This window comes from Thiorhodospira sibirica ATCC 700588, assembly GCF_000227725.2.
Lineage (GTDB): Bacteria > Pseudomonadota > Gammaproteobacteria > Ectothiorhodospirales > Ectothiorhodospiraceae > Thiorhodospira > Thiorhodospira sibirica.
The window spans coordinates 859,312-916,982 of the sequence record NZ_MU255056.1; the positions used below are offsets into that span (position 1 = coordinate 859,312).

A 57,671-nucleotide genomic window follows, 5' to 3' on the forward strand; every position below is an offset into this window, starting at 1 on the left:
AATTCCAGGGATGCCAATACCAAGAAGAAGGATCTGATTACCGTCCATCGCGTTCACCTGTACTGTTCGAACCAGCCCTATCGTATCTCAACGTTTTGTTGAAGGATTCCACTTAATGTGACGAGGAGCCTCAAAAAACCACCTAACTAAAACCTTAATCAGCAACGCCTGCTTTTTGTATTTAATCTCTCAGGTCATATTCCCCGCCGCTTGCGGCGGGGACGTTAGCTGCTGCAATATACATCGAATATTTGTATACTTAAATTTTCTTTCCTATGTAAAACACATACCCATAATATTTCTTATATTTATTATATAATTCAGCTTCATGCCTTTGGTTTATTACAAGATCTTCAGCCGCTTTATTTCCCGCATATTTCTTTAAAAATAATTCTTGTGCAGGCACTTGCGGAACATAAAAATTTTCAGTCCAGCAGTTTTCTGGCAAAACAAAAGCAGCCATCGGTATGTATCCAGCTTTTTGCATTTGGCCTATCTTGTTTGCAATAGTATCAATTTCCGGATAAGCATCTTTCCAAAATCTATCAATCTCATCCGGCCTCGTTTCGGTGAACCAGGATGCCTCAGAAACGGCAATAAAGCCTCCATTATTTAGGAACTTACGCCATTCGTTTATGCCACGCTCAAAGCCGATATTATAGATAGCCCCCTCTGACCAGATCAGATCCAGCGCTTCATTCTGAAAGGAAAGATCATCCATTGCACCAACAACGCCGACCACTCTACTCTGGAGATTTTTCTTTCGGAAACTGTCGTTGAAAATGTCAATAAAGTCGGCAAACAAATCAATACCGGTAATATGCCCTAAGGTATTTTCAGCCAGCACCATTGTCTGACCGCCTGTTCCGCACCCTATATCGGCTATTTTTGATTCACTTGTAAGGTTATCAATAAAACTCAAAGCTTTTACAGTTACATCTGGACTCCCGGGCCCTTGTCGTTCTATGCTCGAAAAATATTCACAGATCAATTTAAAGTCAAATTCATGTATTGATTTATCTGCCTGGCTCATATCTCTTATCTATCCTCAATGGGTGAAACACGGTGAAGGCCCGAACTTCCGACAACGAGAGAGACCCGCGTGTTTCAACGGACGTCATGCGCCCAAGCGGGTGAAACGGCCTTGGCGATTCGTTGGGTAACCCGCGTTGGAGCTCACCATGGTTGCATGGTCCTTTGAACTCCGGAGGAAACGCCCCGAGCGTACCCGCATGCGGGGTGGTGTGGAGGCCGGGGGGGAATTCCGGTTGTCCGGTTAGTGCTTTTCACCACTGGCAACTTCTTCAGTCACTGATAGTAAGTTGTCGTGTGAAAGCCGACCGGGAGGTCCGTCCCAAGTAATTTTTCCCATGTCCATGAGTGGAAAAAGATGATTGATAGCAAGATCATCGAGGTCCATATCCAAATACTCTGCTACTTTCTTCATTGATATTTGTTGATGCTCTTTGATAGCTTTTAAAACAGACTCGGATTTAAGCGATTTTTTGCGGAACTTAGCTGATTTTAGAATATTCTCCATTACATCTTCCAGACGTTTCACAATCTCCTCTTGGTTAGATTCTTTTACATCGTATTTTTTTAGGACCAATCAAACCTGCGATTCTATTTCTTGCTTTATGAGTTGGCTTAGCTCGCCATTTTCTTTTGATGGCTTACTCCAGATGTGCCTTCTCATATCACTGACAGTATCTTTCATCATTGAAAAAGTATCTGAATAAAGTTTGTCGAATAATTTTTCAAGCCTTTGAACACTTGCATCTATACCCTTCGCTGCCTCATTTTTTGCATTAGATGCATTACTCGACATTTTGTAGAATACTATCGATAACCAGATAGCACCGACTGCAACTATTAAGGAAGCTATGGAGGCTATCAAGGATACCAAATCCATAACGGTCATCATTCCTGCAGTCACTTGAAACTCGTTCATATTTCAGTGCTCCTGTTTCGCGCATCGTAGTAGGAATGCCATTTATCTGACGCTCTTGCACAGATCCCGGCGTGAGGTTTTCCCGCACAGGGATCTTCAGTCATATCACTCGCGCAGAAAGACGTTCCCTCACACAAGCCCCTAATTTTGTAGTCTCTGCATTGTATATTTTAGACCACCATAAATTGATTGAAATTCAAAAAGCGCATCCACCGGACAGAGAGGCTTTATGCTGATGGCTTTGGGGGTATAATAAATAATCAATTTATTTAAGTTTTGCTATAGCGACGGCTGGAAGCCGCCGCCCGGTTTATTATGCTGAATGGGTGCTGGCGTTCTCACAACCCGGCAGTTTAGGGGCTGCGCAGGCGTTGGTGTAGGAGTGGGGTGGTGTCTGGGCGGATGCCGCGCCAGAGGTAGAAGGCCTCGGCGGCTTGTTCGACGAGCATGCCTAGGCCGTCGGCGTACCAGCGGGGGTTTTGTTGTTGCGCCCAGTGCAGGAAGGGGGTCAGGGTCTGGCTGTAGAACATGTCATAACAGCCGCCGCCGGGGTTGAGCAGTCCATCGGGGAGCGCGGGCTGTTCACCGTCAAGGCCGGCGGAGGTGGCGTTAATGATCAGGTCAAAGTGGTGGCCGACGAGATCGTCATAGCCGCTGGCGGAGAGGCGTCCCAGGTGGGCAAATTGGCTGAGCAGATGTTCGGCGCGGCTGAGGGTGCGGTTGGCGATGTGCAGATGTGCCGGGTTGTGCGCCAATAAGGGTGCCAGCACGCCGCGCACTGCGCCCCCGGCCCCCAGGATGAGGATTTTGCGGGCGTGTAATGTCACGCCGAGATTGCTGCTTAAATCGCGCACCAGTCCGGCCCCATCGGTGTTGTCGGCCAGCAGGCTGCGATCCGCTTGCACCACGAAGGTGTTAGCCGCTTGTGCCAGCGTGGCCCGGGGGGTGTGTTCCTGGGCCAGGGCGAAGGCTTCTTCCTTGAAGGGGACGGTGATGTTCATCCCGCGAAAGCCCTCTTTGACCCGTTCAGCGATACAGGCGCGAAAGCCATCCTTGGGGGCAAGGATGGCTTCGTATTGCATCCGCTGCCCGGTCTGGGCGGCAAACTGGCGGTGTATCGCCGGTGAGCGGCTGTGGGCGATGGGGTGACCGATGACGGCGTAGCGGTCCACGCGGCCTTAGTCCTGTCCGTGCAGCCAGCGGGCCACTTGTGGGGCGTAGTAGGTGAGAATGCCATCCGCCCCGGCGCGTTTCATGCTGAGCAGGGCTTCCAGTACGCAGGCACGCTCGTTGATCCAGCCGTTTTGCGAGGCGGCCTTGAGCATGGCGTATTCGCCGCTGACGTGATAGGCAAAGGTCGGCACACCGAATTGATCTTTGATACGGCACACGATGTCCAGGTAGGGCATCCCCGGTTTGACCATGACCATATCGGCGCCTTCGTTAAGATCCATGGCGACCTCGTTGATGGCCTCATCGCTGTTGGCCGGGTCCATCTGATAAGTGTATTTGTTGCCCGCGCCCAGATTGGCGGCAGAGCCTACGGCGTCACGAAACGGACCGTAGAAGCTGGAGGCATATTTTGCCGAGTAGGCGAGAATGCGGGTGTGGATGTGGCCGGATTTTTCCAGCTGGCTGCGAATGGCACCGATGCGCCCATCCATCATGTCGGAAGGGGCCACGATGTCCGCCCCGGCCTGGGCATGGGAAAGCGCCTGACGCACCAAAACTTCGACGGTTTCGTCATTCAGGACATAGCCGCTGTCGTCGATCAGGCCATCTTGACCGTGGGTGGTGAAGGGATCGAGCGCCACGTCGGTGATAATGCCCAGTTCCGGTACTGCGGCTTTGAGTGCGCGCACTGCACGTTGCGCCAGACCTTCGGGGTTGTAGGCCTCGCGGGCGTCTTCGGTTTTTTTCTCCAGCGGTACCACCGGGAACAGGGCCATTGCCGGAATCCCGAGTTGTTGGGCGGCTTTGGCCTCGGCCACCAGCAGGTCAATGGACAGGCGCTCGACCCCCGGCATGGATGGCACGGCCTCACGCTGGCCACTGCCTTCCAGGACAAATACCGGGTAAATCAGGTCATCACAGCTGAGGTGATGTTCGCGCATCATGCGGCGGGAAAAATCATCGCGGCGCATCCGCCGGGGACGGGTGATCGGGTATTGGCCGTGGTAGGGATTCATCGGTTTATCAAACTCCTAAGGCGTTGAGTGAGGGAGGCGCTGCGCGGGAAAGGGCCGGTCAGCGCGTCAGTGTTGTATGGTCAGGCGGCCTGTTCGCGATCCAGCCAGATTTCCAGCCCTTGTACGTTAAGGGTGACATCCATCTCCAGCAGATTGCGCTGCTCGGCTTTGGGCAGGGTACAGCCCAGAGCATCAAGGCGAGACAGCATGATGTCCATCATGCCCTCGCACAGCGCCTGATGGCGGTTCGGCGCATCTTTGAGGGCCAGGCCCAGCGCCACATAGGCATCAATCTGTTCATGGAGTCCTTGCGTGAGCGCCGGGGTTTTGCGGATGCGTCCATAGTGGGTCAGGTAGATATAGTCCAGGCCCTGGGCATCGATCTTATCCACCGAAGCATGCAGCTTTTCGGGCTCAAACTGTACCGGCGTTGTGGTGGGAAACAGGAATACCTCGCCAGCAACGTCAAATTCACGGTACGAGATGCCGAAAGTGTCACCGGTGTACACGCCATTGCCTTGGGCATCCACAATGCAGAAATGATGACGGGCGTGGCCGGGGGTATCAATGATGCGCAGCTCGCGTCCGTTGAAGCTGAAAATATCGCCGTCATGCGCCTGCATCACCCGCGCCTCGGGAACCGGTACTACGGTGCCATAAAGGCGGGCCATGGCCTCTTCGCCATAGACAGCACTGGCACCCGCAATCAACTGACTGGGATCAATCATGTGACGGGCACCGCGTGGATGAATGATCAGCCGCGCCTCGGGTAAATGGCGTATCAGTTCACCGGCACCGCCGCCATGATCCAGATGCACATGGGTGGGGATTACATAATCCACCGCCGTGCGCGCAATGCCCTTGGCATCCAGCACCGCCAGCAGACCGGGAATCGACAGGCTGGTACCGGTTTCAATAAACGCAGCGCGCCCCTTTTCAATGAGCAAATAGGCCGCCGCCAGGGCATGGCGGCAAAAGCCGGTGTCAATGGCGGTGATGCCATGATCCAAATCAGTGTAGTGGGGTAAAGACATGCAAGCACTCGTTATGCAGAAGGGATGGTGTCGTTTGGGTCAAGCCCTGCCGCAGCGGCCTGGCGGTTTTCTGCGCGGATGCGCTGGCGGATGCGTTCCAGGGCTTGCTCGCCAATGGAGCGCACCACCGGATTGACCAGTCGCCCGAGGGTTTTATCCAGCAGGCGGCTGGGCAGTTGATAGCTGATCACCAGATGAACCTGGGTGCCTGCCCCCGCCGGGGTGATGTGATAACGCCCGGTGTTGGGGATGCCACTGAGCGAGCGCCAGACAATGGTGGTGGGCGGGACACATTCGACGATGGCCACATCCCAGGAAAAGACCTTACCGGCGGCGCGCACCTGCCAGCGGTAGCGGTCGCTGCCCAAGGGGACGATGGATTCCACCGCATCGCTGTAGCGGCTGAATTCTTCGACCTTGCGAATCAGCCCGAATACGCGCTCCGGGCTGGCTTCCAAAAACATCTGCTGCTCAATATCAGGCATGATCAGCCCATCTGCATTTTATTCTGCGGCCAGATCCAGAATGGAGCCGACAATATCGTTGATGGTCACAATGCCTTCCAGTTCATTGTTACGCAACACCACCAGGCGGCGGATTGACTGGCTGACCATCAGCTTGGCGACGTATTTGATGTCCATCTCGCTGGGCACGGTGAGCACCGGCTTGGAGCACACATCATAGACATTGATCATGTCAATATCGCCGCCCTCGGCCACAATGGTGCGCAAGACGGTGGTGTAGGTCACAATCCCGTAGGCATCATGAGGATTGCGTTTTTCAACGACTAAGGATTTCACCTTGTGGCGGCGCATTAAACGCATCGCATCGCGCAGGGTGGCCAGCGGCGATACGGTGATGACATTGCGCACCATGATATCACTAACAAGCATGGGGAGTTCCTCGGCTAAATTTCATCTTTGAGATGTTCTTCAAAGCGGGTGAGCTGTTCGATATCAATCCCGGCAATGTGTTCAAGCGGCATGGTAAAGATCACGCCCTTGGTGTGGGTCTTGAGTTCGAGCTCATCGCATAAACGCTTCATGACGCTCAGCGACAGACTTTTTTCCAATACAAAAATCAACACCGACTGACTGCCTTCGTAGGTCAGGCCGAAAAAGGTCTTTTTTTCGGCGGCGCCGATACCGCGAGCATCCAGAATGGTGACGCCACCGGCACCGGCCTGTTTGGCGACATCAATCGCCTTATCTTCGAGATCTTCAGCAAGAATGGCAACAAGTACGGCAAATTTCATAGATTGTGTGCGGGCCTTGCGCCCTTGAGCTGCGCCGGGCTGACTCCGCGTCTCCTCAGTCAATTACATGGGGTGGATAACCAATGGTGTCTGTGCTTTAGCGGGATGCGTTCGGTTCTGGAGGGGCACGTTTGCGCTGCAGGCGCGTGCCCAGTTCGATAAAGATGGCATAGAGCATGACGGTAACGATAGGAAAAATCGAGGCAAAGGCAATCAGCCCAAAGCCATCAATCAAGACATTACGCCCCTCAATATGCGTTGCCAGACCGATACCCAAGGCGGTGACCAACGGTACGGTGACCTCAGAGGTGGTCACCCCACCCAGATCAAAGGCCAGCGCGATGATATAGCTTGGAGCCAGCCAGGTCAGCAGAATCACCAGCGTATATCCGGCCATGATATAAAAATGGATGGAGTCGCCAGTGATGATGCGATGCACCCCGATGGTGATGCCAATCGCCACCCCGACGGCGACCAGCAGACGAATCACCGTACCACTGAGACGCCCCCGGGCGGCTTCCTGTGCCTTTTGCCCGATAGCAATCAGGGCGGGTTCGGCCATGGTGGTACCAAAACCGATGGCGAAGGCAAACAGATAGAGATAGCCGTGATAATCCAGCGCCACCAACTGCTCGGCCATGCTGCGGCCAATGGGGAAAAGCCCCAGCTTCAGGCCCACCACAAAGGCATACAAGCCTAAAATCACCAGCACAAAGCCAACGATCACCTTGGCCAGATGCGCAATCGGGCGGCGAATCACCACATACTGGAAAAACAGAATCACCAGAATGATCGGCGCCACATCGCGCAACATTTTCAGCAGATCCAGCACCATACTCAGCCAGAATGCCGGGGGCGCAGCCGCCGGGGTCTCAACCGCTGCACTGGCATGACTGGCATTGAGCATGGTCCCCGCCAGCTGCGCGTCAGCCTCACCGAAGCTGTACACCAAAACGCCATACAGCTGCACGGTGATCATCGGTACCATCACCGCCAGGGCGACCAGCCCAAAGCCATCGCTTAAGGTGCTGCGTCCTTTGATGGATGCGGCCAGACCGATCCCCAGGGCGGCAATCAACGGCACGGTGACAATATTGGTGGTCACGCCGCCAGAGTCATAGGCCAGGCCGACAATCTCTGCCGGGGCAAAGAAGGTGATCATCACCACCAGCACATAACCGCTGATCAGATACCAGTGAATCGGGTGTCCAAAGACGATACGCATGATGCCCAAGGCCACCACCGCACCCACCGACAAGGCGACAATCAGGCGCAATACCGTAGCACTCACCCGTCCCTCGCTGATCTGCTGAGCCTGATCGGCCACCGCAATCAGCGCCGGTTCAGCCACCACCGCCGCAAAGCCCAGACAAAAACCAAAGGTCAGCAACAGCAGCAAGGAACCTTTTTTCGCAAAGGCATTGGAGAGATTTTTGCCGATGGGAAAAATCCCCATCTCCAGCCCTTGCAGAAACAGCGCCACCCCAAGCACCACCACGCCCAGGCCAAAGAGGATCATACCCAGATCGTCAGGCACCTGACGGATGATGACCGCCTGAAAGAAGGCAACCACCGCAATAATGGGCAGCAGGTTTTTAAAGGAGTGAAGCAGGATATGCCAAAAGGCCTTCAGCGAGTCCAGCAAACGGACAATCTCCTTTTCGGAAGCGCCGAGTTATACTCGGCTTGGTTTTATGGAACGCCGACGTGGAGTCGGCCCTACCGGCAAACATCACGCGACGCCTGCGGCTTGGTTGCCGAGTACCACTCGGCGCTCCTTGTTTTTTTGCCGCAGGATTAGCCGGGTAGGTATGCGCTTAATGAATCCGCTCGACGATGTAGCGTGCGACAAAACGCAATAAATCCGCATCAGGACCCAGCGGGCTAATGCTCTCCAGGGCATCATCCACCAATTCACGCGCCCGCTGCTTGGAAGCCTCCATACCGATCAAGGCCGGATAGGTCGGCTTGTTTTGCGCCATATCGGAACCCTGTGGCTTACCCAAGGTCTCGGTATCGCTTTCCACATCGAGAATATCATCGCGGATCTGAAAGGCCAAACCAATGCACTTGGCGTAACGGTCCAGCTTTTCCAGGCGCACTTCATCAATCTCGACCAAACTCAAGGCGCCGAGCAACACCGAGGCGCGAATCAGGGCGCCGGTTTTGTGAATGTGCATATCTTCAAGCTGGACCAGATCAATCTGTTGCCCAACGGAGGCCAGATCAATCGCCTGTCCACCGGCCATGCCGCGTGACCCGGAGGCCCGCGCCAGAATTTCCATCATGCGCAGACGAACCTTGGGATCCTCGGTCATTTCCGGGTCGGTCACCAGAATCTGAAAGGCCAGCGCCTGCATCGCATCCCCGGCCAGAATTGCGGTGGCCTCATCAAAGGCCTTATGACAGGTCGGTCGGCCCCGGCGCAGATCGTCATTGTCCATCGCCGGCAGGTCGTCATGAATCAGCGAATACACATGAATCAGCTCAACCGCGCAGGCCGGGCCATCCACACAGCTCAGCGGAACGCCCAGCGCCTTGGCCGTGGCATAGACCAAAATGGGACGAATCCGCTTGCCGCCATCCATCGCCGAGTAGCGCATGGCCTGATGCAAACTGGCGGGGTGGGTGGTCGGGGGTTGCAACCAGTGATCGAGGACGGTTTCGATGCGTTGCTGATACTCGCGCAGCAATCCCTCCATTATTCGTTTTCTCCGCTTTGAAGGTGATGATCGGGGCTGAACTCGACAGCCCCCTGTTCAGTCAGGATATGCACTTTTTGCTCAGCGATGGCCAGCGCGTGCTGGCACTGGCGTGTGAGCGCCAAACCACGCTCAAACTCACTTAAGGCGTCTTCCAGGGACAGATCACCCTGCTCCAGACGCTGCACCAGGCGTTCCAGTTCCTCCAGTGCCTGGGCAAAATCCGGGGGCGCTTCCAGTGGCAAAGTCTGTGGGGAATCGTGTGTCATCGTCGGCAAGCTCGACCTGTGCAGGCGTCAGGAGCGCTTCATCATGTCAAAAAATTCGTTATTGGTCTTGCTTGACTGGAGCCGTGCCAGCAGGAAATCCATCGCCTCCACATCATCCATGGGATGGAGAAACTTACGCAAGATCCACAGCTTTTGCAACTCTTCTTGATCGGCCAGCAGTTCTTCGCGGCGAGTCCCGGAACGGTTGATATTGATGGCGGGATAGACCCGTTTTTCGGCGATGCGGCGATCCAGATGGATTTCCATGTTGCCGGTGCCTTTAAATTCCTCGTAGATCACTTCATCCATTTTTGACCCGGTGTCGATCAAGGCTGTGGCGAGAATCGTCAGGCTGCCGCCTTCTTCCACATTGCGCGCCGCGCCAAAAAAGCGCTTGGGTCGGTGCAAGGCGTTGGCATCAACACCGCCGGTAAGCACCTTGCCGGAGCTGGGGACAACGGTGTTATAGGCCCGTGCCAGACGAGTAATGGAATCGAGCAAAATCACCACATCGCGCCGGTGTTCGACTAGGCGCTTGGCCTTTTCAATCACCATTTCGGCAACTTGTACATGGCGGCTGGCGGGTTCGTCAAAGGTACTGGAGATCACCTCGCCCTGCACCATGCGCGACATCTCGGTGACTTCCTCGGGGCGCTCATCAATGAGCAACACCATCAGATAACATTCGGGATAATTGGTGGCGATGCTTTGCGCAATATTCTGCAGCATCAGGGTCTTACCGGCCTTGGGAGGAGAAACAATCAAACCGCGCTGGCCCTTGCCGAAGGGGGCGACAATATCAATCACCCGGGCGGTGATGTCTTCGGTGGAGCCGTTCCCTCGCTCCATGCGCATCCGTTCGGTGGCATGTAAGGGGGTGAGATTTTCAAATAAGACCTTGCTGCGGGCGTTTTCCGGGGATTCAAAGTTAATCTTGTCAACTTTTAATAAGGCAAAATAGCGTTCCCCTTCTTTGGGGGGGCGAATCTTGCCGGAAATGGTATCCCCGGTGCGTAGATTGAAACGACGAATCTGGCTGGGCGAGACATAGATATCATCCGGGCCGGCCAGATAAGAGCCATCGGCGGAACGCAGAAAGCCAAAGCCATCCTGCAAAATTTCCAGTACGCCATCACCGCAGATATCTTCGCCACTTTTCGCGTGGGCCTTGAGGATGGCAAAAATTACATCCTGTTTGCGCGCTCTGGCCATGCCTTCAATATCCATGGCTTGAGCAAGATCAATAAGTTCGGAGGCAGATTTACGCTTGATTTCGGTTAAGTTCATATGAAAACGGTGGGAAGGTTTACGGAGATAGGAAAGCGAGACTGTCTGAGCCGGTTAACAGAGGCACATCTGCAAGGAATACGGAGCAAAACCTGAGTTTGAGATTGCTGTGAGACCGCAGTTGAGGCGAATACGCAGACGTTTGGTTCCCAACATCGGGCAGGCTCGGTGCGTAAGGCGCGTTGCTTGGGATTAATGGGCGCAATGCACCCCGGATGATCGCACGCTGATCCTCATGCCAGACAACATGGCTACCTTCGCGTGTAACCATAGATGCGTGTGCTGAGGGGCCTGAGATCGGTTTTGATTATTAGCTTATAATTTAAGGTCGAGATCTTCCACGGAAGCGCCGATCTTGGGCGGATTCTATACCGCTACTCACCCAAGGTCAAACGCAATCACGGCAATGAGGTGCGCAAGGTGCCATATTTTATCAATTCCAGCGCCATGGCGGCGACATGGGCCGAGTGGCCGCTGCTGCCCAGTCGTTGACGCAGCGCGCTCAGCGCCGTGCGCATCTCCTGGGCATAGGCCGGATCATGCAGCAGGCGCTCGACTTCTGTGCCAACCTGTACCGGCGTGGCCGCCTGTTGAATAAATTCCTGCACGACGCGCTTTTCACAGACGATATTCACCAGACCAATATCGCGAATCTTTACCAGCCGTTTGAGAATGGCATAACTCAGCGGCGAGATGCGGTAGATAATGGCCATCGGCACCCCCAGCAATCCGGCTTCGAGGGTGGCCGTTCCAGAGGCCACCACTAAGGCATCGCAGGCGTGCATGGCATCATAGGTTTCCCCCTGGATCACGGTCACGCCGCAAGCGGAATCAAGATAAGGGTATAAATCCCGGGCCTGATTGACGCCCGGTGCCACCGGCAGAATAAACTGCAACTCCGGGTGACGGATGCGCAGGTATTGACAGGTGGCCATCAAGAGGGGCAGATGACGCCGCAACTCGCCGCGCCGACTGCCGGGCAACAGTCCCACCAGCGGTGCATCGGTGTCCAACCCAAAATGAACCCGCGCCTGTTCCCGGCTGTAGCGGGGATGAACCTGATCCAGCAGCGGATTGCCGACATAGCGCACCGGGATGGCGTGGCGCTGATACACCGCCTCTTCAAAGGGAAACAGCACCGCCATGGCATCCACGCAGCGTTTGATGCGCTGGATGCGTCCGGCCCGCCAGGCCCAGATCTGCGGGCTGACATAAAACAATACAGTAATGCCTAAACGTTTGGCCTGTTCAGCCAGCCGCAGATTGAATTCCACATAATCCACCAAAATCAGCAGCTGCGGGCGGGTGGCGCGCAGATGCGCAACGAGCTGTTTGAGTGCGCGGCGAATCTGGCGGTAATGCACCAACACCTCCCAGATGCCCACCACCGCCAGATCGCTGGCATCCACCAGCAGATCAACCCCGGCACGGCGCATGGCCTCGCCCCCCATGCCGCTATAGCAAAGCCCCGGCTGCTGGCGTTTGAGCGCCTCGACCAATTGCGCGGCGTGATTGTCACCCGAGGCCTCGCCCGCCACAATCACCACATGCGGCGCGGTGGCGTTTTGAGCGGCTTGGGCCATCGTGCGAGCGTCAGGCAAGGGCGCGTGTGAGACACTCAGCGATACGGTCGAGCTGATCATCATCGAGTTCCGGATACATGGGAAGCGACAGACAGCGTGTCGCCAGACGCTCACTCACCGGCAGCTGGATGGACTGATATTCCTGGGCAAACACTTTTTGCCGGTGCAGCGGGATGGGGTAATAAATGGCGCTGGCAATCTGCGCCGCGCCCAGCTGCTGGATCAGGTGATCGCGCTGCGTGGCCTCACATTGCACGGTATATTGATGATACACATGAGTACCCAGCCCATCTTCATGTGGCAACACCAGCGGCAAGGTCGCCAGCCGCTGTTTATAGCCTTGCGCAACGGCCCGCCGCTGGGCGTTTGTCGCATCAATGTCTTTAAGCTTGATGCGCAAAATGGCCGCCTGTATCTCATCCAGGCGGCTGTTATAACCAATCTCATCATGATGATAACGCACCTGACTGCCATGATTGCGCAGCCCGCGCAGGCGTTTGGCAGCTACCGGATCCTCGGTGATCACCAGACCGCCATCGCCATAACAGCCCAAATTTTTGCTGGGAAAAAAGCTAAAGCAGCCGAATTCGCCGAAGGTGCCGGTTTGTTGTCCATCCACCCGTGCCCCGAAAGACTGCGCGCAGTCTTCAATCAACAGCAGATTATGCTGCTGACACAGTGCCACCAGGCTTGCCATATCCGCCGGTTGCCCAAACAGATGCACCGGTAAAATCGCCTTGGTGCGCGGGGTAATCGCCGCCTCCACCAACGCAGGATCAAGGTTAAAGCTGTGCGGATCAATATCCACAAACACCGCCTTGGCCCCGCAATAGTGAATGGCCTCCGCCGTGGCGATAAAGGTAAAGGGCGTGGTAATCACCTCATCCCCCGGCCCGATCTGCGCTGCCTTTAGCGCCAGATGCAGGGCGTCGGTACCCGAGGCACAGCTAATCGCATGAGGTGTGCCGAGATAGGCGGCCAGCTCCTCTTCCAGGGCGCTGACATTAGGCCCCAGAATAAACTGCGTACTGGCCAGCACTTGCGCCAACGCGCCATCAATCTGCGCTTGCAGGGCCGCATACTGGCGCTGCAGATCCACCATCGGAATAGGATTCATTTATTTTTTGATTTCAAAAGATTGTCGATAAAAGCCGCTGCTGTAGACCCGCGATCAGGCCGGGCGCACTGGCAACGGGCGTTTTACCAGCGGGGCACTGGCGCGAACCAGCTCGGTAATACGCATCGCTGTGGCCAAGGCGCGCTCACCGTCTTCACCAGAGACGATCACCGGGGCGCCGTGCTGAATGGCGGCCAAAAAGGCCTCAATCTCAGCCTTGAGGGCATCGGCCTGCTCAAAAAAGCTTTCCTCGCGGATAATTTCCGGAATGCCCGGAAACATCTCGCGCTCCCCCACGCGATGAATCGCCAGGCCGCGATTTTGAAAATCAATGGCAATATAGGCATCCGGCTGAAAGATACGCATCTTGCGTTCGCTTTTGATGCTGACCCGGCTGGAGGTCACATTTGCCACACAGCCATTGGCAAATTCCAGGCGCGCATTGGCGATATCAATATCCTCAGACAATACACACGCCCCGCTGGCCGCAATGGACTGCACCGGCGCGCCCACAATCTCCAGAATAATATCAATATCGTGAATCATCAGATCCAGCACCACGCTGACATCGGTGGCACGGGGCTTAAACGGCGCCAGACGGTGCGATTCAATAAACACCGGGCACAAGTCCATGCCCTCCAGATCCAGAAAGGCTGCATTAAAGCGCTCCAGATGGCCGATCTGCAAAACCACACCCTGGGCTTTGGCCAGCTGATTTAATTCATGGGCCTGCGCCAGGGTTGTGGTCATCGGCTTTTCCAGCAGCACATGCGTGCCACACTGCAAAAAATCCCGTGCGACCGCGAAATGATGCAGCGTTGGCACGGCAATACTCACCGCAGCCACCTGCCCCAGCAGCTCCCGATAGTCGGTGAGCGCCTGACACTGACACTCCGCCGCCACCTGCGCGGCTGTCTGGGCATCCACATCCACCACCGCCACCAGATTGGCCTGCGCCAGAGCGGCATATTTCTGTGCATGGAATTTACCCAGATAGCCTACGCCAATCACTGCACACGGGGTCACTGTCATCAGGGTTATGCCTATGCTAATGAGGGTTAGTACGCGAGGTCATTTAAGATTTAATCAAGAAGCACGGCGCGTTGTGCCTGGGTAATCTCGGCAACCCCTTTTTGCGCCAGCGCCAGCATGGCATCCAGTTCGTCTTTGCGAAAGGCATGGCCCTCCGCAGTGCCCTGGACCTCAATGAAGGCCCCGGCCTCATTCATGACTACATTCATATCGGTTTCGGCCCCGGCATCCTCGGCATAATCCAGATCGAGTACCGCCACGCCCTTATAAATCCCCACCGAGACGGCGGCCACCATCCCATAAACCGGATCTTTCTTCAGAGATTTTTTTTGCATCAGATGGGAAATCGCATCCCGCAAGGCCACAAAACCGCCGCTGATGGCCGCCGTGCGGGTGCCGCCGTCGGCCTGAATCACATCACAATCCACCGTAATCTGGCGCTCGCCCAGCTTTTCCAGATCAACCGCTGCCCGCAGCGAACGCCCAATCAGGCGCTGAATCTCCAGGGTGCGTCCATTTTGTCGGCCCCGGCTGGCCTCGCGGGCGGTACGCTCACCGGTAGCCCGTGGCAACATGCCATATTCCGCCGTTACCCAGCCTCGCCCCTTGCCTTTCAAAAACGACGGCACCCGCTCATCCAGCGAGGCCGTACAAATGACTTTGGTATCGCCAAACTCCACCAACACCGAGCCTTCGGCATGACGGGTGTAATGACGGGTAAAACGGATCGGACGCAAGGCATCAGGATCACGGCCACTGGGTCGCATCAACTCACTACTCCAAATACAATAAAAGGCCGCCCATTATAGCCCAGTCACACGCCTGACGCTGCGGGATGCGCCATCGTAATTTTCAGCTTAACGCACAGGCTGTTGTTAAAACTGAGTAATCCGTCATGCCGCGCTGCGATTTGACGCCCCACGGAGTCGTTCAGCAGGTATGGTTTGATTCAATGCGTGGGCGTCCCATAATGCTTATTACTACGCGGCGTGCGGAAGAATCCAAGCAGATGTCTATTCTTCCGAAACTTACAGGTCTTCCAGTGGGTTCAAAGGTAATTCGTCGTGCAACAGTTTGATTACCAGTGACACGCGGTCCGGGGCCTTTGATGACGCGCAGGACCGGGCCGGCGTCTTGCAGGGATTGTCCGGGAGCTGGGCCAACGACAATAATCCATTGCTCGGAGTAATCCACCTGATTACTGCAGTGCTGGCCATCGACGCTGGGGCAGATGGTCACGCGTTCGGCGCGCTTGATGGCTTCAGAGCGGGCAAAGTGCACAGAGGCGATGAAGAGGTTGGTGGTTGTGGTGAGGCGTTGCTCACGCAGCAGCTGGTTAACACTGGGGATGCCGATGGCCAGGACAACGGCAAGCACCGCAAGGGCGACCATCAGTTCTATCAAGCTAAGACCGGCTTCCGTGCGCATGGAATACCTCTCGTCCTGAGCGTTGTTGGGGTTATGGTTGAAGATAGAAAAGCCTGTTGACTGGCTTTTTTATAATCAATATGGCGCGCTTTGCAAAGAGAAGTGGTTCACAAAATGGGCGATGATCCGGGTATTTTCAGCGCAGTGGCTGTTGCCACACAATTACCAGTTGTGGTGTGAATTCTCCACGGAACGCGTTGATTTCCAGACGATAGGCCAGATGCATCCAGCGCACATCCTCGGGCCACTGCGCGGCGTCGGCATTAAAGGCCATGCCGATGATGGGGTGGGCGCCGGTTTCCGGTCGCAGGGTCAGGCGCAGATGCCGTTGCCCGACCACTCGCCGCTGTAAAATCTCAAAGGTACCGTCAAACAGCGGCTCCGGAAAGCCTTGTCCCCAGGGGCCGCCCATGCGTAAGGCCCAGGCAGTTTCCAGGGAAAATTCATGCGCTTGCAAAGGCCCATCGCTTAAGAGCACGCCCTGTAAGTGCTGCGGATCGAGACGCTCGCGCACGCTTTGATCAAAGATCTCCCGAAAATCACTGAAGGCCGCTTCGGCAATGCTTAAGCCCGCTGCCATGGCATGTCCACCGAAGCGCTGGATCAAGCCAGGGTGTTGCGCTGCCATCCGCTCCAGGGTGTCACGAATGTGCAAGCCGGGAATAGAGCGTGCCGAGCCTTTGAGTTCGCCATCCTCGCCCTTGGCAAAGGCAATGACCGGGCGGTGTAACCGCTCCTTGATGCGCGAGGCCAGAATGCCAATGATGCCTTGATGCCAGTCCGCTTGATACAGGCAGATGCCGTGTGGGTGGTCGTCTGCGGGGGTTTTGCCGTTGAGATTTGCCAAAATCTCCAGGGCTTGGGACTGCATTTTGCTCTCAATGCTGCGCCGTTCGGTGTTGAGGGTGTCTAACTGGCTTGCCAGCGCCCGGGCGGCGTAGAGATCATCGCTCAGCAGGCATTCAATGCCGATGGACATATCATCCAGGCGCCCTGCCGCATTTAGCCGGGGGCCGATGGCAAAACCCAGATCGGTGGCGTTAAGTTGTGCCGGATCACGCCCCGCCACTTCCGCCAGGGCAAAGATCCCGGGGCTGCTGCCTTGCGCGGCGCGGATACGGCGCAGGCCCTGTTCGACCAGAATGCGGTTGTTATAGTCCAAGACGGCCACGTCGGCCACCGTGCCCAAGGCGACCAAATCCAGCAGCGGGCTTAAATCCGGCGGGGTACGCGCCTGGGCACGAAACCAGCCCTGGCGCTGTAGATGGGTACGCAATACCTGCAGCACATAAAAAATCACCCCCACCCCGGCGAGGTGTTTGCTCGGGAAGGTATCGCCCGGCAGATTGGGGTTGATGATAGCATCGGCGGGCGGCAATACAGCTCCCGGCAGATGATGATCCGTGATCAACACGCGCATCCCGGCGGCCTGTGCAGCGCGTACCCCGTCCAGACTGGAAATGCCATTATCCACGGTAATCAGCACATCCGGGCGCGAACGGGCTGCCACGGCAACAATTTCCGGGCTCAGCCCATAGCCATAGGCAAAGCGATTAGGCACCAGATAACTGACCCGCTGCGCCCCCAGCAAACGCAAGGCCCGCACCGCCAAGGCCGTACTGGTTGCTCCATCCGCATCAAAATCCCCCAGAATCAGGATATGTGCCTGTGTCACCAGTGCCTGCTCCAGCAGCGTCACGGCAGTCTCAATGCCCTGCAAGGTGTCGGCGGCGTGCAAATGACGCAGGCGATAATCCCGATGCCGCTGCGGGTCCGCGCCGCGATGTCGATACACCCGCGTCAGCAGATCCTCGTGCGCCCGCGCAGTATCAACAGCCGGGTAATGTTTTAAAAGCTGTGACGGTGTATGCATGATGTCGTGCTTGAGCGGCTGGCTTTAGAGGTATGGCGGTTGAGCAAGGCGGTTTAGCCCTGATCTTTGGGTTCGCAAGGGCCGCGTTGCGCCTCGGGCATGTTGTCCGGGCAGCGTCCGCACTGCTGATTGCCGGGCAGGCTGATGTCGATTTTGCGGGGGTAGGGCAGCTCCAGGCTGTTCATCAGTGCGACAAATTCCGCTTCACTGCGATGACCACCAAGACGGGGATTGCGTTTTTTTTCCTGGGCAATGGTAGAGATACAGCGGTTTTCGTAGTCGTGTGCCGGATAGACCAGGGTTTCATCAGGCAGGGTGAAAAATTTGGTGTGAATGGAGCGGTATAAGGCACTGGCATCACCGGATTGAAAATCGGTGCGCCCGCAGCTGTCAATCAGCAAGGCATCGCCGGAAAACAGCATCGCGTGGGTGCCAGTATCGAGGATATAGGCATGATGGGTGTCGGTATGCCCTGGGGTAAACAGGGGGTTTAAGACGATGTTGCCCAGCATGAAGGCTTCGCCTTCTTTGAGTCCGATGTCGGTGCAGGGGAGTTCATCGAAGGCCGGGCCACAGATTTTGCAGCCGGTGAGGGCCTTGAGTTTATAAGCCCCGGTGATGTGGTCGGCATGCAGATGGGTTTCGATGGTATAACCCAGTTTCAGCCCCATCTGTTGCAGGATGTCAAGATCGCGTTCGACGGTTTCCAGGACCGGATCAATCAGGGCCACTTCACGGGTATTCGGGCAGGCCAGCAGGTAGGTGTAGGTACTTGAATCAGGTTCAAAAAGTTGACGAAAGATCATGAGTGCCTCCGCAAAAAAAAAGCCCACCCCTCGACAGGGCGGGCAAGGTGTTACACGTTATACCCGGCAGGCTTAGGCCCGTTCTGGCGCCATGCCCCAATGCGGCGGGGAGCGCCACAAGCTGGAGAACAGCAATTCACGCATGAAGATGAATTCCTTGGGCAGTTTGTCATACAGACTGGAGAAGAATTCATCTTCCGAGACCACTTCACGCTTCCAGGCCTCGCAGTCAATGGACATCAACTCGTTAAAATCATCCCGCGAAAAACCTTCCATCCCGCGCCAGTCAATGTCTTCATAACGTGGCATCCAGCCCAGCGGGCTTTCAATCGCCGTGGTGCGACCGTGGGCGCGGTCAATGATCCATTTCAGCACGCGCATGTTTTCGCCAAAACCGGGCCAGAGGAAATTGCCCTGTTCGTCACGGCGAAACCAGTTAACGCCAAAGACACGCGGCGGATGCGCCAGGTCGCGACCGATTTGCAACCAGTGGTTGAAATAATCAGACATGTGATAGCCGCAAAACGGCAGCATGGCAAAGGGATCACGGCGCACCTTGCCCAGCTCGCCGAAGGCGGCGGCGGTGGTTTCTGATCCCATGGTTGCCGCCAGATAGACGCCGAAATTCCAGTTGGCCGCCTGATAAACTAGCGGCACGGTGGTGCTGCGCCGTCCACCGAAGATAAAGGCATCAATCGGCACACCCTTGGGATCTTCCCAGGCTGGATCAATGGAGGGGCATTGTGAGGCCGGGGCGGTAAAGCGGGCGTTGGGATGCGCCGCCGGACGGCCGCTGTCGGGTGTCCAGGGCTTGCGCTGCCAGTCAATCAGATTAGCTGGCGGGGTTTTGCTCATGCCTTCCCACCAGATATCGCCATCTGGGGTCAGGCCGACGTTGGTAAAGATGGTGTTGCGACGAATCGTCGCCATGGCGTTGGGGTTGGTATAATCATTGGTCCCAGGGGCGACGCCAAAAAAACCCGCCTCGGGATTGATGGCGTACAAGCGCCCATCTTCACCCGGTTTGATCCAGGCAATATCATCGCCCACCGTGGTGATTTCCCAGCCCTCGCTTTTGAAAGGCTCCGGGGGAACCAGCATCGCCAGATTGGTTTTGCCACAGGCACTGGGGAACGCCGCAGCCAGATAGGTTTTTTCACCATCCGGGGCCTTGGCGCCCAGAATCAGCATATGCTCGGCTAGCCAGCCTTCTTTGCGGGCCATGGTCGAGGCAATCCGCAGGGCAAAGCATTTCTTGCCCAATAAGGCATTGCCACCATAGCCGCTGCCGTAGGAGATAATTGTCTTTTTCTCGGGGAAATGGACGATGTATTTGGTGGTGGGATTGCAGGGCCACGGCACATCCTGCTGACCTTCTGCCAGCGGCGCGCCCACCGAATGCAGGCATTTGACAAAATCGCCATCACCCAGAATATCCAGCACTTTTTGTCCCATGCGGGTCATGGTGCGCATATTGACGACCACATACGGCGAATCGGTCAGCTCAATCCCGATCTGCGAGATATGCGAACCCAACGGCCCCATGCTAAACGGCACCACATACAGGGTACGCCCTTTCATGCAGCCCTGCATCAGCTCGTTGAGGGTGTTGCGCATATCCTTGGGATCGACCCAGTTATTGGTCGGTCCGGCGTCTTTCATGCTCAGACTGCACACATAGGTACGATCCTCAACGCGGGCAACGTCGCTGGGATCACTGAATGCAGCAAAACAGCCCGGCCATTTTTGCTGATCCAGGCGTACAAAGGTTCCGGCCTCAACCAGTTCATCGGTCAAGCGGTCGTATTCTTCCTGCGAGCCATCGCACCAGTGAATGTGGGCAGGCTCGCACAGCGTGGCAATTTCCTCAATCCATTGCAAAAGCGCCTGATTCTGGGTGGGAGCGGTATCGGTCATGAAGGTCTCCGTTGAGAGTTCTCGGTGTATGTCGGGTGGTTATCGTACAGCAACCGGCAAGTATCGCTTGCCGGTATTTTATTTTAATGATGTACGCCATGGACGCCGGGGTTGCACAGTGCATGACGCGCGAGCTAAGGACTGCAAATTGCGCCTGATGTTTCAGGCTACGCGATCTTATGCCGGTGTCAAGCGATTCAGATCAACTGAATCGATCCTAAATCTTGACCCGGCCCGGTGTTTGAAGTTCACCACATCAAGCACAGCAACAGCTTCAGTGAGTGCTCTGTGGGGGTGGTGATGAAGGCTCAGACGTGGCGACGGTCTCTGGTGCGCGCTCCGGCGATGATGCCTTGGGCGTGCGATAGTTCAGGCGGGTGATCATCCACGCGCCATAAGCCGCCAAAAAGATCAAAAAGCCATACAGATCAATGTGAGAAAAACCGCCCTGTGGATTGATGGTGTTGAACATAAAGACCATCTTTATACCCACCATGCCCAACAGCAAAATAATGATGGGCGCGGCCCCGCTGGTAAAGCGCACCATGGCCGAACGCTGCTCCAGAAAGCTTGGGGTATAGGCCCCCTGCGCTTTGAGCGCCTCGCGCTGCGCAATAATGTCACTGCGATGCCGGAAGGCGCGATACACCAGCGCCACACTGACGATGATCAAAAAAATACCCAGGATATGTTCCATACCAAGACCTTACGACCGATTGTTTTCAGGATATCATGCGTTTATTGGCAGAGCTGAGGCGCTTTTCGCGTTTTTCCAGTTGGGAAAACAACTCCAACGTCCAGCCCATCTTGTCATCAAAACTTTTGCGCGGTAAGCCCTTGTAAATCCGTCCCACCGGGTTTTTGGGAATGGGGGCATGGGCTACTGCATCCACCAGATAGCGCGTTTCTTCCAGCGGCGGCAGCGACAGACGCCCTTCAAAGCGCGGTACCGCCGCCAAGACACTGAGAAAGCGCAGCGCCTTGCGTTGCGGCGAGACAATGGCCCGCTGCGAGACGGAATCATAGCCATTACGCGCCACTTCGCGGCCAATCTCGGCATACAGATAGCGGGCGGCATACATCGCCGGGCGGCAACCCAGCGGCAGGCGCGCAATCCCGGCACCGGAACGCTTATACAGCATATCGGCGGTCTGCAGCAGGCGCCTGACCACCCGGCGGATGCTTTCATTAAACACCGGCTCAGCCAGCCACTGTTCCGGGTCAATGCCTTCTTCGCGCAGCCAGGACAGTGGCAAATAAATCCGCCCGGCGCGGGCATCTTCGCCCACATCGCGGGCAATATTGGTCAACTGCATCGCCACGCCCAGATCACAGGCCCGCGCCGCCAGACGCGCATCCCGCACACCCATGAGCATCGCCATCATGGCTCCCACCGTCGCCGCTACCCGCGCCGAGTAATGATACACCCCGGCAAGGTCTTCATAACGTCGCCCCTCGGCATCCCAGGCAAAGCCTTCCAGCAGCGCCTCAGGCAACACCTTCGGAATGGCAAAGCGCTCCACGACCTCGGCAAAGGCACGATCCGCCGGCAAGGGCAATGGATCACCGGCATAGGCACGATCCAGACGCTCCTGCAAGGCTTTCAGCGCGGTCGGACGATCATCGCTAAAATCAATCGCATCATCGGCCACCCGGCAAAAGGCATACAGCGCCGAGGCCGGCTCGCGGATACCGTGCGGCAACATGAACGAGGCCGCATAGAAGGTACGCGACCCTTCACACAGCATCTCATGACAGGCCAGCAGATCAGGACTTAAGTTTTTGGACGTGTTAGACAAATGCAGCAGCATCGGGCACCACCGAATCAAGGACGCGGGCAGAAGAAATGACACCTGGCACACCCGCACCGGGGTGCGTCCCAGCGCCTACGAGATACAGGCCCAAGACATCTTCACTTTTATTGTGTGGGCGAAACCAGGCGCTTTGCAAAAGGGTTGGCTCCAGACTGAAACCCGCGCCTTGAAATGATAACAGGCGATCATGGAAATCCTGCGGCGTAGCCACCCGCGAGGTAATCACCTGCGCCCCCAGATCCGGCAAAATACTCTCACTGAGATACTTCTCAATCGCCTGACGGTAAGGCTCTGCCTGCTGCGCCCAGTCCGTGCCGCTGGCCAGATGCGGTACTGGTGCCAGGGCATAGAAAGTATCACAGCCCGGCGGGGCTAAAGACGGGTCGGTCGCGGTGGGGCGATGCAGATATAAACTGAAATCCTCGGCCAAGACCTTGCGATCAAAAATATCACGCAGCAGCTCTTGATAACGCGGCCCCATCATGATGGTGTGATGCAACACCTCGGGATATTGACGCTGTGTCCCGAAATACCAGACAAACAAGCCATTGGAATAATCCGCCCGCTCCACCTTGCGATCCGTCCAGCGCCGCCGGGTTTCTGCCGGTAACAGATAACGATAGGTCCAGGCGGCATCTGCATTGGAAACCACCACATCAGCGGCCATCTGCTCGCCATTTTTCAGCATCACCCCGACTGCACGCCCGTCTTTGACCAAAATCTGGCTAACCTCGGCCTCGCAGCGCACCGTGTTACCCTGACCCTCAATCAGCGTGACCAGCCCCTTGACCAGACTGCCGGTTCCACCCATGGTGGAATGCACACCCCAACGCCGTTCCAGAAAAGAAATCAGCGCATAAATGGACGTGACTTTCAGCGGATTACCACCGACCAACAGCGGGTGAAAACTTAAGACCTGGCGGATTTTGGGGTGCTTGATGTGTTTGCAAACCAGACTATACACAGAACGGTAACTGCCCAGGCGCACCATCTCCGGCACAATCTTGGCCATATCCGTCCACGAACTAAAGTGTACATGCGCCAAATCCTCAAAGCCGACCTTGAAAATGGCCTCACTTTCCTGCATGAAGCGGTCATAACCGTCCACATCCTCCGGCGAAAAACGCGCAATCTCGGCCTTGACCTGCGCGGCATCGCCGCTGTAATCAAAGGCCTCGCCATCATCAAAGCGGATGCGGTAGAAAGGGGTCATCAATTTAAGCTCGATATCATCGGAAAAATTGCGTCCCCCCAAGCGCCATAACTCCTCCAGCAGAAACGGCGCCGTTACAATGGTCGGCCCCATATCAAAGCGGAAACCGTCCTGATCAAAAACATAGGCCCGCCCACCGGGGGCATCAAGCTTTTCCAATACGGTCACCCGATATCCCCGGGCGCCCAACCGCACAGCGGCGGCCAAACCGCCAAAGCCACTGCCAATCACCACGGCATGTGGCGCGCTATCTTTAGGGGTGACCCGACTTAGGGTGGGTTTTGCTGAACTCAAAGCGAAGATACTCCCAGAAAATAAACATATGAATATGACGATTTGTTATGGCTCACACCAAGGCCATATGATCAAGACAGTATAGCCTGATTTACGCCGAGGTCTAGCTTTGTCCAACAGCCCGCAGCAATTCCAGATTTGCCCGATCACCGCCCTGGCGGTTCACGAGTAAGGCACACAGAACCCACAAATATGGGGCATTCTTCCGGTAGCAAGAAAACCAGTAAGGCGGCGCGTGGGTAGACATTGCGGCCTCGTCAAGAGAGATTTTGCCAAGAGCAAATAAGTTATGTTATAACAAATCAAATCTACACAATGAGGCTAAATTTATGTCTGTCAAACGTATCTGCGTATTTTTGATTCTGTTTGGGTGGCTACCCAGCAGCCTGCTGGCCGCACCCAATGTCGTGGTCAGCATCAATCCGATTCATGCCTTGGTGAGTGGTGTGATGGAGGGTGTCGCCGAACCACTGCGCTTGGTACCACCGGGAACCTCGCCGCACGATTACGCCATGCGCCCCTCGGAGATGCGTGCCCTGCAGGACGCTGATTTAGTGATATGGGTTGGTCCAGAGCTGGAACGCTTTTTACAGCGGCCATTGCACAATCTGCCTGCCCAGGTGCAACGCCTGACACTGCTAAAAGACGCAGAGCTGCGGCTGCTGCCAATGCGTGAAGGGGGAATCTGGGACGCTCATGAGCATGGCCATGATCACGACCATAATCACCGTCATGATCATCACCATCACGGCCATCACCATCATGATGATGATCATCTGGATACGCATATCTGGCTGTCACCCTACAATGCGCAACGCATTGTCGAGGCGGTGAGTACGCAGTTGATAGCGCTTGACCCACACCATGCGGATCAATATCGCCAGAATCGGGATGCACTGCTATCAGGCTTGCAGGCACTGGATACGCGCTTACAGCAGCGCCTTGCTACGGTGAAAGAACGCCCCTTTATTGTGTTTCATGATGCGTATCAATATTTTGAGCAGCATTATGGCCTAACCCCGGCAGGCTCCATTACGGTAGATCCCTCACAGCCTCCCGGTGCCCGCCGCCTGCGTGAAATTCGCACACGGATTCAGCAAGCAGACGCCATCTGCGTATTCAGTGAACCACAATTCCGGCCTGCCTTGGTGAGAACGCTGATCGAAGGCACCTCAGCACGCACCGGAGTCCTCGATCCCCTGGGCATCGACCTGGCGCAAGGTGCGCAAGGCTATATGCAGTTACTCGAACAGCTGGCGGATGCTGTCTATCGCTGCCTGAGTGATACACAAAAGCCACTTGATCCATCCAGCCCCTAGCGCCACAAATCCTCAAAGCCGGTCTCAATAAACCTTTATACCCTTAATGGCTTAGGGTGTTTTGTTGGCGAAATTCATTGGCATCGACTGCTCGTCATCTTTTTTGGATGTAATTTTGCGTATAATGGCGCGGCTTGCATCTCTACAAGAGCGGAGGGTTTGTGCCCATGGATAATATCCTGTCTCGTACTTCATCGGTGCGTCAATCGCCGCTGCGATTGATTCAGATTACTGACCTGCATATCCGTGCCGTGCCTGGCGGTATCCAGGGTTGCGAGGTCAACACGGATGTGGCGTTGGCCCGTGTCCTGGATCAGATTCGTCTGTATGAAAACCCGCTTGATCTTGTGGTGGCGACCGGGGATTTGGTACATGACCCGCAGCCTTCGGCGTATCGGCGCTTGCGCAATATGCTCATGAAGCTGAATCAGCCGGTGTGTTGTCTGCCGGGCAATCATGATGATCCGTATCTGGCTGAGGATATTCTCAAGGGCGGGATGCTCAGTTGTCCCAAGCTGTTGACCCTGGATGACTGGGTGTTGATTTTGCTGGATAGTACGGTCAAAGAGGCGGTGCATGGCTATCTGGACGAAGAAGAGCTGGCCTTGCTCGATGAAACGCTCAGCCGCCATCCGGCGCGCCATGCGCTGATTTTTTTGCATCATCCGGTCTATCCGATCGGCAGTCCCTGGATGGATCGCGTGGGTCTGCACAATGCAGATGCCCTGTTTGCCGTACTTGAGCGCCATGCGCAGGTGCGGGGGGTGGTGTTTGGGCATATTCATCAATGTTTTGAGCGGGTTCACAAAGGCATCCGCCTGTTTGGTTCACCGGCCACCAGTGTGCAGTTTGCGCCCCGCAGCAAGACGTTGATGCTGGATAGCTTGCCACCGGCCTATCGCAGACTTGCCTTGTATCCCGATGGACAGATTGTGAGTGACATCGCCTTTTTGCATGAGGCGGCTCGTAAACGGGCCTGATCTTGCGGGATTAGGTCTGCATATATGCGATTGATTGAGGTTTGTCGTGAAACGTCCCATTGAGACGGCGCAAAAAGCGCTGCAAGCGGCCAAGTCCAAGGATTGGGAGACAGTCAGCCAACTGGATGCCCAGTGTCGCAGCGAGGTTGATCAACTGGTCAAAGAGGCCACCAGCATGGAAATGGCGCAGGAGGCACAGCGATCGCTGGCGCAGATTCATGCGCTATATCAACAGATTACTGAGCTGGCTGAGGCCGATCGTCAGGCGGTTGCCGATGAGCGCAAAAATATCGTGAAGTCACGCTCCGGGGCCTTGAGTTATCTGGAAGCCAAGGTGCGCGGCGAGCAGGAGCATTGAGCGCACCTTAACCGGGCTTGCGGCGGATGGCAGTGACATTGGACAGCGCGCCGATTTTATCCATGACGGCGCTAAGCTGTCCGGTGTCACTGATTTCCAGGGTCAGGTCCATGCTGACACTTTGATCGACGCGGTCGGTGCGAGTAGAGGCGGACAGTACATTGACCTTGTCATTGGCCAGAATTGAGGTGATGTCACGCAACAGGCCCTGACGATCAAAGGCCTCAATGTAGACATTGACGGGGTAGGCATGCGGCTCATCGCCCCAGCTGACTTCTACCAGGCGGCTGCGTTTTTCGCCGGGCATCCGCAGGATGTTGACGCAGTCACGGCGGTGAATGCTGACCCCTTTGCCCCGCGTGATAAAGCCGATGATGCTATCCCCCGGAACCGGACGGCAGCAGCGGGCAATCTGGGTCAAAAGATTACCCACGCCGCGAATATGTATGCCGCTGCTGGCTGCTTTGCCGCTGGATGGGCGCCGTTTATTGCTATGGGCAAGCAAGGCCTGGGCGGGGGTGAGCGGAATCGGTACCTGCAGCGCATGGGCCAGTTGTGCCGGGGTGATCTCACCGGCGCCAATGGCAATCAATAAATCCTCTTTGCGGGCATAGCGATAACGGCGCAGCAGTTCGTCGATATCCGGATGTTCTACCGCCAGGCGCTGGCATTCGCGCTCGAAGATGGCTTTGCCTTCTATAAGATTGCGGTCCTGGTCTTGCTGTTTGAACCAGGAACGGGCCTTGGCGCGGGCGCGCGAGGTGCGCAGATAGCCCATGTGCGGATTGAGCCAGTCACGGCTAGGGCCGCCTTGGCGGGTAGTCAGCACTTCCACGCGCTCGCCGGATTTGAGTTCATAGGTCAGGGTGACGATGCGCCCGTTGATCTTGGCACCGCGACAGCGATGCCCGACCTCGGTATGAATGGCATAGGCAAAATCCAGCGGCGTGGCGCCTTTGGGCAGATCAATCACATCCCCCCGCGGGGTCAGCACAAAGACCCGATCCTGAAACAGCTCGGAGCGGAAGCTGTCGAGCAATTCGTTATCGTCTTCCTTGTTGTCCAGCAGGCGACGCAGTGAGGCAATGGCCCGCGTCAGCGCCTTGTCTTCGGTGCCACCTTCCTTGTAACGCCAATGCGCAGCCACCCCCAGCTCGGCGAATTCATCCATATCGCGGGTGCGAATCTGCACCTCCACCACCTTGGCCTGTGGGCCGATGACGGCGGTATGCAGCGATTGATAGCCATTGTCTTTGGGGTTGGCGATGTAGTCGTCAAATTCACGCGGGATATGCGGCCACAGGCTATGCACAACACCCAAAGCGGTATAGCAGCTGGAAATGCGCTCCACAATCACCCGCACCGCCCGCAGATCATAGACTTCCTCAAAATCCAGCTGCTTTTTTTGCATTTTGCGCCAGATGCTGTAGATATGCTTGGGGCGCCCGCGCACCTCCGCCTGGCTGAGTCCTTCTGCCTGCAGCGCATCGCTTAGGCGCACCATGAAATCGGCAATATAGCGCTCGCGTCCGGTGCGGTTTTCTTCCAGCAGACAGGCCAACCGTCGGTATTCCTCCGGCTCCAGGATGCGAAAGGCCAGATCTTCCATTTCCCATTTCAGCTGGCCGATACCCAGGCGGTTGGCCAACGGGGAAAAAATATCCAGCGTCTCGCGGGCATAGGCCAGGGTGGTGCTGTCTGGATGGGCGGCCAGATTGCGCAGCCGCTGCAGACGATAGGCCAGCTTGATCAGCACGGCGCGCACATCATCGACCATCGCCAAGAGCATCCGCCGCAGCCGTTCGGCCTCCTCGGGCTGGCTGGCGGTTTCGCGGGGGATGCCCTTGAAGGTAATCAGCCAATGGACATTATTCACCAGTCCGGCGACCCGCTCACCAAAATTGCTTTTGATCTCGTTGCTGTCCAATGTCTCTTGCAGGTGGGCATCAATCAGCAACGTGGCGATCAAGGTTTCACGATCCACCCCTAAGACACGCAGAATTTCCGCGACATCCAGACAATGCGGATGGTACAGGCTGGGTTCTTTGTGCTCTAAGGCATAGGTGAGTGCCAGCGAGATCCGCAGATCGGTCTGTTGTGTTTGATTATCCGTGTTGCAAAAGCGCGCCAACAAGGCCTCACGCGGTTCACAAACCAGGGAATGCTTTTGGTATTGGGTATGACGCATAAATGATTTTCGGCTAACCGCAGAATCAGTTAACCAACTGGTTCAACTCAAAAATAGGCAACAAAATCGCCAGCACAATGATCAGCACAATGGCCCCCATGAGTAGAATCAACAGCGGTTCCAGAATCCCCATCAGCATCGCAATGCGGGTTTCCAGCTCACGCTCCTGGTTGATGGCGGCACGCTCCAGCATGGAATCCAGCGCGCCGCTGGACTCACCGCTGCGGATTAAATGCACGGTCATGGGCGGAAACTGCTGACTGCGTTCCAAGGCCGCACCAATGCCCGAGCCTTCGCGCACCCGCCGGGCGGCCTCTTCGACCGCAGCGCGCATCGGCAGATTGGCAATCACCTGCGCAGCAATTCGCAAAGCCTCAAGCACCGCCACCCCACTGGCCGATAAAATCGCCAGGGTACGGGCAAAGCGGGCGGTGTTAATGCCACGGGTCAGCCGACCCAACAAGGGCAGGCGCAACAAAAAAGCATGGGCGGCATATTGAGGGGCGGGGCGGCGCAACAGCCAGGCCCCCAGACTGCCCACAAAAATCACCCCTAGCAACAGCGCCAGGCCATGTTCACGCAGGCCATCACTGAGCGCAATCAGGGTGCGGGTCAGCCACGGCAGTTCCTGCCCGATGCCGGCAAAGACCTGCACGACCTCAGGCACCACATAGGTCAGCAAGGCCATGGTTACGCCCAGGGCCATCAAGGTCAGCAAGGTCGGATAAAACAGCGCCAGCTGAATTTTCTGGCGCATCTGCTGGCGGTTTTCGGCGTAATCGGCGAGACGTTCCAGCACCACATCCAGATGCCCGGATTGCTCGCCAGCGGCCACCGTGGTGCGATAAATATCGGGAAAAACATGGGGAAAATCGGCCAGCCCCTGCGCCAGGCTGTGACCTTCCATAACCTTGGTGCGCACCGCCAGCAAGAGATTACGAATACGAGGTTTTTCACTTTGCCGGGCCACCGTGCCCAGCGATTCTTCTAAAGGCAGCCCGGAACGCACCAAGGTGGCTAACTGCCGGGTCAATAAAGCCAGATCCATGGCATTGATCCCCCGCCGCAGACCGGGACGGCTCAGACGCCGCCGCTCGCGGTTGTGTACTGCCTCAACCGTTAGCGGAATCAGCCCTTTATCGCGCAGCTGCTGACGAATCTGCCGAGGGGTATCGCCCTCACAGACACCGCGTACCTTGGAACCACTGGGTTTTAAGGCGAGGTATTCAAACGCCGGCATAACAGGGGCCTGAAGCGAAGGGCAAAGGAAAGGACCTAATAGGCCGAAACCGGTTGAATGTAGGCAATGGGTGCAGGCTCAGCCCCGCCACGGGTGTCAAAACTGACCAGCTCCCAGGCATCTTCTTGGGCGAGCAAGGTGCGTATCAGTTGATTATTCAGTGCATGGCCGGATTTATAGCCCTGAAAGGCGCCAATCAAGGTATGACCCAGCAGATACAGATCACCGATGGCATCCAGAATCTTGTGCTTGACCAGCTCATCTTCATAACGCAAACCATCTTCGTTAAGAATGCGAAACTCATCCAGCACCACGGCATTGTCCAGACTTCCGCCTAAGGCCAACTGATTTTTGCGCAGGCTCTCGATATCGCGCATAAAACCAAAGGTGCGCGCCCGGCTGACTTCCTTGACAAAAGAGGTGGTGGAAAAATCCAGCTCGGCGCTTTGCGTGCCCCGATGAAACAAGGGATGCTGAAAATCGATGGAAAAGCCCACCTTGAAGCCATTAAACGGCTCCAGACACGCCCATTTATCGCCACTTTCCACTTTCACCCGGCGCTTGATGCGAATAAATTGCTTTGGCGCGTTTTGTTCCACGATGCCTGCCGACTGAATCAGGAAAACAAAGGGACCGGCGCTACCATCCATGATCGGTACCTCCGGCGCGCTGACATCGACATACACATTATCAATGCCCAGCCCGGCAATCGCGGATAACAGATGCTCCACCGTGGAAATGCGCACCCCGTCTTTGATCAATGAGGTGGATAAGCGCGTATCGCCGACATGTTCGGGACAGGCCTTGATGGCCACCGGCGGATCCAGATCAACCCGTCGGAACACAACCCCGGTATTGACCGGCGCAGGGCTTAGACCCAAGTAAATCTTTTCTCCGGTATGTAGACCAACGCCGGTGGCACGGATGGTAATTTTCAGGGTGCGTTGCCGAATCAAAGATCAGTCCTCTTGGTAGGGGCAATGTGTGCGTATATCGGTTCAAAAAATATCAACGATTACAGGCGCGGTTTTGACCGCAGATGAGCGCAAAAAATTCAAGGCCTGGATATCATAAAACAACATATCATTTATGATGTGATATCTATTTAAAAATAGATATCAAGAAAACTTCATCAGGAATTACAAAATGCGGGCAAGCAGGAAGACCCGAACGCAGCGGTTCAATGATTTTCCATGCTGTGTCTGTTAGCCTGCAGTGTTTTGCTGCTCCGCTGTTTTCGGGAAGGTCAGCGTTCAACCCAGGCGTAGGGTAAAGCTCACAAGCTCCACCCCTGGGCAGAGATCCTTGACCAACAGAGAAATGACCGGCTGGAATATACCATAACCCGGATAGTGGCGGCATCTTCCAGATACCGCAGGGCGAATGCAAGAGGCATCCCCAGGTGGCAGCGAGCGAAATAGGACGGCAACCATCGCCACCTTTTGCAAAGAATGAAGCCACCCCACGAATTTCCAAAAACTGGAATGGCTTTAATGAAAAACCCCACGCGCCGACAGAGTCTGCTGATATTTTTACTATTTTGTCTGGGTATTGCTGCGCTGAGTGTCATCAGCCTGCACTATAGCTATCAACCGTTAAGGGGTAATGCCGGGCACTCATTGCGTCATGGCGGCGGATTTGCTTTAGTCCAGTTCCAGCCAGTCTACCTGTCCTTTGCCCTGGCGGATGACGTCGGGAACCTCGCCCACAAGGTCTATCACGGTCGTTGGTTCGACCCCGCATCCCCCGCCGTCAATGATCAGTTCCACTTGCGTCCCCAGACGTTCTTTGAATTCGTAGGGTTCGATCAACGGGAGGTCGTCATGCGGCAATTTCAGGGTGCTGCTGCTGATGGGTTGACCGAGAGCGTCGAGCAGGGCCAGCGTGATCGGGTTGTCGGGAATCCGCAGACCGACAGTTTTGCGCTTGGGGTGTTGCAGGCGGCGCGGAACTTCGTGAGTGGCTTTGAGCAGGAAGGTATATGGCCCAGGGGTGAGGGCTTTAAGCAACCGGTAGGCGCTGTTGGTGACTTTGGCATAGGTCGAGATTTCGGATAAATCACGACATACCAAGGTAAAATGATGGCTGTCGTTGAGCTGGCGCAGGCGGCGGATGCGTTCCATGCCGGCCTTGTTGCCAATGGCGCAGCCCAGGGCGTAGCTGGAGTCGGTGGGGTAGGCAATGATCCCGCCAGCGTTGATGACCTCTACGGCCTGTTGAATCAGGCGGGCCTGTGGGGTGATCGGATGGATTTCAATCAAACGGCTCATGGGTATGCAATCAATCGTAGGGTTTATCGGCAGAACCTGCGGTGTGCCGTGACAGGGTGGCCTGACTGTATTGTTTAGGCCTATGGAACGCCGCTCACCAAAGCGGCATGAAGGAGCTCATCCGCCACAGCAGCCAGATCATCAAAGACGCGGGCGGAGCGCCGAGTTGTACTCGGTTCGTCGGGACACGGATTAAAAACCAGCCGAGTACAACTCGGCGCTCCACCTAGACGCGCTAAGGTCTGCTGGCCTTTGCCGGTGCGTACCAGAATCGGCTGGCAGTGCATGGCGGCCGCACATTGCAGATCCCGCAGGGCATCGCCAACCGCCGCCACGCCGTGCAGATTCACCGCAAAGTGGGCCTGAATCTGCTCAAACAGGCCGGGTAGCGGCTTGCGACAGCGACATCCCGTCTGTGGCCCGTGCGGACAATAAAAAATACCCGCAATCTGGCCGCCCATTGTAGCAATCATTTGTTGCAGCGTGGCATGTATTTCATGCAAGGTATGCAGGGATAGCAGGCCACGGGCCACTCCGGACTGATTGGTGGCAATCACCACGCGAAAGCCGGCCTGTGATAAGCGCACGATGGCCTCAAGGCTTCCAGGGATCGGCACCCATTCGGCCACGGACTTGATATAGGCATCGGAATCATGATTGATCACGCCATCCCGGTCCAAAATCACCAGCCGGGCGGGGTGTGCGGTCAATGCGGGGAGGGGCGTGCGTACAACGGCGGTCATTGCGGTATACTTTTGAGTCTTTGGATAATCCGGTTTTCTTGGCGTACGGTACATGAACGCAATCGCGTCTGGCCGTGCGTTTCACTTTTTACTGAATCTGTGAGGTTTACATGCAGTTTAACACGTCACGGGTATTACACCGCGAAGTCGCCCTGGATACCGTGTATAGCATTGCCCTAAGCCCGGATGCGCGCATCGCGGCAACCGGTAGCTGGGATCATCACGTCAAACTGTGGGACCTGCAAAACGGTGGCCTGCTGCATGACATTCCGGCGCACACGGATCGGGTGTATATCGTTGCCTTCAGTCCCGATGGAACATTGCTGGCCTCGGGTAGCACCGATACCACAGTGCGCATGTGGGATGTCGCCACCGGGCAGGAGCGCTGGTCAGGCAGTGCCCACACCAGCCTGGTTTACGGTGTCAGTTTCAGCCCGGATGGCACCTTGCTGGCCTCGGGCAGCGAAGACGGCAGCATTTGCATTTGGGACGTGGCCACGGGTGAGCGCGTGCATTTTCTCGAAGATGCGCATCCGCAATATATCAAAAGTGTTGCTTTCAGCCCGGACGGTACGCAACTGGCCGCCGGCAGCCGTGATTGCACCGTATCGTTTTGGGATGTGGCCAGCGGCGAGGAAACCGGCTCGCGCATGGGGGTTGATACCAACGGGATTAACGGGATTCTCTACAGCCAGGATGGCGCTGATCTGTTGATCAGCAACGTCGATGGCAGTGTGGGCGTGTGGGATCTCACCAGCCGTAGTCTGAAGCGGGAAATGGTCAAACATACCTACCCCTCCTGGTCAGCCATCTACACCCCGGACAGTCGCTATATCATCTCTGGCAGTGCCGATAAGACCATTATTGTCTGGGACGCGCACAGCGGTCAGCCTTTGCAACAGTTCGAGGCTCATGCCAAAGATGTCTATGGCGTAGCCTTGAGTCAGGATATGCGTTTTTTGATCTCTGGCGGAGCGGATCGTTTTCTGCGCCTGTGGTGTCTGGATGTCGATGAGGCGCAATGGCAGACACTGCAAACGGCCTGGCAGGCCCAGGAGGCCACCGAGCAGGCCCGCTTGCAGGCCAATGCGCAGGCGGACAAAGACAGCACCCAGCACAGCGGCGGCTTGCTGGGCAAGGTGCTGGGATGGTTTAAAAAATCCTGAGTGTCGCCTTGGGCTATGGAACGCCGCGCACCCGAGCGGCATGAAGACGCAAGGCGGCGCACTGACGCACTTCGATCCGTGCTTGGGTTCAGGCGCTGCGCCGCTCAAGTCATGACTTGACCTTCGGCGCCTCGGCGCTGACTGATTGTGAGGATACACCGATGCAACTTGGGCTGGTGATTGATCTGGATACCTGCGTGGGCTGTCATGCCTGTGCGCTGGCCTGTAAACAATGGAACACCTCCGGCGCTACCGGGCCGCTGACCGATGATGCACCCTACGGTGCCGATCCCAGCGGAGTCTGGTTTAACCGCGTGCGTCACTATGAGCTTGATCGCTTCCCGCATAACAAAACCATCAATTTGCCGATGTCGTGTATGCACTGTGAACAGCCCGACTGTGTGCAGGTGTGCCCTACCGGGGCTTCTTACAAGCGTGCCGAGGATGGCATTGTGCTGGTGGATCAAGATAAGTGTATGGGCTGCAATTACTGCGCCTGGGCCTGTCCCTATGGGGCGCGGGAGCTGGATCGGGTCGATGGGGTGATGAAAAAATGCACCCTGTGCATTGACCGCATCTATGACGCCGCCCTGCCAGAGCTGGATCGCCAGCCGGCCTGCGTCATCACCTGTCCGGCCCATGCCCGTCATTATGGTGATCTCAGCGAGCCGGATAGCCTGGTCAGCCGTCTGGTGCGGGAACGCGCCGGGCAAAAGCTGATGCCAGAACTGGGTTATCAGCCCAGCAACACCTACCTGCCGCCGCGCCTGGCGCCAGTCATCCCCATTGACGATGTGCGGGCGCACACACCGATTCAACAGGTCAGCGACTGGACGAACCGGGCGATTGCGCGCTAGGGTGTTGCCCTGCCTGAGCGCGCACTGCGCCTTATTCGGTCAGCGCCTATCCACCGCCATCAGGTATTTATTGGCCTGATGGCCAGATATATCCACCCACACTGACGGAGGAGCGGGACAGGACAGCGTGCCCCGGTATAACACGATGCGGCATGCTGCCCACACCTTGATGAAGCAGGGGCCCGTATACACGAATGAAGATCCTGGTCGTTGATGATGATCCCATTGCGGCGGAAATGATTGCTGCCATTTTAGAAGATGCCGGCCATGTCGTCATACAGGTCGGCAATGGCATGGAAGCCATCGAGGCGATTGAGTCGGCATCTGCCTTTGATCTGATTATTTCGGACATGAATATGCCGTTAATCAGCGGGATAGAGCTATTTCATACCCTGCAAAGTCAGGGTATTGACACCCCCTTTATGTTGTTGACCGGCGATGATCCAACCGCCCTCAAAGACAGCGAGCCGGGCTTGAGTGATTGTCTTAAAAAGGATTTTGATCTGGATGTTACCTTGATACAATCCCTGGAGCGTCTTTTCCTATGATTCTCAGGTATCCGGTGTGAACAGCCCCTCAACCGTACAAAAGTCCCCGTTACTACGCGACAAAGTCAAGCAGTTACGGCGCACCTTCATCGAAGGTCTGCCCAGGACTTTGAGCGAAGCCCGTCAACTGTGTGCGCTGTTGACGCAAGCACCACACGCCACGCCGTCCCAGCCTGCCCGCGAACGCGATGCTTTAAGCGCGGATCTGTTTCGTTTATTTCATGGCATCAAAGGCACCTCGGCCTCGCTGGGCCTGATGCAGATCAGTCAGGAAGGCGGGATTGGCGAGCATCTGGTGCTGGATATCCAGCACTGCTGTGCGGAGGTTTTTGCAGCAACGGACGAGGCCATAGGTAGCAACGTCGAGGCGCTGTTGGCGTGTATTGCGCGCCTGGAGCGCCTGCAGCAGGAGCACGCAGAAGACGAAGATCATGGAGTAACGCGCCTGCCCAGCTTTGAGATTGAGAGCAAAAGCAGCTTTACCAACCAGAACAAAAAAAAGATTTACGTCTGTGACGATGATGAGTGGGACGCCCAGCAGCTCAGCGCACAGCTGGCCTGTTTTGGTTTTTCGGTGAGCGTGTTTACCACGCCTGAGGGGCTGCGGGCGGCGGTGCTGGCGGCGCAACCGGCAGCGGTGATCATGGATATTGTCTTTCCCAATGGGGCCGCCACCGGTACTGAGTTGATTGCCGCCCTGCGTCGGGAAATCCGCACCCCGCCGCCGGTGGTGTTTGTCTCGGCGCGCAATGATTTTGATGCCCGCCTGCGGGCGGTCAAGGCCGGAGGCGAGGCCTATTTTGTCAAGCCGCTTAAAGCCATCGATATTGTTGAAATTCTGGATTCACTAACCGCCAACCGTGAGCCGGAACCTTACCGCATTCTGGTGATTGACGATGAGGCCCAGGCAGCGGCGTACCATAGCTTCATCCTTGAGCAGGTGGGGATGCAAACGCGCATCCTCAACGATACCAGCCTGATCTTGAGCACGCTTGCAGATTTCAAACCCGATCTGGTGTTGATGGATATGTACATGCCGATCTGTTCAGGGCGTGAACTGGCGCAACTGATCCGCCAGGTACCCGAATTTGTCAGCCTGCCGATTGTGTTTTTATCCAGCGAGACCAACAAAAACAAGCAAACCTCGGCGCTGCGCGTCGGCGCTGAAGGCTTTCTGACCAAACCGATCCAGCCCGAGGATCTGGTCAATGCCGTCGCCATTCGCGCCGAACGTACCCGCACCCTGCAAGGATTGATGATCCGCGATGGCCTGACCGGGCTGTTTAATCACTCGTTTATGTCGCAATATCTGGAAACGGCACTGGCCAATACCCGCCGTGACCACAAGCGCCTGTGCTTTGTGATGATCGACGTGGATCTGTTCAAGCTGGTTAATGATACCTATGGCCATGCCGTGGGCGATCAGGTGCTGGTGGCCTTGGCGCGCTTGCTGCAGCAGCGCCTGCGCAATTCCGATACGGTGGGGCGCTATGGCGGCGAGGAATTTGTCGTGATCTTGCAAGATGCCAATGAAGACAGCGCCTTTAGCATCATCGATACCCTGCGCGAGGATTTTTCCAAGATCACCTTTCACGCCGATGAACACGAATTTTCCTGCTCGTTTAGCGCCGGGATTGCCTGTTTTCCGGATTCTTCCAGCAGCGATCAGCTGCGCGAAAACGCGGACCGGGCGCTTTATGAAGCCAAACGCACCGGACGCAACCGGGTTTTAATCGCAGACAATCAAAGCTTTAGACAGCAGGATTAGCCATGGAGACGACTCCCCGTCTTAATGAAATGCTTGCGGCCCATCACCAGGGACGCGCCGATGTGGTGAATGTCGATCTGCCCACGGTGAAGCTGGTGATTTTTTTGCTTGAAGACGACTGGTTCGCCTTTTATGGCGAACAGATCAAGGAAATTCTCGCGCATAGCACGGTCTTTTTCCTGCCCGGCTGCCCGCCCAGCCTTGAAGGCGTGATTAACGTGCGCGGGGATATCGAGTCCGTGCTCAATCTGCGCAGCCTATGGGGCTATCCGCCGACCCCGCAGCCCAAGGCATCACGCATCCTGCTCGCCCAAGGGGAACAGATCCGCAGCGGGATTCGCGTAGATCGTGTGGAAGAAGTCACAGATATCATCGAAAACAGCATCCAGGCCCCGCCGCACGCCGCCCCCGAACACTTGCGCCCGCTGCTTTTAGGGCAATTCAGCATGGGATCACAGGTGGTCAGCCTGCTGGATGTGGATCGTCTGTTTGCCCAAAACCTGGCCACGCCTGAACCCGCACATGGACGCGTATGATGAGCACCAGGACGCACTGCTGTTGTGGGTGGTGCGTTTTCAGGCCGGCACCTTTTCCTGCGCCGTGGAAGCCTGTCATGTGAAGGCATTGCACACCAGCATCCCCGAGAGTCAGCCGATTGAGGCGCTGTTGGGTCTGCCGCCCGCGCCATCCGGCGCCTGCCGACGCACCCTGCTGATCGGCCAGAACACACCGCCTTATGCGCTTGAAGTCAGCGAACCGGTGATACTGGAAAGCCTCTGCGTGCAACAGCTTAGACCTTTGCCCGCCCTGATCACACGGCATACGCAAATCAGGGCGCTCCAGGGACTGGCGCTGGATGAAAGCGCTGCCCCCTGCCTGCTGCTGGATCTTCAGGCCCTGACGCTGCACGATGCTACCCACGATATGCCACCACACCTAAACCAGATAAAGCCCTGAGCTCATGACAGTCACCCAAAACACCCTCGGCGTTCGCATTCTCTCGGTCAAGTCTTTGTTTGTGGCCTTGGCCTTGGCGTGGAGCATCCTTGCCATCATTCTGCTGGCTTCGCTCAGTCAACTCGCACAGACGCAGGCGCAGCTCAACAAGGTCTACGAAAACCGCTATCTGTCCTACCTGTTGGCCAATGAACTGCGCCAAAGCTCCGATGATCTGACCCGCTTTGCCCGCACCTACGTGGTCACCGGCGACCCGCGCTATGAGCAGATGTATCACCAGGTGCTGGCGATTCGCAATGGCACCGCCCCCCGCCCGCAAAACTACGAGCGTATTTACTGGGATTTCGTGGCCGCCGGGATGGAAGTGCCAGACGCCGATGGTCCGATGGTGCCTTTGCAAAGCCTGATGCGTCGTGCCGGTTTTAGCGCTGCCGAATTTGCCAAGTTGCGTGAGGCGGAAAACAACTCCAATGCCTTGGTCAATACCGAAGAGATTGCCATGCATGCCATCAAGGGCTTATACGATGATGGCCAGGGTCGATTTATTGTTGAAGGCAAGCCCAACCCGGAATTTGCACGGCAGTTGTTGCATGATGAAAATTATCATCTCTTTAAGGCGCAGATCATGCAGCCGGTGGATAAGTTTTTTGCCCTGCTGGATGCACGCACTTCAGAGGAGGTAAAAACGGCCCAGGCCTTGACCAGCACCGCCCATCACATCGTCATCGGCATGGTGCTTTTTTCCCTGGTGACGCTGATGGGCTCGCTGTTTTTGGTCTATCGCATGATTCAACGCCAGCTCGGCGGCGAACCCCACTATGCCCAAGAGGTGGTCGAGCAGATTGCACACGGTGATTTTCGCTACCGCATTGTCCTTCAGTCACACCACGAAGGCAGCCTGCTTGCCGCGATGGAACACATGCAAATGCGCTTTGTGCAGATGATCGGGCGGGTGATGGAAAATGCCAACCAGCTCACCATCAGTGCCGAAAAACTCGCCACCACCGCCGGTCTGATGGCGCGCAATACCCACGAACAGCAAAGCGCCAAACAATCCATGGCTGCCGCAGTTGAACAGATGTCCTCATCGGTGGCCGAAATCACCTCCACCATGGAAGAACTGTCCACCTCCTCCACCGAAATTGCGGATCACTCGCGGGCGGTGGTCGATGTTGCCAACCACACCCTGGCCAGCAGCCGCAAAGGCTCTGAGGCCATGCAAGCCCTGCAGCGCAGCATCGAAGACATCAGCGCCGATAATCAGCGCGGCCTGGAAGAAATCACGCAGCTCAGCGCCCAATCCAAACAGATCAGCAAGGTGATGGACTTCATTACCACCGTCGCCGACCAAACCAAACTGATTGCCTTTAATGCCGCGCTGGAAGCCTCCAGTGCAGGCGAGGCGGGTAAGCGGTTTTCCGTGGTGGCGGTGGAAATCCGCCGTCTGGCCGATAGCGTGACCGATTCCACCCGGGAAATCGAAAGCAAGGTACAGGAAATCCAAAGCGCCATCAGCCGCCTCACCATCGCCTCGGAAAAAGGCGTTGCCACCATCAACACCAGCCGCGACATCAGCGAAAATACCGCCCGTATCCTGGATGATCTGGTCCATGCCGCCGGACGCACCAGCAGCGCCGCGCAGCAAATCTCTTTATCCACGCAACAGCAAAAAACCGCGAGCAATCAAGTCGTTGTTGCCCTGCGTGAAATATCCACCGCCAGCAGCCGCAACGCCAACTCGGTCAAACAGATCTCTGATATCAGTGTCGAACTGGTGGCGATGTCCACCACCCTGCGCGAATTGATGCAGCAATTTAAACTGCCCAAACAAAACTAAAAACGCATCACAGACGCCTCATGCGCCTAAAAACCCCGCCGACATCAGGACAACGGCAGATTTGGCATGGCTATACTTGATCTGTGTAGGGGTATGCGCTTATCATGATCGCCTCGTCTGCGGGTGTAGTTCAATGGTAGAACCTCAGCTTCCCAAGCTGATGGCGTGGGTTCGATTCCCATCACCCGCTCCATCCTCGGTATATGTGCTGTCATTTTCGGCTGTTTCTTCCCACCGTATCCCTTCATCGGCGTGATTGGCGCAAGCCTTCGCGAGTATCTGGCAAACAGGATGGCAGGCATTCCACGGCGGTGCTAAAATGGCCTGCATTCAGATAAACCCACGATTTATCAGGCTGCAGACCAAGGCCTGTGCGGTCAACCAACCCCTTCATTCACCACATCGCGTGTAGATCCAGAGCATCATGCTGCAAAAAATCAGAGATAAAGCCACTGGCTGGTTTGCCTATATCATCATCATCCTGATCGCCATTCCCTTTGCCCTGTGGGGCTTAAATGAGTATTTCGGCGGGGCGGGGTCGTTGGTGGCGGCCGAGATCAATGGCACGGAAATCCCGGTACGGGCCTATCAACAGGAGTTTCAGCAACAACGGCGCCAGCTGGCGGAGATGTTTGGCGGGCGGATTCCGGCGGGGCTGATTGATGATCAGCAGTTGCGGGATAATGCCTTGCAAACCCTGATCCGCCGCGAGTTACTGGCACAGCTTGCGCAGGAGCGCGGCTATGGGGTCAGTCCGCGTCTGGTGGCTGAGGAAATCCGCGCCATGGAGTTTTTCCATGAAAACGGTCAGTTTGACAGCGCCCGTTATCAGCGGGTGTTGGCCGAGCAGCGTCTGAACAAGGCACAGTTTGAGGCGGATGTGCGTTATTCGCTGCTGCTTTTGCAGGTTGAGCAATCCTTGGGTTATGCCGCCTTTTTAACCTCGGCAGATTTGCAAGAATATGCGCGCTTGCGTGAGCAGACGCGACGGGTGAGTTATCACACCATTGCGGCAGCGCAGTTTGCCCAACAGGTGCAGATTGATGAGGCTGACATCGAGCGCCATTATCAGCAGCATGGGCAGCGGTTTTTGCGCCCCGAGCGGCTGCGTCTGGCCTATCTGATGCTAGCCCCGCAAGACCTGGAGGCACATAGCGAGGTCACTGAAGAGGATTTGCGCCGCTATTACGAGCAGCATACTGACCGCTTCGCCAGTCCCGAGGAGCGGCGTATCCGCCATATCGTGCTCAGTGCCCAGGCTGACGATGCGCAGGCGCAGATTCAGGCCGTCCGCGCCCGGATTGAGGCGGGTGAATCCTTTGCCGAGGTGGCGCAGGCCGTGTCACAAGACCCGGTGTCTGCGTCTCGCGGCGGTGATCTGGGCTTTTTAGCGCGGGGCGATATGGACCCGGCCCTGGATGTGGTGTCGTTTACCCTGCCCCAAGGGGTCATCAGCCAGCCGGTGCAAATTGGCAATACCTGGCAGTTGATTGAGGTCACAGAAATTCGTGCGCCGCAACGTGAGCCGCTGGAAGCCGTGCGCGATGAGATCATGACCGATCTGCGTTCGCGTCAGGTGGAAAGCCGGTATATTGAGCTGACCGAGCGGCTGTTAACGGAAAGCTTTGAGCAGCCCTTGAGCCTGGAACCGGCCGCTGATGCCACGGGGCTGGAGATTGCCTATACCGACTGGATGACGGCCCAGGGTGGTGAGGATGAATTGGCGACATATCCCGAGATTCGCCGGGCGGCCTTTAGTGCTGAGGTTTTGCAATACCAGCGCAACAGCGATCTGATTGATTTGCCTGATGGGCGCTCGGTGGTGCTGCGCGTGCATGAACATCAGCCCAGTGCGCCCAGACCACTGGCGGAGGTGCAAGACGAGATTCGCGCCCAACTGGCCGATGAAAAAATGAGCGCGCTGGCCCAACAGGCCGCAGATGAGGTTTTACAGGCCATCCGCGCCAGTACGCCCGTCAGCGAAGCCTTTGCCACGGTGCCCGGAGATGCGGTGTATAGCATCAATATGCGCCGCGATACCCCTGACATTGCCAGCACACTCAAGCAGCGCATCTTTAGCTTGCCGCACCCTGAGACTGAACCACAAAGCGATGTGGTCACGCTGAATAATGGAGATGCGGTGGTGCTGGTGCTTGAGCAGGTCGAAGACGGACAGGTAGACAGTGCTGCGCTGGCGCGTTATCGCAACCAGCTGCAAAATGTGTACGCCAATCTGGAGGCTGAGGCGGTGCTCGAAAGCCTGGAACAACGCGCAAAAATCCAGATTTACCGTGAAAATCTCTGATTTTTGCCTGCAATGCCTTCCGTATCCCGCACTGACATGGAGAGGATGGTGCGGGATACGCCCTGTCAATCCCTAAACACCCAGACGTAGCCGCGATACACGCCAGCGCTTCGATGCGCCTGCCAACCGACAACCCAGGAATCCACGCCATTTATGGAACATGCTGAATTGATTGACAGCGCCGAGGCGCTTGAGGCCCTGTGCGCCCATCTGCAACAGCAACGCTGGTTTGCCCTGGACACCGAATTCGTCCGCGAAAAGACCTACTACCCCAAACTGTGTCTGATTCAGGTGGCAACCGCGCAACAGGTGGCCTGCATTGATCCCCTGCATATCAGCGATTTATCGCCGTTTCTGGCCTGTCTGCATAATCCTGCCATCACCAAGGTCTTGCATGCGGCAAGCCAGGATTTAGAGCTGTTTTATTGCCTGGATGGCCGGGTTCCGGCACCCATTTTTGATACCCAGCTGGCCGGGGCCTTGCTCGGCTATGGCGATCAAGCGGGGTATGCCAAACTGGTGAGCGCGATGTTAGGGGTTGAGCTGGACAAGGATATGACCCGTACTGATTGGTCACAGCGTCCCCTGAGCGCGGCGCAACTGCGCTATGCCGAAGATGATGTGCGCTATCTGGCGCAGCTGTATCCCTTAATGCATACACAGCTGAGTGAAACCCGGCGTCTGGAGTGGCTGGCCAGTGATTTTGCGGCACTCTCCGAGGCACGCCACTATGAATCACAACCGGCGAAGGCCTGGAAGCGCATCAAGGGGCATCAAACCCTGCGCGGCCCACAACTGGCGGTGCTGGCCAGCCTGGCCAGCTGGCGGGAAAGCGAGGCGATGCGCGCCAACCGCCCCCGGCGCTGGATCATTGCCGATGATCCTTTGCTGGACATGGCGCGCCAGCAGCCCAACACCGCTGAAAAACTGGCGCGCATCCGGGGAGTGAATGAAGGCAGCCTGCGCCGCTATGAAGGGGCTTTGTTAAATGCCATTGCCCAGGGCAAACAACTCCCCCAGGAACAATGGCCGCAGCTTAGCCTGCGCACTCGCCTGGAACCCCCGCAAGAGGCCCTGGTAGAGGTGGCGATGGGCTTGCTCAAACATCAGGCACATCTGCATCAAATCAGCCCGCTGGCCATTGGCGGTCGTCATGAGCTGGAACTGATGATACAAGGCGAGACAGAGACTGCGCTGGATCAAGGCTGGCGGGCGCGCCTGGTCGGCGGTGTGATTCGTCAATGGCTGGCCGGAGAGCTCAGCCTGCAGGTCAGTCAGGACGCACTGATACTGCAACCGCTGGCGCAGCAGACGATCCAAAAGGCTTAAGCCATTTTCTTAACCCCGCGACCCGATTATCTTAATCGCATGTTACCGCAGGATTTTGCTCATGCCTTTGTTACCCACGCGCCGCGCATCTCAGCGCGAACTCATTAAAATCCATAACAGTCTGAGCGTCGAACAACAGCAAACGCTGTTAAGCTTTGCAAAATTTTTGAGCACTCAGCCGCCAGAACCGGTCAAACGCATCATCCCGGCGCCGCAAGCTATCCCGCGACCGGCGGAGGAATCGGTGGTACAGGCGATGAAACGCCTCTCGGCCACCTATTTCATGCTCGACAAGGCCCCCCTGCTTAACGAGACCTCGGCCCTGATGGCCCAACACCTGATTCAGGGACGCGACCGGGTTGAGGTCATCGACGAACTGGAGGTCATTTTTAAAACCCACTATCAGCGTTTAGTTGAGGACGCTTAATGGTTCGCCTGTTACGTAATTGGTATGAGCGCCACTTCACTGACCCGCAGGTCGTGATTCTGGCCTTGTTGCTAATCTTTGGTTTTACCGTGATCATCTTTGCCGGCAAGATTCTTGCTCCTTTGCTGGCGGCGCTGATCATCGCCTATCTGTTGGAAGACCCGGTACAACGGCTGCAACGCTTTCGTGTGCCGCGCCTGGTGGCGGTGCTGGTGGTGTTTTTGCTCTTTTTCACCATCTCGGTAATGGCGCTGGTATTGCTCTTGCCGCTGATCACCCAGCAGATCACCCAGCTGGTGCGCGAATTACCGCTGATGATTGCCCAGGGGCAACAGGTCTTGCTGCAACTGCCGGAACATTACCCGCAGTTTTTCTCCGAGGAACAGGTGCGTGAGCTGATGGGGGCGATTCGTGCCGAGGCGGCCTTGCTGGGGCAGCGGGTGGTGTCACTCTCGCTGTCTTCGGTGGTGCATATCGTCAGCTTTATCGTCTATATCATCATCGTCCCGTTGATGGTGTTTTTCCTGCTCAAGGACAAAGAGTCCATCCTCGCCTGGATGCTTAGCTTTATGCCCAAAGACCGCCTGCTGGCCGATCAGGTATGGGCCGAGGTGAATATGAAAATCGGCAGCTATGTGCGCGGCAAATTCATTGAAATCCTCATTGTTTGGGCGGTCACCTTCATCACCTTTGCCTTCTTTGGGCTGAATTACGCCATGTTGCTGTCCTTTCTGGTCGGTATCTCGGTGATTATTCCCTACATTGGCGCGGCGGTGGTTACGCTGCCAGTGGCATTGGTGGCCTATTTTCAATGGGGCATCGGCAGTGAATTTGTCTATCTGCTGGTTGCCTATGCGGTGATTCAATTCCTCGATGGCAACGTGCTTGTGCCACTCTTGTTTTCCGAGGTCGTCAACCTGCATCCGGTGGCGATTCTCGCGGCGGTGATTGTATTTGGCGGAATCTGGGGATTATGGGGCGTCTTTTTCGCAATCCCCTTGGCGACCCTGATTCAGGCGGTGATCCGCTCCTGGCCGCGTGAGGACAAACTGCGCGATGGGTACAGCAAGTCAGCATAAATCCGCTATCGACGATGTTGCGACAATACGCCAACGCAGAACACACACCCTGTATACGGGAACCACGCCATGCCTACCTACAACCGCCTGGAGCAATGCCTAAGTCTCATTGAACAGGGATTGCGCACCCTGTATAGCGACATCCCGGCCTGTCAGCGCCCTAATCCGGCAGACAATGCATCCGCAGCGCCGCTATCCGGCCACGAGCGGCGCCAAGCGGTGCGCCTGTTGCGCGTACATCATGCGACAGAAATTGCCAGCCAGGGGCTGTATCATGGGCAAGCCGTTACCGGGCGCCGGGCGCGGATTCGCCGCAATATGGCGCGCAACCTCCGCGAAGAAGGCGATCACCTGGGCTGGACGCAGCAGCGCCTGCGCCAGCTGCACGCACGCCCCAGCCTCAGCAACCCGCTGTGGTATGGCAGTGCCTTTATCATCGGCGCATTGAGCGCCAAGGCTGGCGAACAATGGAGCCTGGGCTGTATTGAGGCGCATGAGCACCATCTGGAAAAACAGCTCGAACAGCAACTACAACAGCTCCCGGCCAATGACCACGCCAGCCGCGCCGTGCTCGAACAGATAAAAACCGAGGCTCGCCGCCACGGACAAAGCGCGTGGCAAGCGGGTGCAGCCCCCTTACCCTGGCCGCTGCGCCAGGTGCTTATTCCCGCCGCCCGGCGCTTGATGCAGCGCATCGCGTACTGGATATAAACTCACAATAACCACATTTTTTCCATAGGAGTCATCAACATGGCCAGAGGCATTAACAAAGTCATCCTCATCGGTCGCCTGGGCGCCGATCCTGAGCTCAAATACATGCCCAGCGGAGGCGCCGTGGTCAACGTCAATCTTGCCACCAGCGAAAGCTGGCGCGATAAAAACAGCGGTGAACAGCAAGAACGCACCGAATGGCATCGCCTGGTGTTTTATGGCAAGGTGGCCGAAATCACCGCCCAATACGTGCGCAAAGGCGCACACCTCTACATCGAAGGCCGTCTGCAAACGCGCAAATGGCAAGGCCAGGACGGGCAAGACCGCTACACCACCGAGATCATTGTCAACGACATGCAGATGCTCGACAGCAAAAACGCCGCCACCAGCAGCTTTGATGCACCCACCGCCGCGCCCACACACCCGACAGCACCGACGCATCATGCCCCAGCCCACCACCCGCACATGTCCGCCCATGCTGCTCCCGCCTATGGTGGCTATGCAGAACCCCCAGCCTACCCTGCCGCCGCACCAGCCCCGCGCCAGCCCCCCAATGCCCCGCTGCAACAACCGGCCTACACCAACGCCCCCTACGGCGGAGGCGCACCCAGCGCCCCAGCCCCCGGCTATCCCCAACAACCGCCGCCATCACCACACCAACAACGCCCCGCTGCCGAGGATTTTGACGACGACATCCCGTTTTAGTCTTGACCTTGCTGGGAGCGCCGGGCACCAGCCCGGCATTATGGAACGCCGCTCACCAGAGCGGCACGAAGTGGCGGCGGCTTCCCGTCGTCTCTTTTTGTAACGGCATTGCGCTTTCCGTTAAAATAGGCCAACGGAAAGCGATTTAAGGGTGTTTTGCCTGCAAATACAGGGATTTTGTTATTAACTTATATTCTAACCAACGGAGTCGATGATTCAATGGGTACACATATTGCCGATGCCAATGTCCGTCCTGATCCTGATAAGGAATTAGTGGCGATTGCAGATTATATCTGCGACACCCAGATCAACAGTGAGGAGGCGTTTGACACGGCGCGCAACTGCCTGATGGATTCATTGGGCTGTGCCATGCTGGCACTGCAATACCCGGAATGCACCAAGCATCTGGGGCCGATTGTGCCAGGGACAGTAGTACCTCATGGTGCTAAAGTGCCGGGCACGCAATTCGTACTCGATCCGGTCAAGGCCGCTTTTGATATTGGTGCGCTGGTGCGCTGGCTGGATTTCAACGACACCTGGCTGGCAGCAGAGTGGGGCCATCCTTCGGATAATCTGGGTGCGATTCTGGCGCTGGCTGATTATTTGAGCCGGGTGCGCGTGGCGCAAGGGCAGGCGCCGCTGAGTATGCGCGATGTGCTGACTTATATGATCAAGGCGCATGAAATTCAGGGTGTGATGGCGCTGGAAAACAGCTTTAACCGCGTCGGTCTGGATCATGTGATTCTGGTGAAGCTGGCCTCTGCCGGGGTGGCCGCGCACATGCTTGGGGCCACCAAGGCGCAAGTGATTGATGTATTGTCGCAGGCCTTTGTAGATGGGCAGTCAATGCGGACTTACCGTCATGCGCCTAATACGGGTTCACGCAAATCCTGGGCGGCAGGTGATGCCTCCAGCCGTGGGGTGCGCCTGGCGATGATGGTGATGCGCGGCGAGATGGGCCTGCCTTCGGTGCTAACTGCGCCGCGCTGGGGTTTTTATGATGTGTTGTTCAAGGGCGAAAAATTCAAGTTCCAGCGCGATTTTGGCAGCTATGTGATGGAGCATGTGCTGTTTAAGATCAGCTTCCCGGCAGAATTCCATGCCCAGACGGCGGTAGAGTGTGCGCTTAAGCTGCATGATCAGGTTAAGGATCGTCTGGAGCAGATTGATTACATCGCCCTGACGACGCAGGAATCTGCGGTGCGTATTATCAGTAAAGATGGTCCGCTGCATAACCCTGCCGACCGCGACCACTGCCTGCAGTACATGGTCGCGGTTCCGTTGATCTATGGCGCCCTCACCGCCCGTCATTATGAAGACGATGTGGCCGCCGATCCGCGTATCGACGCGCTGCGCAGCAAGATGCGCGTCACCGAAGATCCGCGCTATTCCAAGGAATATCACGATCCGGACAAGCGCTCCATTGCCAATGCCGTGCAGGTGTTTTTCAAAGATGGCAGCGCAACGGACAAGGTAGAAATCGAGTACCCCATCGGCCATCGTCGCCGTCGTGCCGAGGGCATTCCGGTGTTGGAGCGCAAGTTCAGCGACGCGCTGCGCACCCGCTTCCCCAAGGCTCAGGCCGAGGGCATCTATGCCCTGTGCAAAGACCCGCAGCGGCTGCACAATACCTCAATCAATGCCTTTATGGATATGCTGGTTATCTGATCTAAGCCGGCGGTATTGCACACACAGGCGCTCCGCGTGGGGGCCTGTGTGCGCTTTGCGTTTCATTCACCGCAAGATTTTGGGAGTGTTAGCACCATGCGCAGCGTGATAATGTGTTTGTTGGGCCTGAGTTTTTTGACGGTAGCGGCACAGGCCTCGGTGGTACACGTCTACAACTGGTCTGACTACATCGCCGATGAGGTGATCCAGCGCTTTGAGGCGCAAACCGGCATTCGTGTGGTCTATGATGTCTACGATGCCAACGAGATTCTGGAGGCCAAGCTGTTGGCCGGGCGCAGTGGTTATGATGTGATCTTCCCCACAGCGCAACCCTTTGCCAAACGCCATATTGAGGCCAATTTGTACCGACCTTTGGACTTCTCCCTGCTGCCCCACCGGGTGCATCTGGATGAGGGCCTGCTGGCGAAGCTTGCCAGCGTTGATCCGGACAACCGCTATATCGTCCCCTATATGTGGGGTACCACCGGCATCGGCTTTAATCCCGCCAAGGTGCAGCAGGCGCTGGGTACCGAGAAGATCCCCGATTCCTGGTCGCTGATTTTTGATCCGGCGCTGGCAGAAAAGCTGTCAGGCTGCGGCATTGCCGTTTTGGATGATGAAGGTGAGGCCCTGGCGGCGGCCTTGATGTATCTGGGCGAAGATCCCAACACCCACGACCCCCAGGCGATTGCCGCAGCGGCTGAGCTGTTTGCTCAGGTGCGTCCCTTTATTCGCTATTTTCACGCCTCTAAATATATCAACGACCTGGCCAATGGCGATATCTGCGTGGCCCACGGTTATTCCGGGGATGTGTTGCAGGCGCGTGACCGGGCTGAGGAGGCCGGGCGTGGCGTGACAGTCGATTATCTGATTCCGCAGGAAGGCGCGGTGCTGTGGTTTGACGTGATGGCCATTCCCGCCGATGCCCCCAACCCGGAAAATGCCCACGCCTTCATTGATTTTCTGCTGCAGCCGGAAAATATCGCCGAGATCACCAATGTGGTGGCCTACGCCAATGCCAATGCCAGCGCGACAGCACTGGTTGATGAGGCGATTCGCAACGACCCGGGGATTTATCCCGACAGTGACTTGCGCCAGCGACTGGTGACACTGGAGGCCCTGCCCGCCTCTGTGCAACGTCTGCGGGTGCGCACCTGGACGCGGATTCGCACCGGGCGCTAGTGGGTGCGGCTGGATTGTGTGACCGGTCGCAAGACCGGTCTTTTCCATGCCGGGCGCTGACCTGGCGTACCGCTACTAAAAATCTATGAAAATCTATTTCACGGATTTGTATACGCCGTCACTGCTATTGCCAGGAAAAACCGGGTCTTACATAACTCTTGCGTACGGATTAACGTCCAGCCGTAGCCTGTCTGGACGGTGCAAAAGCGCACAAGGACAGCCTACTACATAACAAAGCACAGCGCAACCGGGCGCAAAAAGACAAGGTTTTTATAGAAAATGATAGATTTTAGCCAGCAGTTACAAACCCTTACCCTGATCAACATGTCCTTATGGCACAAACAAAACGTGACCCGGCGCTGATAGATGCCTGGCAAGACCCCACGGCTCGCCCTTTTTTGCAGATTCAGCAGGTGAGTAAGGTGTTTGAGAGCGGGCATTATGCCGTGGATGAGGTCTCATTGGAGATTTTTCGCGGCGAGTTTTTCTCCCTGCTCGGTGCCTCGGGCTGTGGCAAAAGCACCTTGCTGCGTATCCTTGCCGGGCTGGAACGGCCTACCCAGGGACGGGTGTGGATTGATGGCGAGGATGTCACCGATACCCCGCCGTATGAGCGCCCGGTCAATATGATGTTTCAGTCTTACGCCTTGTTTCCGCACATGAGCGTGGCGCAAAACATCGCCTTTGGGCTACGCCAGGAGCGCTTACCCAAGGCACAGATCAAAGCGCGGGTGGCCGAGATGCTGGAGCTGGTACACATGCAAGACTTTGCCCGGCGCAAGCCTGACCAGCTCTCCGGTGGCCAACGCCAGCGCGTGGCCCTGGCGCGCTCCCTGGCCAAACATCCCAAATTATTGTTACTCGATGAGCCGCTGGGTGCCCTGGATCGCAAATTGCGCGAACGTACCCAGTTTGAGCTGGTGAACATTCAGGAGCGCGTGGGAACGACCTTTATCATGGTCACTCATGATCAGGAAGAGGCGATGACCATGTCGACCCGTCTGGCGGTGATGGAGGCCGGACGCATTCTCCAGATTGGCACCCCTTCTGAGGTTTATGAATACCCCGCCTCGCGCTTTGTGGCGGAATTTATCGGGGCGGCCAATCTTTTTGAGGGGCGGGTGGAGGGCTATGATGAAGCGGCGGAATTGCTGACCATTCACACCGAGGCAGCCGCACAACACATCACCTTGTATCATCCCACCCCCCTGGCGGTGGGCACCCCGGTGGCGGTAGCTCTGCGCCCGGAAAAGATTCATGTAGCCGCGCAGATCCCTAACCCCGACACCAACTGGGTGCGTGGTACGGTCAAGGAAATCGGCTACCTGGGCGATGTATCGATTTATCATGTGCGCACCGAGCAAGGCAGCACGGTGCAGGTGCAGGTCACCAATCTGGCGCGGCGCACTGCTGGCCCGCTGACCTGGGACGATGAGGTATTACTGGCCTGGGATGAAGATGCCGGAGTGGTGCTGACCCTATGAGTACCCTGCCCTCGGCCACGACCGCAAGCGGCCCATCCTCGGCCCGCCTGCGGCTGCAGTTTGATCGCGGCGTAAAAAGCCTCACCCAGGGGCGTCTGGGCCGCACCTTGGTGATGGCAACGCCGTATGTCTGGCTGCTGGTTTTTCTGCTGTTGCCGTTTTTCATTGTGCTGCGCATCAGTCTGGCGGAAATGGTGCTGGCCAGCCCGCCCTATACCAGTCTGTGGGAATGGACCCAGGATCAGACCCTGCTGATTCGCCTGCATCTGGGCAATTATGCCTACCTGTGGGAAGACCCGCTGTATCTGGCGGCCTATCTCAACTCGCTCAAGGTCGCGGCGATTGCCACCGTCATCTGTTTATTGATTGGCTATCCGATGGCCTTAGGAATTGCCCGCGCCCCGGCAGGATGGCGCCTGGTGCTGTTGATGCTGGTGATTTTGCCCTTTTGGACCAGCTTTTTGATTCGCATCTATGCCTGGATGGGCCTGTTACAAAATCAGGGCCTGATCAATCAACTGCTCATGTGGCTGGGCCTGATTGAGCAGCCCCTGGCCCTGCTGCATTCCAATTTTGCGGTATATCTGGGCATTGTCTACTCGTACCTGCCCTTTATGGTACTGCCCCTCTATGCCACCCTGGTGCGTCAGGATTTAGGCCTGCTGGAAGCCGCTGCCGATCTGGGAGCGCGTCCGTGGAAAAGCTTTGTCACCATCACCTGGCCCTTGTCGCTGCCGGGGGTGATTGCCGGCAGTCTGCTGGTGTTTATCCCGGCAGTGGGGGAATTTGTCATCCCCGATCTGCTCGGTGGCCCGGATACGCTGATGATCGGCAAAGTGTTGTGGGGTGAATTTTTCGCCAACCGTGACTGGCCGGTGGCCTCAGCGGTGGCGATTGCGATGCTGCTGGTGGTGGTCCTGCCATTGCTGTTATTGCAGCGCATCGGCGAACGCCAGACCACCCAAAAGGTCAACCCATGAGCGGGCGGCGCTCCTTTTGGCTGTTTACCGGCATGGCCTTTGGCTATGCCTTTTTATACCTGCCCATCATCACCCTGATCGTTTATTCCTTCAACGATTCCCGCCTGGTGACCGTCTGGGGCGGCTTTTCTACGCGCTGGTATGTGGCGCTGCTGGAAAATGAGCAGATTCTCACCGCGTTGTGGCTGTCTATACGCATTGCCGCGCTCAATGCCACCTTTGCCGTCGTGCTGGGCTTGCTGGCCGCGCTGACCCTGGTACGCTTCAGCCGCTTTCGCGGACGTACCCTGTTTGCCGGCATGGTCACTGCGCCGCTGGTAATGCCGGAGGTCATTCTGGGGCTGTCCGCCCTGCTGCTATTCGTGCATCTGGAACAACTCATCGGCTGGCCGGATGGGCGTGGCATGACCACCATCACCTTAGCGCACATCACCTTCAGCACCGCCTATGTCGCCGTGATTGTGCAATCGCGCCTGTCGCAGCTTGATGTCAGTCTGGAAGAGGCGGCGATGGATCTGGGGGCGCGTCCGTGGAAGGTGTTTGTGGTGATCATTTTGCCGATCATCTCCCCGGCGTTGCTGGCCGGGTGGCTTTTGGCCTTTACCCTGTCAATGGATGATCTGGTGATTGCCAGCTTTGTCTCCGGCCCCGGTGCAACCACCCTGCCGATGGTGGTCTATTCCAGCGTGCGCATGGGCGTCAGTCCGCAGATCAACGCCCTGGCCACGGTGATAGTCGTCGTGGTCAGCATCGGCGTACTGATTGCCGGCTGGCTATTGCATCGCAGTCAGCGCAGCAGCGATCATGGCAATCTACGCAAGTAGCGGCGGCTTCCCTGCCTGCCGCGACGCACGCGGCGCAGGCCGGTAGCCGTCGCTCTTTTTAAGCCGCATCTGCCTGCCTGCCGCGACGCACACGGCGCAGGCAGGGACGATGCCGCCACACCTAAAACCCTTAGCCTATCAAGAGGCCCCTTATGCCTATCACAAGACGCCGCTTTAATCAGTATCTCGTAGCGCTGGCCGGAGCCAGCAACATCCCGCTGGCCTGGGGGCAAGCCCACGCCTTACGCGAAGGCATCGACTGGCGTCCAATTGTCCCGCCCGCGCCTCGGCAAGACCCGGAAAAAATCGAGGTCATCGAATTTTTTTCCTACGGCTGCCCCTTTTGTGGTGAATTTGACCCCCTGATCAAGGCCTGGGCTGCCACACTGCCCGACGACATTATCTTTCGCCAGCAGCCGGTGTCTTTTGGGCGCATGGCCTGGGCCAATCTGGCCCGCCTGTATTTTGTGCTCGACGATCTGGGCGACACCCAGCGCCTCAATCCACTGATTTTTGACGCCTTGGGCCGTCAGGGCCGCCGCCTGTACACCGAACGCGCTATCAGCAACTGGCTGGAACTGCACGATGTCGATATTGCCGCCTTCCAGGCCGGTTTTCAGTCAGAACAGGTCACCGCCCGTCTGCAGGCCAGCGACGCCTTAGCCACCCAATATGGGATCAACGCCGTCCCCATGATCGCCGTCGATGGCCGCTTTATCGTTCTCGGTCAGGAAGCCCGTGGGTTTAACGACCTGCTCACCATCGCCAGCGGCCTGATCGACAAAGCCCGCCGCTAAAGCGAGAGCGTCCTGTAGGAGCGGCATCTTCCCGATGCCGCTGCAAAAGCCGCCGCCACTTCGTATCGAGCTGAGGTTAGGCGAGCCTGTTAGACGGGCGTATACGGGCTGCTGCGTGTCCGGTCGTGTTCGTATAGCCGGTAGTGGGTGAAGGCGGTGAGTTCTGTAAACTGCAGGAAAGGGTTGCCCTGCATCTGCTCGGCGAGGGTGGAGCTTGGCTGGCAGCCGTAATCATGCCCCGGGTGGATGCGGGTTTGTGCGGGCAGGGTTGTGCAGAGCTTGTGCAGAGAGGCGAACAGTTGTGCGGCATCGCCCCCGCGCAGATCACAACGGCCACAGCCATAGACAAACAGGGTATCCCCGGTCAGCAAGTCATTGCCGACTAACAGACAGGCCGAGCCGGGGGTATGCCCTGGGGTGTGCAGCCAGCGGATCGGCGTATCCCCCAGATAGCAGACATCCTGATCCTCATGTTCCGTCAATGGAAATGCCTGAGCCCCCCAAAATTCGGCTTCGGGACGCAGCAGATGCACAGTGGCCTGTGTCTGCGCATGGAGTTCAGCCACCGCATTGGTATGATCGCTGTGACTGTGGGTCAGAAAAATATCGCTCAGTTGCCCGCCCAGCGCGGCCACTTCGGCCAAAATCCGTTGCGCCTCCCAGGCCGGGTCCACCACGGCCACGCGCTGTGTATTCACATCCTGGATTAAATAGACGATATTAGCCATCGAACCGACCGCAAGCGGTCGCAGAAGGGTTGTCTCTTGCATGAAAATCACCTGTTTGTATAACGAGGAAAAATGATGAGCTTAAAGGCGTTGATTTTTGATGTCGATGGAACCCTGGCCGATACCGAGCGCGACGGTCATCGCGTGGCGTTCAATGCCGCCTTTGCAGCGGTCGGGCTGGACTGGCATTGGTCAGAGGATCTGTACGGGGAGTTGCTGGCCGTCACCGGCGGCAAGGAACGCATCCGCTATTATCTCCAGCACCACCATCCCCAATGGCTCGAACAGCAAGGGATTGAGCAGACCATCATCGCCTTGCATGAAAGCAAGACCGCACATTATCAGATGTTGGTCAAAGACGGTGCCATTCCCCTGCGTCCAGGCATCCAGCGTCTTTTGCAGGAGGCCCGCGACCGCGCCATAACCCTGGCCATTGCTACCACCACCACGCATAGCAACGTCGCGCATTTACTGCAGGCCACCCTGGGCGCGCACAGCCTGGAGTGGTTTGCCGTCATCGGCGCCGGCGATGTCGTCCCCGCGAAAAAACCGGCCCCGGATATCTATCATTATGTCATGCAGCAGCTGGGGTTATCGCCGCAGCACTGCCTGGCGATTGAAGACTCTGCGCAAGGGCTGCAGGCGGCGCACGCTGCCGGAATAGCGACGCTGATTACCTTTAATGGCTACACCCGCGAAGACACTTTCGACGGTGCCCTGGCCGTGCTGGATCATCTGGGTGAACCCGACCAGCCCTGCCAGCAACTGGCCGGAAGCTGCCGTTGTGGTACGTATGTCACCCTTGAGGCGCTCAGAAACTGCCTGTCCTGACCGCAAACACACACCTCAAAGACCACTGACCCCGCACAGCAGGTCATAGGCAATGGTATCGGCGGCCTGGGCGATGTCATCGACAGCCAGACCGTTGCCCCACAGCGTCACGGTATCGCCCAGTTGCGCGTGCGGGATGCTGGAAAGGTCAATGCTGATCATATCCATCGACACCCGCCCAAGGCGCGGCACGGTTTGTCCATGAATCAGCACCGGCGTGCCGCTGGGCGCGTGGCGCGGATAGCCATCGGCATAGCCTATGGCCACCACGCCCACCCGCATCGGATGCGGGCAAACATAAGTACCGCCATAGCCAATGCAGGCCCCAGCCGGCAAGTGATTGATCGCAATCAGTGGCGCAGTGACGGTCATCACGGCCTGCAAGCCTAAGCTGGCCGCTGTTTGTCCGGCCAAGGGGGAGGCGCCGTAAAGCATAATGCCGGGGCGTACCCACTGTGCCTTGGTGGCAAGGGATGTCACCGCCGCATCTTGTGATAAGGGGGATAACAAGGCCGCCGAATTGGCCAGACTGTAGCCCCCCGGCAAGGGATCAATGGCCGCAGCAAACTGGGCGCGCTGCTGGCTATTTTCACCGCGCAGGGGTTCATCGGCGCAGGCCAGATGGGTCATCCACACCCAGTCCGGCGCAACATTGGCACAGCCAAGCAAGCGTTGATGCAGCGTTGGGGCCGTATGCAGCGCAAAGCCCAGCCGATGCATGCCGCTATCCAGCTTAATCCAGACATGTAGCGGGCGTTTCAGCGTGGCCTGATCCAGCAGGCTGAGCTGAGCGTCCTGATGGATCACCGGCCAGAGATCAAGCTGCGCCATGCAGCGCAACTGGGCCACATCCTGAAAGCCCTGCAACACCACAATCGGCAGGCGGATACCGGCCTCGCGCAGCACCATCGCCTCCGTCACACACGACACCGCAAAGCCCGCCACCCGATCCGCCAAAGCCTCCGCCGCAGCGAGCATCCCATGCCCATAGGCATTGGCCTTGATCACCGCCAAAACCTCTGCCGCCCCGGCCTGATTCACCGCCAGGGACGCGTTGGCGCGCAGCGCCTCAAGATCAAGCCATTTGCTGGCGCTACGTTTCACTAAAAGCCCTCGCCCGTATAAACCTCTGGGATGTAGTTGTCAAAGCGGGCGAAATGCCCTACAAAGCTTAGGCGCACCGTACCGATAGGACCGTTGCGCTGCTTGCCGATGATGATCTCGGCAACGCCTTTGTCGGCGCTGTCTTTGTCATACACCTCATCACGATAGACAAAGGCAATCACATCCGCATCTTGCTCAATCCCGCCGGAATTATGGCTAATCAAACCATCGGCCAGCCAGCAGGCATGACCCGGCACGCAGATGTCAAAGACCTCCGCCACTCCATCCGCCGCCTGCGACACCAGAGCATCCCAGCGTACGGCCTGCGCGGGTTCTGATGATCGACCCTGAATGATCTGACCAAGGCCAGATTCATCCACCAGCGCCACCCCCTCGCCTGGACGTAAATGCTGCACCTCGACAAAGCCGTGCGGCGTCAATACCCGATGCTCCGGGGTGCAGCGCAATTGCCGTCCGCTGGCAAAATCCAGCCGCAACACGGCGCGCACACCCACAGGCCAGATACTTTGCGCCAGCGCCGCCTCAATCACACCCTGCGGATTGCGCGCCAACACCCACGGCGACTGACCGACCAGCGATGCAATCGGCACGCGCTGCCCATCCGCCAGCACCACCGGCGTATCGCCGCTGACGCATTCGCGCAAATCTGACATCACGGGCCGCTTGTTGGGGCGTTGTTCCAGACTGCGGTTAAGCTGCGACAGTGCAATCACCGGTACGCGCATCTCCTTGGCCAGGGCCTTGAGCGAGCGCGAAATCTCGGCAATTTCCGTGGCGCGATTTTCTTTATTGCCCGGCAACTGCATCAATTGCAGGTAATCAATCACCACCAGCCCAATGGATTTTTGCTCACGCACCAAGCGCCGGGTGCGCGCCCGCACCTCGGTAGGGGACAGCGCCGGGCTATCATCAATAAAAATCGGGGCTTCCGAGAGCAGCGACACGATACTGGTCAGGCGCGGCCAGTCTTCTTCCTCAAGTTTACCGGTGCGCAGACCTTGCAACTGGATGCGTCCGAGCGAAGAAATCATGCGCAGCACCAATTGTTCAGCCGGCATTTCCATGCTGAAAATCGCCACCGCCACCTGCTTATTGAGGGCCGCAAACTCGGCGATATTCATCGCAAAGGTGGTCTTGCCCATCGACGGACGACCCGCAACAATCACCAGATCGCCGCCCTGCAAGCCAGAGGTCAGGGTATCCAGCTCATAATAGCCCGTTGACAGGCCGGTAATCGGATCATCCCGCTCATGCAGCATTTCGACTTCTGCAATCGTGCTGTTTAACAGCGTGCGCATACTGCGAAATCCCTGATTCGCACGCGTGCCTTTCTCGGCAATCGCAAACACGAGCCGTTCCGCCTCATCTAACAGGCTGCGGGTATCACGACCTTTGGGGTTAAACGCACTCTCGGCAATCTGACTGCCCGCATCAATGAGCTGGCGCAACACCGAGCGGTCACGCACAATATCAGCGTATGCCCCGATATTCGCCGCACTCG

At 56.9% G+C, this 57,671-nt stretch carries 55 protein-coding genes and 1 tRNA gene (1 of these 56 running past the window's edge); 24 read left to right on the top strand and 32 right to left on the bottom strand.

The annotated features are described in order from the left end of the window. Positions 1–259: 259 nt before the first annotated feature. The 24 genes from THISIDRAFT_RS04120 to THISIDRAFT_RS04235 all read right to left on the bottom strand — a co-directional run bounded on the left by THISIDRAFT_RS04120 (position 260) and on the right by THISIDRAFT_RS04235 (position 23,764). A complete protein-coding gene (locus THISIDRAFT_RS04120) occupies positions 260–1,033 on the bottom strand; it encodes a class I SAM-dependent methyltransferase (protein ID WP_006786883.1) in 774 nt (257 codons plus the stop codon). Positions 1,034–1,276: 243 nt separating this feature from the next. Next, the gene (locus THISIDRAFT_RS04125) at positions 1,277–1,561 is read right to left on the bottom strand and encodes a hypothetical protein (protein WP_139063980.1); all 285 of its coding nucleotides are present in this window, start codon (positions 1,559–1,561) and stop codon (positions 1,277–1,279) included. Positions 1,562–1,609: 48 nt separating this feature from the next. Continuing rightward, positions 1,610–1,951, bottom strand: a complete 342-nt coding sequence (locus THISIDRAFT_RS04130; RefSeq protein WP_006786881.1) for a hypothetical protein — start codon at positions 1,949–1,951, stop codon at positions 1,610–1,612. Positions 1,952–2,304: 353 nt separating this feature from the next. After that, entirely contained in the window at positions 2,305–3,123 is an 819-nt protein-coding gene (gene aroE / locus THISIDRAFT_RS04135; RefSeq protein ID WP_006786880.1) for a shikimate dehydrogenase, read from the bottom strand. A 6-nt stretch (positions 3,124–3,129) separates the two neighbouring features. Beyond that, positions 3,130–4,140, bottom strand: a complete 1,011-nt coding sequence (gene hemB / locus THISIDRAFT_RS04140; protein ID WP_006786879.1) for a porphobilinogen synthase — start codon at positions 4,138–4,140, stop codon at positions 3,130–3,132. Between the two features lie 80 nt (positions 4,141–4,220). Continuing rightward, on the bottom strand, positions 4,221–5,174 hold the full coding sequence (locus THISIDRAFT_RS04145) for an MBL fold metallo-hydrolase (RefSeq protein WP_006786878.1): 954 nt from the start codon (positions 5,172–5,174) through the stop codon (positions 4,221–4,223). An 11-nt stretch (positions 5,175–5,185) separates the two neighbouring features. Then, positions 5,186–5,659: an SRPBCC family protein gene (locus THISIDRAFT_RS04150; RefSeq protein ID WP_006786877.1), complete on the bottom strand. Its 474-nt coding sequence runs from the start codon at positions 5,657–5,659 to the stop codon at positions 5,186–5,188. Positions 5,660–5,677: 18 nt separating this feature from the next. Next, the gene (locus THISIDRAFT_RS04155) at positions 5,678–6,067 is read right to left on the bottom strand and encodes a CBS domain-containing protein (protein WP_006786876.1); all 390 of its coding nucleotides are present in this window, start codon (positions 6,065–6,067) and stop codon (positions 5,678–5,680) included. Between the two features lie 14 nt (positions 6,068–6,081). Beyond that, positions 6,082–6,429: a P-II family nitrogen regulator gene (locus THISIDRAFT_RS04160; protein ID WP_006786875.1), complete on the bottom strand. Its 348-nt coding sequence runs from the start codon at positions 6,427–6,429 to the stop codon at positions 6,082–6,084. A gap of 97 nt (positions 6,430–6,526) precedes the next feature. Beyond that, positions 6,527–8,071: a DUF1538 domain-containing protein gene (locus THISIDRAFT_RS04165; protein ID WP_040851800.1), complete on the bottom strand. Its 1,545-nt coding sequence runs from the start codon at positions 8,069–8,071 to the stop codon at positions 6,527–6,529. Positions 8,072–8,246: 175 nt separating this feature from the next. Continuing rightward, positions 8,247–9,131: a (2E,6E)-farnesyl diphosphate synthase gene (ispA, locus tag THISIDRAFT_RS04170; protein WP_006786873.1), complete on the bottom strand. Its 885-nt coding sequence runs from the start codon at positions 9,129–9,131 to the stop codon at positions 8,247–8,249. Further along, positions 9,131–9,400, bottom strand: coding sequence for an exodeoxyribonuclease VII small subunit (locus tag THISIDRAFT_RS04175; RefSeq protein WP_006786872.1), 270 nt, complete (start codon positions 9,398–9,400; stop codon positions 9,131–9,133). Before THISIDRAFT_RS04175 ends, ispA begins: the two co-directional genes overlap by 1 nt. Before the next feature lie 27 nt (positions 9,401–9,427). Continuing rightward, the gene (rho, locus tag THISIDRAFT_RS04180; protein ID WP_006786871.1) at positions 9,428–10,687 is read right to left on the bottom strand and encodes a transcription termination factor Rho; all 1,260 of its coding nucleotides are present in this window, start codon (positions 10,685–10,687) and stop codon (positions 9,428–9,430) included. A gap of 398 nt (positions 10,688–11,085) precedes the next feature. Further along, entirely contained in the window at positions 11,086–12,270 is a 1,185-nt protein-coding gene (gene lpxB, locus THISIDRAFT_RS04185; RefSeq protein WP_040851793.1) for a lipid-A-disaccharide synthase, read from the bottom strand. Positions 12,271–12,280: 10 nt separating this feature from the next. Next, complete coding sequence (locus tag THISIDRAFT_RS04190) at positions 12,281–13,387, bottom strand: DegT/DnrJ/EryC1/StrS family aminotransferase (protein WP_006786869.1); 1,107 nt, start codon at positions 13,385–13,387, stop codon at positions 12,281–12,283. A gap of 54 nt (positions 13,388–13,441) precedes the next feature. After that, complete coding sequence (locus tag THISIDRAFT_RS04195) at positions 13,442–14,419, bottom strand: Gfo/Idh/MocA family protein (protein WP_006786868.1); 978 nt, start codon at positions 14,417–14,419, stop codon at positions 13,442–13,444. Positions 14,420–14,469: 50 nt separating this feature from the next. After that, positions 14,470–15,186: a ribonuclease PH gene (rph, locus tag THISIDRAFT_RS04200; RefSeq protein WP_006786867.1), complete on the bottom strand. Its 717-nt coding sequence runs from the start codon at positions 15,184–15,186 to the stop codon at positions 14,470–14,472. A 163-nt stretch (positions 15,187–15,349) separates the two neighbouring features. Further along, on the bottom strand, positions 15,350–15,847 hold the full coding sequence (locus THISIDRAFT_RS04205) for a GspH/FimT family pseudopilin (protein ID WP_006786866.1): 498 nt from the start codon (positions 15,845–15,847) through the stop codon (positions 15,350–15,352). Between the two features lie 136 nt (positions 15,848–15,983). Next, positions 15,984–17,720: a single-stranded-DNA-specific exonuclease RecJ gene (recJ, locus tag THISIDRAFT_RS04210; protein ID WP_006786865.1), complete on the bottom strand. Its 1,737-nt coding sequence runs from the start codon at positions 17,718–17,720 to the stop codon at positions 15,984–15,986. A gap of 53 nt (positions 17,721–17,773) precedes the next feature. Further along, positions 17,774–18,526, bottom strand: a complete 753-nt coding sequence (locus tag THISIDRAFT_RS04215; protein WP_006786864.1) for an MBL fold metallo-hydrolase — start codon at positions 18,524–18,526, stop codon at positions 17,774–17,776. A 72-nt stretch (positions 18,527–18,598) separates the two neighbouring features. Continuing rightward, the gene (locus THISIDRAFT_RS04220) at positions 18,599–20,473 is read right to left on the bottom strand and encodes a phosphoenolpyruvate carboxykinase (GTP) (RefSeq protein WP_256439210.1); all 1,875 of its coding nucleotides are present in this window, start codon (positions 20,471–20,473) and stop codon (positions 18,599–18,601) included. A gap of 244 nt (positions 20,474–20,717) precedes the next feature. Beyond that, entirely contained in the window at positions 20,718–21,140 is a 423-nt protein-coding gene (locus THISIDRAFT_RS04225) for a hypothetical protein (RefSeq protein WP_006786862.1), read from the bottom strand. A 25-nt stretch (positions 21,141–21,165) separates the two neighbouring features. After that, complete coding sequence (locus tag THISIDRAFT_RS04230; protein WP_006786861.1) at positions 21,166–22,254, bottom strand: phytoene/squalene synthase family protein; 1,089 nt, start codon at positions 22,252–22,254, stop codon at positions 21,166–21,168. Further along, complete coding sequence (locus tag THISIDRAFT_RS04235) at positions 22,235–23,764, bottom strand: phytoene desaturase (RefSeq protein WP_006786860.1); 1,530 nt, start codon at positions 23,762–23,764, stop codon at positions 22,235–22,237. The genes THISIDRAFT_RS04230 and THISIDRAFT_RS04235 overlap by 20 nt, the downstream gene beginning before the upstream one ends. 329 nt (positions 23,765–24,093) lie before the next feature. On the opposite strand from THISIDRAFT_RS04235, the gene znuA reads away from it, so the two are divergent. From znuA to THISIDRAFT_RS04250, 3 genes are all read left to right on the top strand, one after another. Continuing rightward, positions 24,094–25,083, top strand: a complete 990-nt coding sequence (gene znuA / locus THISIDRAFT_RS04240) for a zinc ABC transporter substrate-binding protein ZnuA (protein ID WP_006786858.1) — start codon at positions 24,094–24,096, stop codon at positions 25,081–25,083. Between the two features lie 167 nt (positions 25,084–25,250). Then, on the top strand, positions 25,251–26,063 hold the full coding sequence (locus tag THISIDRAFT_RS04245) for a phosphodiesterase (protein ID WP_006786857.1): 813 nt from the start codon (positions 25,251–25,253) through the stop codon (positions 26,061–26,063). A gap of 46 nt (positions 26,064–26,109) precedes the next feature. Beyond that, on the top strand, positions 26,110–26,421 hold the full coding sequence (locus THISIDRAFT_RS04250) for a flagellar protein FliT (protein WP_006786856.1): 312 nt from the start codon (positions 26,110–26,112) through the stop codon (positions 26,419–26,421). Positions 26,422–26,428: 7 nt separating this feature from the next. Here THISIDRAFT_RS04250 and relA read toward each other — a convergent pair whose 3' ends face one another. The 5 genes from relA to gmhB all read right to left on the bottom strand — a co-directional run bounded on the left by relA (position 26,429) and on the right by gmhB (position 32,862). Beyond that, positions 26,429–28,609, bottom strand: coding sequence for a GTP diphosphokinase (gene relA / locus THISIDRAFT_RS04255; protein ID WP_006786855.1), 2,181 nt, complete (start codon positions 28,607–28,609; stop codon positions 26,429–26,431). A gap of 25 nt (positions 28,610–28,634) precedes the next feature. Beyond that, entirely contained in the window at positions 28,635–29,849 is a 1,215-nt protein-coding gene (gene gspF / locus THISIDRAFT_RS04260) for a type II secretion system inner membrane protein GspF (RefSeq protein ID WP_006786854.1), read from the bottom strand. A 35-nt stretch (positions 29,850–29,884) separates the two neighbouring features. After that, complete coding sequence (gene lpxC, locus THISIDRAFT_RS04265) at positions 29,885–30,805, bottom strand: UDP-3-O-acyl-N-acetylglucosamine deacetylase (protein ID WP_006786853.1); 921 nt, start codon at positions 30,803–30,805, stop codon at positions 29,885–29,887. A 687-nt stretch (positions 30,806–31,492) separates the two neighbouring features. Beyond that, positions 31,493–32,119 carry an L-threonylcarbamoyladenylate synthase gene (locus tag THISIDRAFT_RS04270; protein ID WP_006786852.1) on the bottom strand — a complete coding sequence of 209 codons (627 nt, stop codon included), beginning with the start codon at positions 32,117–32,119 and terminating at the stop codon, positions 31,493–31,495. Between the two features lie 80 nt (positions 32,120–32,199). After that, complete coding sequence (gene gmhB / locus THISIDRAFT_RS04275) at positions 32,200–32,862, bottom strand: D-glycero-beta-D-manno-heptose 1,7-bisphosphate 7-phosphatase (protein WP_006786851.1); 663 nt, start codon at positions 32,860–32,862, stop codon at positions 32,200–32,202. A gap of 110 nt (positions 32,863–32,972) precedes the next feature. Here gmhB and THISIDRAFT_RS04280 point away from each other — a divergent pair, with 110 nt between their 5' ends. The 20 genes from THISIDRAFT_RS04280 (at position 32,973) to THISIDRAFT_RS04375 (ending at position 53,486) form a co-directional block, all read left to right on the top strand. After that, complete coding sequence (locus THISIDRAFT_RS04280; protein WP_006786850.1) at positions 32,973–34,028, top strand: WD40 repeat domain-containing protein; 1,056 nt, start codon at positions 32,973–32,975, stop codon at positions 34,026–34,028. Positions 34,029–34,189: 161 nt separating this feature from the next. Further along, a complete protein-coding gene (locus THISIDRAFT_RS04285) occupies positions 34,190–34,885 on the top strand; it encodes a 4Fe-4S dicluster domain-containing protein (protein ID WP_006786849.1) in 696 nt (231 codons plus the stop codon). A 194-nt stretch (positions 34,886–35,079) separates the two neighbouring features. Further along, positions 35,080–35,433 carry a response regulator gene (locus tag THISIDRAFT_RS04290; protein WP_006786848.1) on the top strand — a complete coding sequence of 118 codons (354 nt, stop codon included), beginning with the start codon at positions 35,080–35,082 and terminating at the stop codon, positions 35,431–35,433. Positions 35,434–35,449: 16 nt separating this feature from the next. Further along, the gene (locus THISIDRAFT_RS04295; protein ID WP_006786847.1) at positions 35,450–37,201 is read left to right on the top strand and encodes a diguanylate cyclase; all 1,752 of its coding nucleotides are present in this window, start codon (positions 35,450–35,452) and stop codon (positions 37,199–37,201) included. 2 nt (positions 37,202–37,203) lie between these two features. After that, positions 37,204–37,737 (top strand): chemotaxis protein CheW, encoded by a 534-nt coding sequence (locus THISIDRAFT_RS04300; protein ID WP_006786846.1) that lies wholly within the window; start codon positions 37,204–37,206, stop codon positions 37,735–37,737. Further along, positions 37,724–38,158 (top strand): hypothetical protein, encoded by a 435-nt coding sequence (locus THISIDRAFT_RS04305; RefSeq protein WP_040851786.1) that lies wholly within the window; start codon positions 37,724–37,726, stop codon positions 38,156–38,158. Before THISIDRAFT_RS04300 ends, THISIDRAFT_RS04305 begins: the two co-directional genes overlap by 14 nt. A gap of 4 nt (positions 38,159–38,162) precedes the next feature. Next, the gene (locus THISIDRAFT_RS04310) at positions 38,163–39,995 is read left to right on the top strand and encodes a methyl-accepting chemotaxis protein (protein WP_006786844.1); all 1,833 of its coding nucleotides are present in this window, start codon (positions 38,163–38,165) and stop codon (positions 39,993–39,995) included. A 119-nt stretch (positions 39,996–40,114) separates the two neighbouring features. Continuing rightward, positions 40,115–40,188, top strand: a tRNA-Gly gene (locus tag THISIDRAFT_RS04315). A 231-nt stretch (positions 40,189–40,419) separates the two neighbouring features. Next, entirely contained in the window at positions 40,420–42,300 is a 1,881-nt protein-coding gene (locus THISIDRAFT_RS04320; protein WP_006786843.1) for a SurA N-terminal domain-containing protein, read from the top strand. 153 nt (positions 42,301–42,453) lie between these two features. Then, complete coding sequence (rnd, locus tag THISIDRAFT_RS04325; protein ID WP_006786842.1) at positions 42,454–43,629, top strand: ribonuclease D; 1,176 nt, start codon at positions 42,454–42,456, stop codon at positions 43,627–43,629. Between the two features lie 61 nt (positions 43,630–43,690). After that, the gene (locus THISIDRAFT_RS04330; protein WP_006786841.1) at positions 43,691–44,056 is read left to right on the top strand and encodes a hypothetical protein; all 366 of its coding nucleotides are present in this window, start codon (positions 43,691–43,693) and stop codon (positions 44,054–44,056) included. Next, entirely contained in the window at positions 44,056–45,135 is a 1,080-nt protein-coding gene (locus tag THISIDRAFT_RS04335) for an AI-2E family transporter (RefSeq protein WP_006786840.1), read from the top strand. The genes THISIDRAFT_RS04330 and THISIDRAFT_RS04335 overlap by 1 nt, the downstream gene beginning before the upstream one ends. A 69-nt stretch (positions 45,136–45,204) precedes the next feature. Next, positions 45,205–45,846, top strand: a complete 642-nt coding sequence (gene coq7 / locus THISIDRAFT_RS04340) for a 2-polyprenyl-3-methyl-6-methoxy-1,4-benzoquinone monooxygenase (protein ID WP_006786839.1) — start codon at positions 45,205–45,207, stop codon at positions 45,844–45,846. A 39-nt stretch (positions 45,847–45,885) separates the two neighbouring features. Next, positions 45,886–46,551, top strand: coding sequence for a single-stranded DNA-binding protein (gene ssb / locus THISIDRAFT_RS04345; protein WP_006786838.1), 666 nt, complete (start codon positions 45,886–45,888; stop codon positions 46,549–46,551). 219 nt (positions 46,552–46,770) lie between these two features. Beyond that, a complete protein-coding gene (locus tag THISIDRAFT_RS04350) occupies positions 46,771–48,219 on the top strand; it encodes a bifunctional 2-methylcitrate dehydratase/aconitate hydratase (protein WP_006786837.1) in 1,449 nt (482 codons plus the stop codon). A 96-nt stretch (positions 48,220–48,315) separates the two neighbouring features. Continuing rightward, complete coding sequence (locus THISIDRAFT_RS04355) at positions 48,316–49,401, top strand: extracellular solute-binding protein (protein WP_006786836.1); 1,086 nt, start codon at positions 48,316–48,318, stop codon at positions 49,399–49,401. A 332-nt stretch (positions 49,402–49,733) separates the two neighbouring features. Then, positions 49,734–50,885: an ABC transporter ATP-binding protein gene (locus THISIDRAFT_RS04360; protein ID WP_006786835.1), complete on the top strand. Its 1,152-nt coding sequence runs from the start codon at positions 49,734–49,736 to the stop codon at positions 50,883–50,885. Next, on the top strand, positions 50,882–51,865 hold the full coding sequence (locus tag THISIDRAFT_RS04365) for an ABC transporter permease subunit (RefSeq protein WP_006786834.1): 984 nt from the start codon (positions 50,882–50,884) through the stop codon (positions 51,863–51,865). The genes THISIDRAFT_RS04360 and THISIDRAFT_RS04365 overlap by 4 nt, the downstream gene beginning before the upstream one ends. Beyond that, positions 51,862–52,689: an ABC transporter permease subunit gene (locus tag THISIDRAFT_RS04370; protein WP_006786833.1), complete on the top strand. Its 828-nt coding sequence runs from the start codon at positions 51,862–51,864 to the stop codon at positions 52,687–52,689. Before THISIDRAFT_RS04365 ends, THISIDRAFT_RS04370 begins: the two co-directional genes overlap by 4 nt. Before the next feature lie 152 nt (positions 52,690–52,841). Next, positions 52,842–53,486: a thiol:disulfide interchange protein DsbA/DsbL gene (locus THISIDRAFT_RS04375; protein WP_006786832.1), complete on the top strand. Its 645-nt coding sequence runs from the start codon at positions 52,842–52,844 to the stop codon at positions 53,484–53,486. Between the two features lie 89 nt (positions 53,487–53,575). On the opposite strand, the gene THISIDRAFT_RS04380 is transcribed toward THISIDRAFT_RS04375, so the two are convergent. Further along, the gene (locus tag THISIDRAFT_RS04380) at positions 53,576–54,256 is read right to left on the bottom strand and encodes an MBL fold metallo-hydrolase (RefSeq protein ID WP_006786831.1); all 681 of its coding nucleotides are present in this window, start codon (positions 54,254–54,256) and stop codon (positions 53,576–53,578) included. A 30-nt stretch (positions 54,257–54,286) separates the two neighbouring features. Here THISIDRAFT_RS04380 and THISIDRAFT_RS04385 point away from each other — a divergent pair, with 30 nt between their 5' ends. After that, positions 54,287–55,045, top strand: coding sequence for an HAD-IA family hydrolase (locus THISIDRAFT_RS04385; protein ID WP_217159140.1), 759 nt, complete (start codon positions 54,287–54,289; stop codon positions 55,043–55,045). 15 nt (positions 55,046–55,060) lie between these two features. On the opposite strand, the gene alr is transcribed toward THISIDRAFT_RS04385, so the two are convergent. Together alr and dnaB are read right to left on the bottom strand one after the other, a co-directional pair. Further along, entirely contained in the window at positions 55,061–56,149 is a 1,089-nt protein-coding gene (gene alr / locus THISIDRAFT_RS04390) for an alanine racemase (RefSeq protein ID WP_006786829.1), read from the bottom strand. After that, on the bottom strand, positions 56,149–57,671 hold the 3' portion of the coding sequence (dnaB, locus tag THISIDRAFT_RS04395; protein WP_006786828.1) for a replicative DNA helicase. The gene runs 286 nt beyond the window's last position; only the last 1,523 of its 1,809 coding nucleotides appear in the window; its start codon lies beyond the right edge, outside the window; its stop codon occupies positions 56,149–56,151. The genes alr and dnaB overlap by 1 nt, the downstream gene beginning before the upstream one ends.

Coding starts and splice junctions, on each gene's coding strand:
- coq7 (WP_006786839.1), top strand. CDS start 45,205: ATGCCTACCTACAACCGCCTGGAGCAATGCCTAAGTCTCATTGAACAG.
- THISIDRAFT_RS04365 (WP_006786834.1), top strand. CDS start 50,882: ATGAGTACCCTGCCCTCGGCCACGACCGCAAGCGGCCCATCCTCGGCC.
- THISIDRAFT_RS04335 (WP_006786840.1), top strand. CDS start 44,056: ATGGTTCGCCTGTTACGTAATTGGTATGAGCGCCACTTCACTGACCCG.
- THISIDRAFT_RS04215 (WP_006786864.1), bottom strand. CDS start 18,526: ATGATCTTTCGTCAACTTTTTGAACCTGATTCAAGTACCTACACCTAC.
- THISIDRAFT_RS04380 (WP_006786831.1), bottom strand. CDS start 54,256: ATGCAAGAGACAACCCTTCTGCGACCGCTTGCGGTCGGTTCGATGGCT.
- THISIDRAFT_RS04385 (WP_217159140.1), top strand. CDS start 54,287: ATGATGAGCTTAAAGGCGTTGATTTTTGATGTCGATGGAACCCTGGCC.
- THISIDRAFT_RS04360 (WP_006786835.1), top strand. CDS start 49,734: ATGGCACAAACAAAACGTGACCCGGCGCTGATAGATGCCTGGCAAGAC.
- THISIDRAFT_RS04280 (WP_006786850.1), top strand. CDS start 32,973: ATGCAGTTTAACACGTCACGGGTATTACACCGCGAAGTCGCCCTGGAT.
- gmhB (WP_006786851.1), bottom strand. CDS start 32,862: ATGACCGCCGTTGTACGCACGCCCCTCCCCGCATTGACCGCACACCCC.
- THISIDRAFT_RS04160 (WP_006786875.1), bottom strand. CDS start 6,429: ATGAAATTTGCCGTACTTGTTGCCATTCTTGCTGAAGATCTCGAAGAT.
- THISIDRAFT_RS04350 (WP_006786837.1), top strand. CDS start 46,771: ATGGGTACACATATTGCCGATGCCAATGTCCGTCCTGATCCTGATAAG.
- ispA (WP_006786873.1), bottom strand. CDS start 9,131: ATGGAGGGATTGCTGCGCGAGTATCAGCAACGCATCGAAACCGTCCTC.
- rnd (WP_006786842.1), top strand. CDS start 42,454: ATGGAACATGCTGAATTGATTGACAGCGCCGAGGCGCTTGAGGCCCTG.
- THISIDRAFT_RS04300 (WP_006786846.1), top strand. CDS start 37,204: ATGGAGACGACTCCCCGTCTTAATGAAATGCTTGCGGCCCATCACCAG.
- THISIDRAFT_RS04225 (WP_006786862.1), bottom strand. CDS start 21,140: ATGGAACATATCCTGGGTATTTTTTTGATCATCGTCAGTGTGGCGCTG.
- THISIDRAFT_RS04375 (WP_006786832.1), top strand. CDS start 52,842: ATGCCTATCACAAGACGCCGCTTTAATCAGTATCTCGTAGCGCTGGCC.
- THISIDRAFT_RS04205 (WP_006786866.1), bottom strand. CDS start 15,847: ATGCGCACGGAAGCCGGTCTTAGCTTGATAGAACTGATGGTCGCCCTT.
- lpxB (WP_040851793.1), bottom strand. CDS start 12,270: ATGGCCCAAGCCGCTCAAAACGCCACCGCGCCGCATGTGGTGATTGTG.
- ssb (WP_006786838.1), top strand. CDS start 45,886: ATGGCCAGAGGCATTAACAAAGTCATCCTCATCGGTCGCCTGGGCGCC.
- THISIDRAFT_RS04145 (WP_006786878.1), bottom strand. CDS start 5,174: ATGTCTTTACCCCACTACACTGATTTGGATCATGGCATCACCGCCATT.
- THISIDRAFT_RS04120 (WP_006786883.1), bottom strand. CDS start 1,033: ATGAGCCAGGCAGATAAATCAATACATGAATTTGACTTTAAATTGATC.
- THISIDRAFT_RS04245 (WP_006786857.1), top strand. CDS start 25,251: ATGGATAATATCCTGTCTCGTACTTCATCGGTGCGTCAATCGCCGCTG.
- relA (WP_006786855.1), bottom strand. CDS start 28,609: ATGCGTCATACCCAATACCAAAAGCATTCCCTGGTTTGTGAACCGCGT.
- THISIDRAFT_RS04175 (WP_006786872.1), bottom strand. CDS start 9,400: ATGACACACGATTCCCCACAGACTTTGCCACTGGAAGCGCCCCCGGAT.
- THISIDRAFT_RS04270 (WP_006786852.1), bottom strand. CDS start 32,119: ATGAGCCGTTTGATTGAAATCCATCCGATCACCCCACAGGCCCGCCTG.
- THISIDRAFT_RS04330 (WP_006786841.1), top strand. CDS start 43,691: ATGCCTTTGTTACCCACGCGCCGCGCATCTCAGCGCGAACTCATTAAA.
- THISIDRAFT_RS04195 (WP_006786868.1), bottom strand. CDS start 14,419: ATGACAGTGACCCCGTGTGCAGTGATTGGCGTAGGCTATCTGGGTAAA.
- hemB (WP_006786879.1), bottom strand. CDS start 4,140: ATGAATCCCTACCACGGCCAATACCCGATCACCCGTCCCCGGCGGATG.
- THISIDRAFT_RS04290 (WP_006786848.1), top strand. CDS start 35,080: ATGAAGATCCTGGTCGTTGATGATGATCCCATTGCGGCGGAAATGATT.
- THISIDRAFT_RS04355 (WP_006786836.1), top strand. CDS start 48,316: ATGCGCAGCGTGATAATGTGTTTGTTGGGCCTGAGTTTTTTGACGGTA.
- THISIDRAFT_RS04190 (WP_006786869.1), bottom strand. CDS start 13,387: ATGAATCCTATTCCGATGGTGGATCTGCAGCGCCAGTATGCGGCCCTG.
- gspF (WP_006786854.1), bottom strand. CDS start 29,849: ATGCCGGCGTTTGAATACCTCGCCTTAAAACCCAGTGGTTCCAAGGTA.
- rph (WP_006786867.1), bottom strand. CDS start 15,186: ATGCGACCCAGTGGCCGTGATCCTGATGCCTTGCGTCCGATCCGTTTT.
- THISIDRAFT_RS04150 (WP_006786877.1), bottom strand. CDS start 5,659: ATGCCTGATATTGAGCAGCAGATGTTTTTGGAAGCCAGCCCGGAGCGC.
- THISIDRAFT_RS04320 (WP_006786843.1), top strand. CDS start 40,420: ATGCTGCAAAAAATCAGAGATAAAGCCACTGGCTGGTTTGCCTATATC.
- rho (WP_006786871.1), bottom strand. CDS start 10,687: ATGAACTTAACCGAAATCAAGCGTAAATCTGCCTCCGAACTTATTGAT.
- THISIDRAFT_RS04155 (WP_006786876.1), bottom strand. CDS start 6,067: ATGCTTGTTAGTGATATCATGGTGCGCAATGTCATCACCGTATCGCCG.
- THISIDRAFT_RS04230 (WP_006786861.1), bottom strand. CDS start 22,254: ATGCTGCTGCATTTGTCTAACACGTCCAAAAACTTAAGTCCTGATCTG.
- znuA (WP_006786858.1), top strand. CDS start 24,094: ATGTCTGTCAAACGTATCTGCGTATTTTTGATTCTGTTTGGGTGGCTA.
- THISIDRAFT_RS04285 (WP_006786849.1), top strand. CDS start 34,190: ATGCAACTTGGGCTGGTGATTGATCTGGATACCTGCGTGGGCTGTCAT.
- recJ (WP_006786865.1), bottom strand. CDS start 17,720: ATGCATACACCGTCACAGCTTTTAAAACATTACCCGGCTGTTGATACT.
- THISIDRAFT_RS04310 (WP_006786844.1), top strand. CDS start 38,163: ATGACAGTCACCCAAAACACCCTCGGCGTTCGCATTCTCTCGGTCAAG.
- THISIDRAFT_RS04130 (WP_006786881.1), bottom strand. CDS start 1,951: ATGAACGAGTTTCAAGTGACTGCAGGAATGATGACCGTTATGGATTTG.
- THISIDRAFT_RS04370 (WP_006786833.1), top strand. CDS start 51,862: ATGAGCGGGCGGCGCTCCTTTTGGCTGTTTACCGGCATGGCCTTTGGC.
- THISIDRAFT_RS04305 (WP_040851786.1), top strand. CDS start 37,724: ATGGACGCGTATGATGAGCACCAGGACGCACTGCTGTTGTGGGTGGTG.